General features: G+C 63.0%; 39 protein-coding genes and 2 tRNA genes. 21 read left to right on the top strand and 20 right to left on the bottom strand.

Annotated elements, in window-relative coordinates:
• Positions 1 to 181 precede the first annotated feature (181 nt).
• Complete coding sequence (cysS, locus tag LCF60_RS15780) at positions 182 to 1615, bottom strand: cysteine--tRNA ligase (protein WP_292293049.1); 1434 nt, start codon at positions 1613 to 1615, stop codon at positions 182 to 184.
• A 156-nt stretch (positions 1616 to 1771) separates the two neighbouring features.
• Positions 1772 to 2683, bottom strand: a complete 912-nt coding sequence (locus LCF60_RS15775; RefSeq protein ID WP_292293048.1) for a cation diffusion facilitator family transporter — start codon at positions 2681 to 2683, stop codon at positions 1772 to 1774.
• Positions 2684 to 2799: 116 nt separating this feature from the next.
• On the opposite strand from LCF60_RS15775, the gene LCF60_RS15770 reads away from it, so the two are divergent.
• Positions 2800 to 3981 carry a pyridoxal phosphate-dependent aminotransferase gene (locus LCF60_RS15770; RefSeq protein WP_292293046.1) on the top strand — a complete coding sequence of 394 codons (1182 nt, stop codon included), beginning with the start codon at positions 2800 to 2802 and terminating at the stop codon, positions 3979 to 3981.
• On the top strand, positions 3981 to 4319 hold the full coding sequence (locus LCF60_RS15765; RefSeq protein WP_292293045.1) for a TfoX/Sxy family DNA transformation protein: 339 nt from the start codon (positions 3981 to 3983) through the stop codon (positions 4317 to 4319). Before LCF60_RS15770 ends, LCF60_RS15765 begins: the two co-directional genes overlap by 1 nt.
• Before the next feature lie 60 nt (positions 4320 to 4379).
• Here LCF60_RS15765 and ndk read toward each other — a convergent pair whose 3' ends face one another.
• Positions 4380 to 4802, bottom strand: a complete 423-nt coding sequence (gene ndk, locus LCF60_RS15760; RefSeq protein WP_292293043.1) for a nucleoside-diphosphate kinase — start codon at positions 4800 to 4802, stop codon at positions 4380 to 4382.
• Positions 4803 to 5002: 200 nt separating this feature from the next.
• Between ndk and LCF60_RS15755 the strand changes: the two genes are divergently transcribed.
• The 5 genes from LCF60_RS15755 (at position 5003) to LCF60_RS15735 (ending at position 9559) form a co-directional block, all read left to right on the top strand.
• Positions 5003 to 6856 carry an ABC-F family ATP-binding cassette domain-containing protein gene (locus LCF60_RS15755; protein ID WP_292293042.1) on the top strand — a complete coding sequence of 618 codons (1854 nt, stop codon included), beginning with the start codon at positions 5003 to 5005 and terminating at the stop codon, positions 6854 to 6856.
• Positions 6857 to 6920: 64 nt separating this feature from the next.
• Complete coding sequence (locus LCF60_RS15750; RefSeq protein WP_292293041.1) at positions 6921 to 7544, top strand: MarC family protein; 624 nt, start codon at positions 6921 to 6923, stop codon at positions 7542 to 7544.
• Positions 7545 to 7614: 70 nt separating this feature from the next.
• Positions 7615 to 8196, top strand: a complete 582-nt coding sequence (locus LCF60_RS15745) for a TIGR02281 family clan AA aspartic protease (RefSeq protein ID WP_292293051.1) — start codon at positions 7615 to 7617, stop codon at positions 8194 to 8196.
• 76 nt (positions 8197 to 8272) lie between these two features.
• Entirely contained in the window at positions 8273 to 9085 is an 813-nt protein-coding gene (locus LCF60_RS15740; RefSeq protein ID WP_292293040.1) for an arginyltransferase, read from the top strand.
• 87 nt (positions 9086 to 9172) lie between these two features.
• The gene (locus LCF60_RS15735; protein WP_292293039.1) at positions 9173 to 9559 is read left to right on the top strand and encodes a cupin domain-containing protein; all 387 of its coding nucleotides are present in this window, start codon (positions 9173 to 9175) and stop codon (positions 9557 to 9559) included.
• A gap of 87 nt (positions 9560 to 9646) precedes the next feature.
• Here the strand turns inward: LCF60_RS15735 and LCF60_RS15730 are convergent, their stop codons facing one another.
• The 5 genes from LCF60_RS15730 to LCF60_RS15710 form a co-directional block, all read right to left on the bottom strand.
• The gene (locus LCF60_RS15730) at positions 9647 to 12001 is read right to left on the bottom strand and encodes a TRAP transporter large permease subunit (protein ID WP_292293038.1); all 2355 of its coding nucleotides are present in this window, start codon (positions 11999 to 12001) and stop codon (positions 9647 to 9649) included.
• A 65-nt stretch (positions 12002 to 12066) separates the two neighbouring features.
• Entirely contained in the window at positions 12067 to 12978 is a 912-nt protein-coding gene (locus LCF60_RS15725; protein ID WP_292293036.1) for a TRAP transporter small permease subunit, read from the bottom strand.
• A gap of 114 nt (positions 12979 to 13092) precedes the next feature.
• The gene (locus tag LCF60_RS15720; RefSeq protein ID WP_292293035.1) at positions 13093 to 14178 is read right to left on the bottom strand and encodes a TRAP transporter substrate-binding protein; all 1086 of its coding nucleotides are present in this window, start codon (positions 14176 to 14178) and stop codon (positions 13093 to 13095) included.
• Positions 14179 to 14444: 266 nt separating this feature from the next.
• Positions 14445 to 14720: a hypothetical protein gene (locus LCF60_RS15715; RefSeq protein WP_292293034.1), complete on the bottom strand. Its 276-nt coding sequence runs from the start codon at positions 14718 to 14720 to the stop codon at positions 14445 to 14447.
• A gap of 80 nt (positions 14721 to 14800) precedes the next feature.
• Positions 14801 to 16096, bottom strand: a complete 1296-nt coding sequence (locus LCF60_RS15710; RefSeq protein WP_292293033.1) for a cation:proton antiporter — start codon at positions 16094 to 16096, stop codon at positions 14801 to 14803.
• A gap of 324 nt (positions 16097 to 16420) precedes the next feature.
• Between LCF60_RS15710 and LCF60_RS15705 the strand changes: the two genes are divergently transcribed.
• From LCF60_RS15705 to ilvN, 3 genes are all read left to right on the top strand, one after another.
• Positions 16421 to 18175 carry an acetolactate synthase 3 large subunit gene (locus tag LCF60_RS15705; RefSeq protein WP_292293032.1) on the top strand — a complete coding sequence of 585 codons (1755 nt, stop codon included), beginning with the start codon at positions 16421 to 16423 and terminating at the stop codon, positions 18173 to 18175.
• 152 nt (positions 18176 to 18327) lie between these two features.
• A complete protein-coding gene (locus LCF60_RS15700) occupies positions 18328 to 19545 on the top strand; it encodes a carbohydrate porin (RefSeq protein WP_292293031.1) in 1218 nt (405 codons plus the stop codon).
• A 70-nt stretch (positions 19546 to 19615) separates the two neighbouring features.
• On the top strand, positions 19616 to 20176 hold the full coding sequence (gene ilvN / locus LCF60_RS15695; protein ID WP_292293030.1) for an acetolactate synthase small subunit: 561 nt from the start codon (positions 19616 to 19618) through the stop codon (positions 20174 to 20176).
• A gap of 53 nt (positions 20177 to 20229) precedes the next feature.
• On the opposite strand, the gene LCF60_RS15690 is transcribed toward ilvN, so the two are convergent.
• Positions 20230 to 20604, bottom strand: a complete 375-nt coding sequence (locus LCF60_RS15690) for a hypothetical protein (protein WP_292293028.1) — start codon at positions 20602 to 20604, stop codon at positions 20230 to 20232.
• Positions 20605 to 20866: 262 nt separating this feature from the next.
• On the opposite strand from LCF60_RS15690, the gene LCF60_RS15685 reads away from it, so the two are divergent.
• The 3 genes from LCF60_RS15685 (at position 20867) to LCF60_RS15675 (ending at position 23154) form a co-directional block, all read left to right on the top strand.
• On the top strand, positions 20867 to 21661 hold the full coding sequence (locus tag LCF60_RS15685) for a helix-turn-helix transcriptional regulator (RefSeq protein WP_292293026.1): 795 nt from the start codon (positions 20867 to 20869) through the stop codon (positions 21659 to 21661).
• Positions 21662 to 21760: 99 nt separating this feature from the next.
• Positions 21761 to 22909: an aromatic ring-hydroxylating dioxygenase subunit alpha gene (locus LCF60_RS15680; RefSeq protein ID WP_292293025.1), complete on the top strand. Its 1149-nt coding sequence runs from the start codon at positions 21761 to 21763 to the stop codon at positions 22907 to 22909.
• Positions 22906 to 23154: a hypothetical protein gene (locus LCF60_RS15675; protein WP_292293024.1), complete on the top strand. Its 249-nt coding sequence runs from the start codon at positions 22906 to 22908 to the stop codon at positions 23152 to 23154. The genes LCF60_RS15680 and LCF60_RS15675 overlap by 4 nt, the downstream gene beginning before the upstream one ends.
• A gap of 5 nt (positions 23155 to 23159) precedes the next feature.
• Here the strand turns inward: LCF60_RS15675 and LCF60_RS15670 are convergent, their stop codons facing one another.
• The 5 genes from LCF60_RS15670 to LCF60_RS15650 all read right to left on the bottom strand — a co-directional run bounded on the left by LCF60_RS15670 (position 23160) and on the right by LCF60_RS15650 (position 30478).
• Positions 23160 to 23951, bottom strand: coding sequence for a DUF2189 domain-containing protein (locus tag LCF60_RS15670; protein WP_292293022.1), 792 nt, complete (start codon positions 23949 to 23951; stop codon positions 23160 to 23162).
• Positions 23952 to 24107: 156 nt separating this feature from the next.
• Positions 24108 to 25232: a peptide chain release factor 2 gene (gene prfB, locus LCF60_RS15665; RefSeq protein WP_292293021.1), complete on the bottom strand. Its 1125-nt coding sequence runs from the start codon at positions 25230 to 25232 to the stop codon at positions 24108 to 24110.
• A 101-nt stretch (positions 25233 to 25333) separates the two neighbouring features.
• Entirely contained in the window at positions 25334 to 27889 is a 2556-nt protein-coding gene (locus tag LCF60_RS15660) for a PBP1A family penicillin-binding protein (protein ID WP_292293019.1), read from the bottom strand.
• 113 nt (positions 27890 to 28002) lie between these two features.
• Entirely contained in the window at positions 28003 to 29220 is a 1218-nt protein-coding gene (locus LCF60_RS15655; RefSeq protein ID WP_292293017.1) for an N-acetylmuramoyl-L-alanine amidase, read from the bottom strand.
• A 103-nt stretch (positions 29221 to 29323) separates the two neighbouring features.
• On the bottom strand, positions 29324 to 30478 hold the full coding sequence (locus LCF60_RS15650; protein WP_292293050.1) for an aminotransferase class I/II-fold pyridoxal phosphate-dependent enzyme: 1155 nt from the start codon (positions 30476 to 30478) through the stop codon (positions 29324 to 29326).
• A gap of 56 nt (positions 30479 to 30534) precedes the next feature.
• Here LCF60_RS15650 and LCF60_RS15645 point away from each other — a divergent pair, with 56 nt between their 5' ends.
• Positions 30535 to 31872: a M48 family metalloprotease gene (locus LCF60_RS15645; protein ID WP_292293015.1), complete on the top strand. Its 1338-nt coding sequence runs from the start codon at positions 30535 to 30537 to the stop codon at positions 31870 to 31872.
• Positions 31873 to 31893: 21 nt separating this feature from the next.
• Positions 31894 to 32652 (top strand): DsbA family protein, encoded by a 759-nt coding sequence (locus LCF60_RS15640; RefSeq protein ID WP_292293013.1) that lies wholly within the window; start codon positions 31894 to 31896, stop codon positions 32650 to 32652.
• Between the two features lie 118 nt (positions 32653 to 32770).
• Here LCF60_RS15640 and ispG read toward each other — a convergent pair whose 3' ends face one another.
• The 3 genes from ispG to hemA all read right to left on the bottom strand — a co-directional run bounded on the left by ispG (position 32771) and on the right by hemA (position 36964).
• On the bottom strand, positions 32771 to 33898 hold the full coding sequence (ispG, locus tag LCF60_RS15635; RefSeq protein WP_292293011.1) for a flavodoxin-dependent (E)-4-hydroxy-3-methylbut-2-enyl-diphosphate synthase: 1128 nt from the start codon (positions 33896 to 33898) through the stop codon (positions 32771 to 32773).
• Between the two features lie 109 nt (positions 33899 to 34007).
• Positions 34008 to 35576 carry a helix-turn-helix domain-containing protein gene (locus tag LCF60_RS15630; protein ID WP_363318421.1) on the bottom strand — a complete coding sequence of 523 codons (1569 nt, stop codon included), beginning with the start codon at positions 35574 to 35576 and terminating at the stop codon, positions 34008 to 34010.
• A 164-nt stretch (positions 35577 to 35740) separates the two neighbouring features.
• Entirely contained in the window at positions 35741 to 36964 is a 1224-nt protein-coding gene (gene hemA / locus LCF60_RS15625) for a 5-aminolevulinate synthase (RefSeq protein WP_292293008.1), read from the bottom strand.
• 297 nt (positions 36965 to 37261) lie between these two features.
• Between hemA and LCF60_RS15620 the strand changes: the two genes are divergently transcribed.
• The 3 genes from LCF60_RS15620 to LCF60_RS15610 all read left to right on the top strand — a co-directional run bounded on the left by LCF60_RS15620 (position 37262) and on the right by LCF60_RS15610 (position 40179).
• Positions 37262 to 38638 (top strand): dipeptidase, encoded by a 1377-nt coding sequence (locus tag LCF60_RS15620; RefSeq protein ID WP_292293007.1) that lies wholly within the window; start codon positions 37262 to 37264, stop codon positions 38636 to 38638.
• A gap of 114 nt (positions 38639 to 38752) precedes the next feature.
• Complete coding sequence (locus LCF60_RS15615) at positions 38753 to 39322, top strand: hypothetical protein (protein WP_292293006.1); 570 nt, start codon at positions 38753 to 38755, stop codon at positions 39320 to 39322.
• The gene (locus LCF60_RS15610; RefSeq protein WP_292293005.1) at positions 39319 to 40179 is read left to right on the top strand and encodes an alpha/beta hydrolase; all 861 of its coding nucleotides are present in this window, start codon (positions 39319 to 39321) and stop codon (positions 40177 to 40179) included. The genes LCF60_RS15615 and LCF60_RS15610 overlap by 4 nt, the downstream gene beginning before the upstream one ends.
• Before the next feature lie 25 nt (positions 40180 to 40204).
• On the opposite strand, the gene LCF60_RS15605 is transcribed toward LCF60_RS15610, so the two are convergent.
• Together LCF60_RS15605 and LCF60_RS15600 are read right to left on the bottom strand one after the other, a co-directional pair.
• Positions 40205 to 40281, bottom strand: a tRNA-Asp gene (locus LCF60_RS15605).
• A 29-nt stretch (positions 40282 to 40310) separates the two neighbouring features.
• Positions 40311 to 40387 (bottom strand) — tRNA-Asp (locus LCF60_RS15600).
• A 479-nt stretch (positions 40388 to 40866) separates the two neighbouring features.
• Between LCF60_RS15600 and LCF60_RS15595 the strand changes: the two genes are divergently transcribed.
• Positions 40867 to 41637 carry a LytTR family DNA-binding domain-containing protein gene (locus LCF60_RS15595; RefSeq protein WP_292293003.1) on the top strand — a complete coding sequence of 257 codons (771 nt, stop codon included), beginning with the start codon at positions 40867 to 40869 and terminating at the stop codon, positions 41635 to 41637.
• Positions 41638 to 41911: 274 nt separating this feature from the next.
• On the opposite strand, the gene LCF60_RS15590 is transcribed toward LCF60_RS15595, so the two are convergent.
• On the bottom strand, positions 41912 to 42814 hold the full coding sequence (locus LCF60_RS15590) for a LysR family transcriptional regulator (RefSeq protein ID WP_292293002.1): 903 nt from the start codon (positions 42812 to 42814) through the stop codon (positions 41912 to 41914).
• A gap of 182 nt (positions 42815 to 42996) precedes the next feature.
• Between LCF60_RS15590 and LCF60_RS15585 the strand changes: the two genes are divergently transcribed.
• Both LCF60_RS15585 and LCF60_RS15580 read left to right on the top strand, forming a co-directional pair.
• Positions 42997 to 44547, top strand: a complete 1551-nt coding sequence (locus tag LCF60_RS15585) for an ABC transporter substrate-binding protein (RefSeq protein WP_292292999.1) — start codon at positions 42997 to 42999, stop codon at positions 44545 to 44547.
• 3 nt (positions 44548 to 44550) lie between these two features.
• The coding region (locus LCF60_RS15580) for an ABC transporter permease (RefSeq protein ID WP_292292998.1) at positions 44551 to 45079 on the top strand (529 nt) is incomplete at its 3' end.

The raw sequence follows: 45079 nt of genomic DNA, 5'->3' as shown, positions 1-45079 counted from the left end.
CTGCGTCTGCTGCCCGTCGCGCAGGGTGGTGTCGTAGAGAGTGAGGCGGGTTTTGGTCATCGGGTCATCCGGGGAAGTAAGGGCGCCGGTGCCGGACATAAGCCCGGCCTACGAAGGGTGGTGCAGTTTGCCGAGGGCTGCCCGGCGTGCGCCCGGGCTGAATGGGTCGAGCCGTGCGGGTTCATTTCGAAGCAACCTTTTCAAGCGGAGCTACCTGAAAATTCGCTTCGCGCTTATAGATCGTCTCACCATTCTTCTCAAAACGAACTGAAACTCCTGCCTCTTTGAAGGCATCGCGAATCTCATCTGATCGACTGAAATTTTTCTCCGCACGCGCCTTTTGCATTTCTTGGATCAATTCTTCGATCAAAGATTTAACTGTTTCGCCTTCAACTAAGAAATCAAAAACGCCAGCGTCAGTCTCACTCAGTGGCAATTCTAAAGACAGGAATTTCAAGGCAGATTTGAGCCCTTCATATTCGCCGCTGTTACTCATTCTGTGTAACTCAGCAATAGCTGCGGGTGTGTTGAGGTCGTTCGATAATATCTCGATAAGCTTTGACGGTAGGCTATCAGAGGCTTTGACGTCTTTGGTGAAAAGTGCCCACTTCTCCAAAGCCTCTTTCGCTTGCTCAGCCTTGTCAGCAGTCCAATCCATCGGTTTCCGGTAGTGCGTCGAAAGGAAAACAAAGCGGATGACTTCTCCGGGAACCTTCCAACCACCGGTCCAATTGCCGTCCAGCAAATCCCGCACGGTAAAGAAGTTGCCCAGTGACTTGGACATCTTCTTTCCCTCGACCTGCAACATCTCGTTGTGCAGCCAATAGCGCGCGAACCCGTGGCCCGCGCATTTGCTCTGCGCAATCTCGTTCTCGTGGTGCGGGAACATCAGGTCGTTGCCGCCGCCGTGGATGTCAAACGTTTCGCCCAACAACTCATGCGCCATGGCAGAGCATTCGATGTGCCAGCCGGGACGGCCCCGTCCCCACGGGCTGTCCCATCCGGGCAGATCATCGGTCGAAGGTTTCCAAAGCACAAAATCCATCGGATTGCGCTTGTAGGGGGCCACCTCGACCCGCGCACCGGCGATCATGTCGTCCACCGACCGGCCGGACAGTTTGCCATAACCTTCGGGCCAGCTATCCACCGCAAAGAGCGCATGACCTTCGGCGGCATAGGCGTGACCCTTGGCGATCAGGTCTTCGATGAAGGCGATCATCTGGTCAACATATTGGGTCGCGCGGGGCTCATGATCGGGGCGCAATGCACCAAGCGCGTCCATGTCGGCGTGATACCAGCTGATCGTCTCGTCCGAGCGTTCGCGGATCAGCGCCTCAAGCGTTCCATCCGCCCCTGCCGCGCGGCGCTTTTGGGCTGTTTCGTTGATCCGGTCGTCCACATCGGTGAAGTTGCGGACATAGGTGACGTGATCCGCACCGTAGACATGGCGCAGCAGACGGTAGAGCACGTCGAACACGATGACGGGGCGCGCATTTCCAAGATGCGCGCGGTCATAGACGGTGGGCCCGCAGACATACATCCGCACGTTTTCCGGATCGAGCGGGACGAACGGCTCTTTCTTGCGCGTCGCGGTGTTGGTCAGTTGGATGGTCATGGATGCTCCTCGCGGGCCGGATTGCGGCGGGAGTAGCAACTTCACTTCGATATGGGAATAGAAGACCGGCCCGCCAGATGGATTAGCGGATGATGCAGCAGAGGGGTGTTGCGATACGGGTCATGCGCGTGACATACCCGGCGCCCCGGCGATCCGTCAAGAGTGGCCGATGCGCTGGGAATCGGTACAGGCATGGCGCGCGCATTCCAGTTCCAGTGTCGAATGGCCGACCCCGGCCCCGGCCAGCCTGTCCTTGAGCGCGGCCTTGATCCGGTCGGCATCGCTCCAGCGGCCCGGGGCCACGACGACATGCGCCTCGAGCGCGGGCTCGTGTTCCTGCATCTGCCACAGGTGGGCGTGGTGGATATCCTGCACCCCGTCCACGGTCCGCAGGTCCTCGATCAGGCGGTCGGTGTCGATGCCCGCCGGACTGCCCAGCATCAGGATGCGGATCACGCCGCCGATCTCGGAGAACGACATCCACAGGATGTAACCTGCGATCCCGAAGGTGACGAGCGGGTCGATGATCTGCCAGTCAAAGAGCAGGATCAGCGTGCCCGCGACGATCACCGCAACCGATCCCAGCGCATCGGCGAGATTGTGCAGAAAGGCCGCGCGGATGTTGACGCTGTCCTTGGCCATCGCCCAGGTCAGCGCCGCTGTCACCAGATCCACCAAAAGCGCGATCCCGGCGATGATCACCACGAGCCAGCCATCGACGGCGTGCGGATCGAAAAGCCGCAGCGCCGCTTCGTAGCAAAGGTAGATCCCCAGCAGGATCAGCGTGGTGTAGTTGACCAGCGCCGCGACGACCTCGGCCCGTCCATAGCCATAGGTCATGGTCGCGGTGGCCCCCTTGCGGGCGATCCTGCGCGCGATCAGGGCAATGACCAGCGACGCCGCGTCCGACAGGTTGTGCAGCGCGTCGGCAATCAGCGCGAGCGAGCCGGACAGGATGCCGCCGATGATCTGCGCGACCGTCAGTCCGAGATTGACTGCAACCGCCCCGATCAGGCGGCCATCGCCGGCTTTCGGATCGATGTGATGATGCGCGTGGTCATGCGGCATTGCGGCCTCCTGCTCAGACCAAAGGTGACCTCTTGCGCGGAGAGGTTCAAGGGGCGCGGGCACTGGACCTTGCCCCGAGGACTGGGCAGAAGGGGGCAGACGTTTCGGAGGTCTCCATGCCAGCACTTTCACAGCGCATCACCACGCTCAACGGCGACGGATCGGACGGGTGGGATGTTTTCTACCGGGCCCGCGCCATGGTCGAGGCAGGTGTGCCGGTGACCGAACTGACCATCGGCGAGCATGACATCGGCACCGACCCGTCGATCCTGCGCGCGATGTATGACAGCGCCAGGGGCGGCCATACCGGCTATGCGATCGTTCCGGGAATCAGTGCGTTACGCGATGAAGTTGCAGCAAGGGTGCAGGCGCGGTCAGGTGTGCCGACGCGCCGCGAGAACGTGCTGATCACACCCGGCGGACAGGCGGGGCTGTTCGCGGCCCATATGGCAGTGTGCGCGCCCGGCGATGTGGCGCTTCATGTCGATCCCTATTACGCGACCTATCCCGGGCTGGTGCGGTCCGCGGGCGCGGTGCCGCGCGCGGTGGCGACACGGTCGGCGCAGGGGTTCCTGCCCGAACGGAGTGCTTTGGAGGCCGCCAGCGAAGGCGCCGCATCTCTTCTGATCAACACGCCGAACAACCCCACCGGTGCGGTCTATCCGCGCGCCACGTTGCAGGAGATCGCGGACGTGGTGACCGCAAGGGACATGTGGCTGATCTCGGACGAGGTCTATGACAGCCAGGTCTGGGAGGGCGCCCATCTGAGCCCCCGCGCCCTGCCCGGCATGGCCGAGCGCACGCTGGTGATCGGGTCGATGTCGAAAAGCCACGCCATGACCGGCAGCCGGATCGGCTGGATCGTCGGGCCAGAGGACGCCATCACCTGTCTTGTCGATCTGGCGACCAACACCACCTACGGGGTGCCGGGCTATATCCAGGACGCCGCGCTTTTCGGATTGCGCGCCGGGGCCGATCTGGAGCGGCGCGTGGCAGAGCCGTTCCGGCGGCGGCGGGCCATCGCTGAACGGGTTCTCGCGGCGCAGCAGGTGGTGCGGATGATCCCGGCGCAGGGCGCGATGTACGTGATGCTGGACGTGCGCGGCACCGGGATGAATGGTGAGGGCTTCGCCAATGCCTTGCTCGACGCGCATCGCATCGCGGTCATGCCGGGGGAAAGCTTTGGTCAGTCTGCCGCCGGGCATGTCCGCGTGGCGATGACGCTGGAGGACAGCCGGTTCGAGGTGGCGTTGCGCACCCTGTGCGCCTTTGCGGGCGGGTTGGCCAAGGCGGCGTGATGGCAGAACCGGTTTCGTCGATCCGCAACCTCGGACCCGCGATGGACGCAGCCTGCGCCAAGGCGGGGATCGGGTCGGCAGAGGCTTTGCGCGAGATCGGCGCGGACGAAGCCTACCGGCGGCTTTTGCTTTCGGGGATGCGGCCGCATTTCATCGGCTATTTTGTATTGGTGATGGGCTTGCAGGGTCGGCCCTGGAACGACTGCACAGGTTCTGAGAAGACCGCGCTGCGGGTCCGGTTCGATGCGATCAAGGCCGAGGTCGCGGAGCGTGTCGACGGGGTGCCTTCGGGGATCGAGCGATTTCTGGACGAGATCGGGGTCGGGCAAAAAAGATAGGCCGGGCAGATGCCCGGCCTTGCTGGCAAGAGCGGTGCGTGTGACCACGCACCCTACGGGTCAGCCGACCAGTTCGAGACCCGAGAAGAAGAAGGCGATTTCTTCTGCCGCCGTTTCCGGTGCGTCGGAGCCGTGGACCGAGTTTTCACCCACGGATTCGGCAAACTCGGCGCGGATGGTGCCGGGGGCCGCGTCTGCGGGGTTGGTGGCACCCATGACTTCGCGGTTCTTGGCGATGGCGTTTTCACCTTCGAGCACCTGAACGACAACCGGTTCGGACGCCATGAATTCGCACAGCTCGTCGTAGAACGGACGTTCGGAATGCACGGCGTAGAATTTGCCGGCCTGTGCCTTGGTCAGGTGGATGCGCTTTTGCGCGACGATGCGCAGACCTGCCTCTTCGAACTTGGCGTTGATCTTGCCGGTCAGGTTGCGGCGGGTGGCGTCGGGTTTGATGATCGAGAAGGTACGTTCGAGGGCCATGCTGGTCGCTCCGTGAGTTGGGTGTGTGTTTGGAGCGCCGGTTAGCATGGAGGTTTCACGTTGGAAAGCCCTTGGAAGGGCTTTCCTATCCCTGCTGCGCAGGGATTTGAGGGCTCTGCCCTCAAACTCCCGGGATATTTCTGAACCGGAGAAGAGATGGGCGCTGGCCTGTTCTGTCCGGCGTTGGTAAGGGGCGTGCCATGTTGAAGATCGAAGATATCACCTATGCGGTTGACGGGCGTCCCTTGTTCGAGGGCGCCACGGCGGTCATTCCGGACGGGCACAAGGTGGGCCTTGTCGGCCCGAACGGGGCGGGCAAGACCACGTTGTTTCGCCTGATCCGGGGCGAACTGGCGCTGGAGGGCGGCGCGATCTCGGTGCCGCGCGGGGCGCGGGTCGGTGGCGTGAGCCAGGAGGTGCCCGGATCGGACGTGTCGTTGCTCGACACGGTGCTGGAGGCCGATACCGAGCGCGCGGCGCTGATGGCCGAGGCGGAGACCGCGACCGACGGCGCGCGGATTGCGGAAGTTCAGACCCGGCTGGCGGATATCGACGCCTGGTCCGCCGAGGCGCGGGCGGCGTCGATCCTCAAGGGGTTGGGGTTCGACGACGCCGAGCAGCTGATGCCCTGTTCGGCCTTTTCGGGTGGCTGGCGGATGCGGGTGGCCTTGGCGGGGGTGCTGTTTGCCCAGCCCGACCTGTTGCTGCTCGACGAGCCGACCAACTATCTCGACCTTGAAGGCGCGCTGTGGCTGGAAAGCTATCTGGCGAGATACCCCTACACGGTGATCGTGATCAGCCACGACCGGGGCTTGCTGAACCGGGCTGTCGGCGCCATCCTGCACCTGGAAGACCGGCAGCTGACCTACTACCAGGGCCCCTATGACCAGTTCGCGCGGCAGCGCGCGGAACGGCGGGCGCAGGCGGCGGCGGTGGCCAAGAAGCAGCAGGCGCGCGTGGCCCACCTGCAGAGCTTTGTCGACCGGTTCCGTGCAAAGGCGAGCAAGGCCAAGCAGGCGCAATCGCGGCTCAAGATGATCGAGCGGATGGACATGGTCAGCGCGCCGGAGGAGATCGCCAAGCGGGTCTTCACCTTTCCGCAGCCCGACGAGCTGTCGCCACCGATCATCCGCGTCGAGAACGGTGTGACGGGCTATGGCGACACGGAGGTGCTGCGCAACCTGGACCTGCGGATCGACCAGGACGACCGGATCGCGCTTCTGGGCAAGAACGGCCAGGGCAAGTCGACGCTGGCCAAGCTCCTGTCGGACAGGTTGCCGCTGATGGCGGGACGGATCACCCGGTCGTCGAAGCTGCGGATCGGGTTCTTTGCCCAGCACCAGGTCGACGAGCTGCATGTCGACGAGACGCCGCTGGAGCATCTGCGCCGCGCGCGACCGCACGAGATGCCGACCCGGCACCGGGCGCGGCTGGCGGGGTTCGGGTTGATGGCGGCGCAGGCGGAGACCGTGGTGGGCAAGCTGTCGGGGGGGCAAAAGGCGCGGCTGTCGCTGCTGCTGGCGACACTGGACGCACCGCATCTGCTGATCCTCGACGAACCCACCAACCACCTTGACATCGAGAGCCGCGAGGCGCTGGTCGAGGCGCTGACCGCCTATTCCGGCGCGGTCATCCTGGTGAGCCACGACATGCACCTGCTGTCGATGGTGGCGGACCGGCTGTGGCTGGTGAAGGACGGCCATGTCATGCCCTACGAGGACGACCTGGATGATTACCGCGCCATGCTGCTGGCCTCGGACAAGCCCGCGAAGGCCGAAAAGCCCAAGCCCGCGCGCCCTGCCCGGCCCGACCGCGACACGGTTCTGGCGCTCAAGGCCGAGCTGCGCAAATGCGAGGCGCGCGTCGAGAAGATCGAGGCGATGCGCGAGACGCTGGCCAAGAAGCTGGCCGACCCGGCGCTCTACGAGACCGCGCGCAAGGGTGAGCTTGCGACATGGAACAAGAAATACGCCGAGGTCATGGAAGGGCTGCACCGCGCCGAGGCGCTGTGGGAGAAGGCGCTGGAAAAGCTGGAGACGGCAGAAGCGCCCTGACCCCGGCGCGGCCGCGAGGCCTGCGGGGTTGCCAGCCCTTCGCGCGGAGGGTAGCTGATCGTGCATGGATCCCGCTTTCCTCATATCCGCCTTCGTGACGCTGTTCGTGGTGATCGACCCGATCGGGCTGACGCCGATCTTCATCGCCCTGACACCGGGCATGACCGCGCAGCAGCGGCGCGCGATCGCGATACGGGCGACGGTGATCGCCGCCGGGCTGCTGTTTCTCTTCGCGTTCCTCGGCGAGCAGGTTCTGGGCTTCATCGGGATCTCGATGCCCGCGTTCCGGATTGCCGGGGGCATCCTGCTGTTTCTCACCGCGCTCGACATGCTGTTCGAACGGCGCAGCAAGCGGCGCGAGGACCAGGCCGATCTGGATGACGTGCCCGACCCGTCGGTGTTTCCCATTGCGATTCCGCTGATTGCCGGACCGGGCGCGATCGCGTCGATCATCCTGCTGGTGGGCCAGGCCGAGGGCAGCGTGGGCATGGCGTCGGTTCTCGGCGTCATGCTGGGCGTTCTGGCCATCGTCTTCCTGCTGTTCCTGAGCGCGTCGCCGATCGAGCGGGCGCTGGGCAAGACCGGGATCGTGGTTGTCACGCGACTGCTGGGAATGCTGCTGGCCGCGCTGTCGGTGCAATTCGTGCTTGACGGCATCCAGGGCTTTGGACTGGCGCTGGGCAACTAGGACGCGGCCCTACACATCCGGACCGGGCCAACCTACATTCATGGCCAAGCAATCGGTGCGGGGTACGAAGATGTCTGCGATGGATTACGGGAACCTGGCCTACCTGGTGCTTCTGGGCGCCGTGCTCGTGTTCTGGTTCTTCGTGCAGAACCGTCAAAGCCTGAACAAGACATTGCAGCACGGCGCGGTCTGGGGTCTGATCTTTCTGGGCGTCATCGCCGCCGCGGGTCTTTGGGGCGACATCCGGCAGACGGTTCAGCCGCAACAGCTTGTGATGGAAGATGCCGGCCGCATCGAGGTGCCGCGCGGTCCGGATGGACATTACTACCTGACGGTGGACATCAACGGCACGCCGGTGCGCTTTGTTGTCGATACCGGTGCCACGGGGATGGTGCTGACGCAGGATGACGCGCAACGGGTCGGGCTGACCGACGATGACATGATCTTCTACTCCGAGGCGATGACGGCCAACGGCACGGTGCGCACGGCGCCTGTCCGGCTTGACGATGTCGCGGTCGGGCCGTTCCACGACCAGGGCGTGCGCGCCTTCGTGAACGAGGGTGAGATGAGCAAATCATTGCTGGGCATGGAGTACCTGAACCGCTTTGCCCGGCTGGAAATCAACAATGGTCGGCTGATCCTGGAGCGCTGAGCGATCCCCTTTTCTGGGGGGTTGGCTGATCCGGAGCCTTGGGCTACGGTCGACCCATATCGACTAAGAGACACTTATGCGCCACTCGCTGCCACTTGCGCCGCAGTTTTACGTGACGGCTCCACAGCCCTGTCCGTACCTTCCGGGCCGGATGGAGCGCAAGCTGTTCACCGCCCTTCAGGGCGAAGCTGCCGACATGCTCAACAACAGCCTGTCCAAACAGGGGTTTCGCCGATCGCAGAATGTGCTGTACCGGCCGTCCTGTTCGGATTGCTCGGCTTGCCTGTCGGCGCGGATCTCGGTCGAGAATTTCCGCCCGTCGCGCAGCCAGCGGCGCACGATCAAGCGCAACCGGCACCTGCGGCGGCGCGCGTCGAGCGCCTGGGCCACCGAAGACCAGTACGACCTGTTCCGGACCTACCTGGACGCGCGCCATGCCGATGGCGGCATGGCCGACATGGACGTGTTCGATTTCGCCGCCATGGTCGAGGAGACACCGATCCGGTCGCGGGTGATCGAATACACCGACGAGACGACACGTGCGCTCGAGGCGGTGTGCCTGACCGATGTGCTGGATGACGGGCTGAGCATGGTCTACTCGTTCTATTCGCCCCATGTTCCGGCCCAGAGCCTTGGCACCTACATGATCCTCGACCACGTGGAAATCGCACGCGAGGCCGGGCTGCCCTATGTGTACCTGGGCTACTGGGTGCCGGGCAGCCAGAAGATGGGCTACAAGGCGTCGTTCTCGGGGCTCGAACTGTTCCGTCACGGCGGCTGGGAGCCCTTCCGCAAGCCGGACAGTTATTCCGCCGACACGCATCCGCTGTCGACCGATCCGATTGCCGAACAGGTTGCCAATATCTCGCTTCCCGATCTGCGGTCCTGATCGGTCGCACCGGATCGCCCTGCATCCGCTGGAACCGAACGCGATGCGCCACGTTTCCCTGACGCACAGACAGGGGAGAGATACAGCATGGCCGAACGCGACACGCTTGTGATGCCGATTGCCAAACTGGCGCGCAGCAATGACCAGTTCCGCGAGGTGATCTGGACCGGGAAGAACACGCAGCTTGTCCTGATGGCGATTCCCGAAGGGGGCGAGATCGGGGGCGAGACCCACGAAGGCCACGACCAGCTGCTCTATTTCATCGACGGCATGGGCAAGGCCAGGATCGGCGATGACGAGATGGAGATCTCGGCCGGAGACGTGGCGATCGTGCCGTCGGGCAAGTTCCACAATTTTCGCAATACCGGCACCGGGATGTTGCGGCTCTACACGACGTATTGCCCTCCCGAGCATGAGCCGGGCACCGAACATGACACCAAGGCGGATGAAGAGGCTGATCCGAATGAGGATTGAGCCGACCGGGCCTTGGGTGGATCGACCTCGGCGCGATGCAAAAAGGCCGCCCACAGGGGCGGCCTTCTGATGGACGTTTGCCCGGTGTCAGTTCGCGAGCAGATCCGGCAGGATGGTCACGATCCCCGGGAACAGCCAGAGCAGCGCGAGACCCAGGACCTGGATGCCGACGAACGGAATGACGCCGCGGTAGATATGGCCAGTGGTGACCTCTTTCGGGGCCACGCCGCGCAGGTAGAACAGCGCAAAGCCGAAAGGTGGCGTCAGGAACGAGGTTTGCAGGTTGATCGCGATCATGATCGTCACCCAGGCGGGGTCGAGCGTCCCGCCATAGATCACCGGCCCGACGATGGGCACCACGATGTAGATGATCTCGAGGAAGTCCAGAACGAAGCCGAGGATGAACAGGATCAGCATCACCACAAGGAAGACGACAAGCTCATTGTCGAACGACCGCAGGAACTGCTGGATGTAATGCTCGCCGCCGAACGAGATCAGCACGAGGTTCAGAAGCTGCGAGCCGATCAGGATGGTGAACACCATCGATGTCACCTTGGCCGTTTCCCGGACCACCGGCCCGAGGATGTTCGTTCGGAACAAGACCCAGCACGCATAAAGCAATCCGAAGAAGGCGAAGTGATAGGCGAGTTGCGCCAGCACATAGGCCACCCAATCCTGGAACGGAATGTCCGCGCGGGTAACACGCAGGTCGAAATTGACCCCGAGCAGGATCATCACGACCAGCGCGAGCGACGCCCAGATGATGATCTTGGACCAGCCATCCTCTTCCTTCAGCTTGCGATAGGCGGCGAGCATGATGGCCCCCGCAGCCCCCAGCGCCGCGGCGGGTGTCGGATTGGTGATCCCGCCCAGGATCGAGCCCAGAACCGCGACGATCAGGACCAGCGGCGGGAAGACGACGCGCAGCAGTTCGTTCTGCGACAGACGCCCCATCGCGATGCGCACCCCGTAGAAGGTCAGGATCGCCGGGATCGCGAGGATCATGAAGGTGGCGCCCGCCCCGGTCAGCGGAGAGATGAAGAGGATGTCGAACAGGACAGCCAGCACGACACCGGCCCCGCCGATCATCAATGGAAGCGGATTGGAGGACGGAGACACGCCGCGCGCGATGATCAGTGTCAGCGCCAGAAGCGTGAAGATGGTGGCCACGCCGGACCCGATCGGCGCGGCATTGTCACGTGCCGCGACCCGCGCGGCCGCAAGCTCTTCCTCGGTGCGTTCGACAACTTCGCCAGTCTGGCCGGCCGCCGCCATGTCGGCCCGCTGAGTTGCAGCGGCATCCCAGGCTTCCTGGCCGTGCAGGTCGATCATTGCAGCCTGGCATTGCTCGGACACGTTGGTCCGCAACGCGGGGCCCTCGGCACGCTCGGCATAGTCCGACACGCTGATGGTCTGGCTGCCGATCAGGCCGGAGCTTGCGCCCAGGATCACCGCGAGGATCAGCGCGATCGGGGCCGCGAGATACCATGTCAGCGCCTCGTTGCGGGTGACGACCTCGCCGGTGTCGCCGGCCATCTGGACCGGCGGCGCGCTGCTGGGACGGACAAGCGCAAAGCCGAACGCGTAAAGCGCATAAAGCGCCGCGAGGAACAGGCCCGGCAGCAGCGCCGCCTGGAACAGCGTGCCCACCGAAAGAACCGCAGGTTCGCCGAGGAAGGTCAGCGCATCATTGCAGCCCGCAAGCTGCGCGCGGGTTTCCTGGCCGGTCGCGTAAAGGTCGCCAACCAGGGTGCCCAGCAGGACGATCACGATGGAGGGCGGGATAATCTGCCCAAGGGTGCCCGATGCCGCGATCACACCCGTCGCCAGTTCCGGCGAATAGTTGTTGCGCAACATCGTCGGCAGGGCAAGCAGGCCCATTGTCACCACAGTTGCCCCGACAATCCCGGTCGACGCCGCAAGGAACGCGCCCACGATGACGATCGACACCGCCAGACCGCCGGGCAGCGGACCGAACACGCGCGCCATCGAGGTCAGCAAGTCTTCGGCGATGCGCGACCGTTCCAGAACGATGCCCATCATGACGAACATTAGCACCGCCAGCAGGGTTTCGATGGATTGCCCGGCGATGACGCGTTCGTTCATCCGGTTGACGATGAAGGACAGGTTGCGTTCCATCGCCTGTTCCCAGCCACCGGGGAACACGGGTTCCTCGATGCGTGGCAAGTCCGGGTATCGGAAGACGGATATGGCGTCCCGCGCCACGCCCTCGGCCACAAGCGCCGAAAATTCGGCGGACCCCCTGTCGATCGCCTGATGGATCAGCAGACCCGCCGAGTCGAGCGCGGCGATGATCGCGAACGAAATCACCCCGGCCCCCGCGATGGCGAAGGCCACCGGAAACCCCGTCATGATCCCCGCAAAGAGCGTGAGGAAAACGATGATCAGACCGACCTCGACCCCATCCAGTCCGAAAAGCATCTTGTGGTATCCCTTTAACTTCGCGCCGTTTTCAGCGTCGTTCTTTCATTGGTAAGCGGTGCGTTTCAGCTCGACCCCGAGTGGATCGCATGTTCGAGGTCTTCCGCGGTGTCCCCGGTCGTGTCGAGATCGAGGTACTTGCCGGCGCTCTCTTCGCCCTCGACCCATTCGAGGTAGGAGCGCCAGAAGAAGGCCATGGCCTGCATGAAGACCATCACGCAGAACAGGACGATCAGGACCTTGAACAGGAAATAGGCGTTGAAGCCGTTGGGGCTGAAGCCGATGGTTTCGACGTTCCAGCGGAAGATGCGCGATTGCATCAGCATGCGGTCGAGGTCGCTGGTGGACGTCACCGCGGGCGTCATCAGGTGCCGCCACATGAAGAACCATGAATACATGTAGGTGAGCACGATGGCGGGCATCATGAAGATCAGGCTGCCGAACATGTCGATCACGCGCTTGGTGCGGAACTTGACCGTCGAATAGAAAAGATCGACGCGCACATGGCCGCCCTGGACGAACGTGTAGGCGACGCACAGGCAGACGACGATCGCGTTGTGGAACTTGAGCCCCTCGGCCCACCAGCTGAGATCCTTGGCAAAGGCGGTACCAAGCGGACCCAGCTGGATCTCGGCGACGCGGAAGATCCGTTGCAGGAAAACGATCATCACCTGCGTCAGGACCATCACCAGACCGGCCCAGGCCGCAATCCGGCCCACCGAATTCGCGATGGTTTCGAGAACCCGGACGCACCACCAGAGGATGTCGCGCTTCCAGAAGGCGCCCAGCCCTGTAAGCACCAGGAACGTGGTGAAGACGACAAAGAAGAATTCGACCGACGCGCCGTAATAGATGAACCGCATCACGGCTTCGGGATTGGACCAATTCAGCCACTGATCCGGATTTATCAACGCAAGAACAAGATGATACGGAGCCAGGGCGATATTCTGAAGCACCCAGACGATGAAGTCGATCATGCTGTAACCTCTTGTCCCGAACTCTGAAGCCAGAGCGTCGAAATCCTGTGTTCAAGTTGAAAAACCCTGCCCGAGGCGTCAACCGCCTTCGGGCAGGGCCAGATCATACGGAGATCAACCGGCGTTTACGCGGTTACGCTGGCGCATGTATTCGCCATCGCCGATCTCGTACCATGCCGAGCTTTCCGCCATCGACGCGAAATAGCTTTCGGCGATTTCGGCGTAGATCGGATCACCCATGTTCTCTTCGCGTACCTCGGCAGAGGCGCGACCGAAGGCTTCCCAGACGTCATCCGGGAATTCGCGAACCTGGACGCCGGCAGATTGCAGACGGGCCAGAGCCGCACCGTTTTCGGCCAGCGACAGCGCGGTGTTCTGGGCGTGAGCGGCTTCGCAGGCGACCTTGCAGATGGCCTGCTGTTGCGGCGTCAGGGATTCCCAGATTTCCAGGTTGAACACGGTGTGCAGCGCCGAACCCGGCTCGTGGAACCCGGCGGTGTAATAGAGGTTCGTGACTTCCTGGAAGCCCAGACGTTCGTCCGCATACGGCCCGATCCATTCGGCACCGTCGATCTGACCGGACGCGAGCGCCTGGTAGATTTCGCCGCCGGGAATGTTCTGCACGGACGCGCCGAGGCGACCAAGAACCTGGCCACCCTGACCCGGCATGCGGAAACGCAGGCCCTGAAGGTCTTCGGCCGAGTTGATTTCGGTGTTGAACCAACCACCCGGCTGCATCGCGGTCATGCCGCACATCAGCGGCTTGAGGTTGAACAGCGACGACAGGTTGTCATGCAGTTCCTGACCGCCACGGCGATAGTACCAGTTCGCCATTTCCTGCGAGGTCATGCCGAAGGGCACGGAGGTCATGAATGCCAGCGCCGGATGCTGGTTCAGGAAGTAGTATTCGGCGGAGTGGTACAGATCGGCCTGTCCCGAGGACACGGCGTCGAACACCTCGAACGCGCCAACCAGCGAACCCGCCGGCATCTTGTTGATGGTCAGTTGCCCATCGGACATCGCTGCGATGTAGTCGATGGCCAGCTGCGCGGCATCGTCGAACACGGCGAACCCGTCCGGAACCGATGTCACCATCGTGAGTGTGCGGTTGCCCTGCGCGATTGCGGGTGCCGCCAAAGTTGTTGCGGCCGCAGCCCCTGCCCCAACAGTGGACGTCCGCAAGAATGAACGACGATCCATGTATTTCCTCCCCTAGTTTTGGATGCACAAAACAGCCAGTCCGCTGTTTGCGCGGATCATTTAGTGCGGCAGACGGTAATCAAAAAATAATCTAATGCAAATGATTAACTGAGCTAACCATTGAAGAAAATTTAGGCATTTGAAGTACGAAGCGGATGACCTTGGGGAAGGAAAGTTGCGACAGTTTAGCGCGCGACGACGACCGTTCAAGTTTCTGACGTCGCTTTGTCGAATTCATCACAAAAGCGAATAAAACAGCCTGTCCGTCAGGCGTCGATATCCCGAGATGCGTCGGGATCGCAGGCCCACCACGCCGCGAAGGCCGCGCGGATGACGCGGTGCTTGGGCGCCTGTTCGACCGCCGGATCGGTCAGCGCGTCCAACTGCGTCACATTGTCGGAGTCGATCTGTGCGCTCAGGATCGGTGCCAGCGCGAGACCAACCGCGAGCACGCCTGCACGGGCCAGGGTAAACCTGGCGGCTCGATGTTTGTGCTTGCCGATCATGGACGCCTCCGTCGCGCTTGCATCGCGGTCGCTCATCTGACCTGTCGCGATCAATCTAGCGGCCGGATGGCGTCACGGGCAATACACGACTCCGCGCGATTTCTTTCAGGCTGCTGTCAGGAACGGCTCGGATCGTCGCCCTGCGATCGCGACGGGGCGCTGTCATGTGACGCGCGTTGCGTATAGATCTTCATGCCGACGGTCGCCGTGATGCCATGCGCAAGGATCGAGGCAAAGATGACAAGGCTGGCGACATGCCAGATCATATCGGTTCCGCTTTGCTCGGTTGCGTGCAACGCATAATAAAGTGCGGCGACCCCCATGGGCGCGAACCATCCGAGGAAAACCACGTCGCGCCGGACCAGCCCGCCCCCAACCATCGGCCCCAACACCAGAATCGTCACGGGCCGCCGCAACAGCAGCAGCGCCAGCGCGCAGACAATGCCCATCATGCCAAGCTCGCGCCACCCGCCCCATGGAAGCATCGCGCCGAACAGGACGAAGATCGGAAGATTGAACAGCTTGCTGATCGCCTCCTGCACGTTTTCTTCGGCATAATCCTCGCCTTCATTGACCGTGATGTTGAAGGCCGCCCCGGCAGCGAAGGCGGCCAGAATGCCATCCGACCCCGCGACCTTGGCCAGCGACAGCACCGCAAGCGACATCGCCACGCTGAGCGACAGGAAGGAATGGTTCTCCACGACTCCCTTGGCGTCGGCAAGGCGCAAGGCGCGCCCGATCAGCCATCCTGCCGCGATGCCGATCGCAACGGCCACGATCACGCCGATGATCACCACGTCTATCAGCCAAGGCCACCACAGACCGTCCGCGCCTTTCGGAGTCAGCGCCAGCAAGGGCAGCATGACGATCAGATACCCCAGCCCGTCATTCGCGCCGCTTTCCAACGACAGGGTGCTGCGAAGGCGCGACGGCAGTTTTTCTTCGGCCGCCGCACCGGTGACGATGGAAGACGCGACAACCGGGTCGGTCGGAGTCAGGATGGCGCCGATCAGCAGCGCCAGGACGGGCGTGACGCTGAGCAGACCCCATACCACTCCAAAGCTCACAGCCCACATGCCCAGCATCCCGAGACTGAGCAAAAGCGCCACGGGCCGGATCAGGCGGCGCATGTCGCTGGCCGGGGTGCGCAGGGCGATGCCGGTCACGCTGATCGCGATGGTCAGCCGGGCGGCTTCCTTCAGAATGCGATGCGGGTCGCTCCACTCCTGCCAGCGCAGCAAATCCAGCCCGACGGGGCCCGTGGCGATGCCTACGCCCAGTGCCAGAAGCGGGACCGAAAGCACCGATCGCTTGATCGCGCCGGACATCAAACCCAGCGCAATCACCACTCCGCCGCATATCGCTATCGCCAGGTTGATCTGCTGCACGACACCTCCGAGTCTGGTGGTCAAAGGCCCTTGCTGGGATAATTCCAAGGGTTTCGTGGGGTTCCATGCAGAAAATGGCGTGTTGACACCCGCGCAGCGCAACTTTCGTAAAAATTTTTGGCCCCGTGAGACATCTTTTTTGAAAAGAGGCGGTTGACCCTACCCGAGGGCCGCCATAATGTCGCCGCCACGCGAGAGGGAGCCATCATGGCCTACGTCCTAGTAATCGTAATGAAGATGCGCATGGGCCGGTAACGGAACCTGAACAGGACCCCATGCGCCCCCGACTGAAAAGCGGGGGTTTTTTTTCGCGTGATGAACAGAAGTGTCTGTAAACGGAGCAAAGCGATGACACGTCAGATGACCGGAGCGAAAATGGTGGTTCAAGCCCTGAAGGATCAGGGTGTGGACACGGTATTCGGGTATCCCGGTGGCGCTGTGCTACCGATTTACGACGAGATTTTTCAGCAGAACGGCATTCGCCACTATCTTGTCCGTCACGAACAGGGCGCGGTGCACGCCGCCGAGGGCTATGCCCGCGCGACCGGAAAGCCGGGTGTTGTTCTGGTGACGTCCGGACCGGGCGCGACCAACGCCGTCACCGGCCTGACCGACGCGCTGATGGACAGCATTCCGCTTGTTGTTCTGACTGGCCAGGTGCCGACCTTCATGATCGGCTCGGACGCGTTCCAGGAAGCCGACACGGTGGGCATCACCCGCCCCTGCACCAAGCATAACTGGCTGGTCAAGGACACCGACCGCCTGTCGGGCATCATCCACGAGGCCTTTCACGTGGCGACCTCGGGCCGTCCGGGCCCGGTTCTGGTGGACATCCCCAAGGACGTCCAGTTCGCCAGCGGGGCCTACACCGAAAAGACCAAGGTCAAGGTCAGCCATTACCAGCCTCAGGTCAAAGGCGACATGGAGACCATCACGCAGCTGGTCGAAGCGATCGAGACCGCCGAACGCCCGGTCTTCTATACCGGCGGCGGCGTGATCAATTCGGGCCCCGGGGCAAGCCAGCTCTTGCGAGAACTGGTCGAGGCCACGGGGTTTCCGATCACCTCGACACTGATGGGGCTTGGCGCCTATCCCGCCTCGGGCAAGAACTGGCTGGGCATGCTGGGCATGCACGGGCTGTACGAGGCCAACATGTCGATGCATGGCTGTGACCTGATGATCAATATCGGCGCCCGGTTCGACGACCGGATCACCGGGCGGCTGGATGCGTTCAGCCCGAAGTCGAAAAAGGCGCATATCGACATCGACCCCAGTTCGATCAACAAGGTGATCAAGACCGACATGCCGATCATCGGCGATGTCGGACACGTGCTCGAGGACGTCCTCAAGGTCTGGAAAGCGCGCGGCCGCAAGGTCAACCGCGAAGGCCTGTCGAAATGGTGGGCGCGGATCGAGGAATGGCGCAAGGTCGATTGCCTGAAATACAAGCCGTCCGGCCAGGCCATCCGGCCGCAATATGCGCTCGACCGGCTCGAGGCACTGACCAAGGGGCGGGACCGGTATATCTGCACCGAGGTGGGTCAGCACCAGATGTGGGCTGCGCAGTATCTTGGCTTCGAGGACCCGAACCGCTGGATGACCTCCGGGGGGCTGGGCACGATGGGCTACGGCTTCCCGGCATCGATCGGTGTTCAGGTCGCGCATCCCGACGCGCTGGTCATCAACGTGGCGGGCGAGGCGTCGTGGCTGATGAACATGCAGGAGATGGGCACCGCCGTTCAGTACCGCCTGCCTGTCAAGCAGTTCATCCTGAACAACGAACGCCTGGGCATGGTGCGCCAGTGGCAGGAACTGCTGCATGGCGAACGCTATTCCCAAAGCTGGTCGGAAGCCCTGCCCGATTTCGTCAAGCTGGCCGAGGCCTTCGGCGCCAAGGGCATCCTGTGCACCGATCCGGCCGATCTGGACGATGCCATCATGGAGATGCTCGACCATGACGGTCCGGTGATCTTCGACTGCCTTGTCGAGAAGCACGAGAACTGTTTCCCAATGATCCCGTCGGGCGAGCCGCACAACAAGATGCTGCTTGGCGAAGCAAGCACCAAGGACGCCATCGGCACCAAGGGCGCGGTGATGGTCTGACACCCCATTGATCTCATGCAACGAGGGCGGCCCTTTGGTGCCGCCCTTTTTTGTGACACCCACTTGATCGGACGTGACAGGCACACTTCGTCCGGAACCGCGCGGCCTGATCCCTTGTTGTTCCTTCACATCAAAAGAAGAAGGAGCCCGCCATGTCACGCACCGCAACGATTTGCGTTCTGGGCTTACTTTTTCCCATCTCACTCGCGGCGCAAGACCGTCCCGAAATTCTTGATACGCCGACCCTGCGCATCGACAGTTTCGGCTATCTCCGCGCCGGTATCGGTTTTCAAAGCGATGGCGATGACCAGCGCTGTTTCCAGCTTCCCGGCGCAGGAGCAAAATACCGCCTTGGAAATGAATGCGAAATTTATGCTGAACCGGGACTGTCGGCCGAATTCGGCCGCGAGGACGGGCCCCGCGTCTCGTTGAATTTTCGCGGCTCTCTCGTTGCCGCCCCGGTAAACGGTTTTGAAGATATCGACACCTTCGGCGAAGAGGCTTGGATCGGCATCAAAGGTGTCTTCGGCGACGGTGCCTTTTCTGATGCACAGCTGTGGTTCGGGCATCGGTTCTACAAACGCGAAGATGTCCACATCAATGACTTCTATTATTGGGACGCAACCGGCTACGGCTTCGGTCTCGAAGGGGTCGAACTGGGCTTTGGAGACTTGTCGGTCGCAGTCTTCACCGACAGCGCCGGCAACATTCGCGACGCGGTTCAGGGCACGCCCTACACGCGCTACGATGTCCGCCTGAGCGACATTGCCGTGGGTCAGAGCAACCTCACCCTGGGGGTCGATTACCGTGATCCGAAACCCGACGAGGACACGCGGAACGACGGCGGCGGAATGATCACGGCGCAATTGGAACATGAATTCGAAACCCGCGGCACGCTGACCGTGGCGTTGCAGGCTGGCTGGGCGGCTGGGCATACCCTGAGTTTTGCCTCCAACCCCGAAGCAGCGGACGACAGGACATCGGCGCGCCTCGTGGGCAAATGGCTTTGGAACGCCAATGACGATTTCTCGATTTACGGCACAGGGATCGCACAGACCGATTCCGAAGATGGCGAGTGGTATTCCGTCGGTGCCCGCCCGATGTGGCGCCTCAAGGACGATTTCTGGCTGGCGGTCGAAGGCGGGATCGATCACGTGGTGCCCGGTGACGGCGACTCGCGGACACTGGGCAAGGCCACGGCGGCGCTGGTCTGGAAACCGGATGGGCCAGGATTCTTCAGCCGCCCCGAGGTTCGTCTTTATGCGACGACCGCGCGCTGGAATGACGCCGCCGACATCAACGGATTGGCGGCAAATTTCGACGATCAGCGCGGCACGACCTTCGGACTGCAGATCGAGCATTTCTGGTAGTCAAAAAGGCTTTACCCCGTCCACCCGAGGCGATACGAAAAGGGCCCGTAGATACAGCCGGAAAGCCCTCATGTCCGCACTGAATATCAAGAAAGGCTCGACCAAGCATTCGGCCTACAACCTGCGCCCGACCTTTTCCGACGTGCAGGAGACCCATACGCTTGCCGTGCTTGTCGATAACGAACCCGGTGTGCTCGCGCGGGTCATCGGTCTGTTTTCGGGTCGTGGGTACAACATCGACAGCCTGACCGTGGCCGAGGTCGACCACGAGGGTCACACCAGCCGCATCACGATCGTGACGACCGGAACGCCGCAGGTGATCGAACAGATCAAGGCGCAGCTGGGCCGGATTGTTCCGGTGCACGAGGTGCATGACCTGACCGTCGAAGGCGGGTCTGTCGAGCGCGAACTGGCGTTGATCAAGGTGGAAGGTGCCGGTGACAAGCGGGTCGAGGCGCTGCGGCTGGCGGATATCTTCCGGGCGCAGGTGGTCGACAGCACGCTTGAAAGCTTCGTGTTTCAGATCACCGGAACGCCGGAAAAGGTGGATGCCTTCGTCGATCTGATGCGGCCGCTTGGCCTGTTGGAAGTGGCGCGCACCGGCGTTGCGGCATTGTCACGCGGGATGTGACATCCGCCGGGGACAGGGCGTGTCGGACAGCCCCCTTCCCCGACACGCGAGGATCACCCGGTACAGACCAGCTTGCGCTGCTCCGGGGCCGCGAAATACTGGCTCAGAACCACCACGTTCGGCGACTTTTCCGCATTGACGGGTTTGCCGCGATGCGCGCCCTTGCCCTGACCTTCGCGGAGTTTCTCCGGCAGGTTCGGTGAGTGCGACTGGACGACAAGCTGCGGATTGCTGGCCTTGCGGATGTTCTGCTGAACCGACAGATCGAACTGGATGAGATCCCCCGCATCCAGCACCGGCCCCTCGTGCAGGTTTCCCTCTGCCGGTGTGTAATAGGCGAGCTCTCCCTGATCTTCGCACCAGATCACCGCCTTGCGGGCTGCAGCGTCAGACCAGAGCACGACCCCAAACATAATCTGCTGATTCATAATTCCGGTTCCCCATGTTGCAGGACCAATGTCTTAATTTTTCTGCTGCCCGGACATGGCGAACTTGGTGTCTTCGGCAAGGAATTTGTGTCATTAGCGATTGACGCTGACGCCGTTAGGCGTCACCAATAGTACAGAATTGTGTCACCCGTAATCAGAGCGTGTAAACCCCACCGGATTGCACGTTTAAGGTCTTGAGTGACTGCCGCCGATCCGGCACGGCAGGTATCTTTATCGAACGATCAAACGGAAAAGCTTTCTTGTGACCCCTCCAAGCCCCTCCGAACTGCGCAACACGCTCGGTGCGAATCTCCGCGAACTCGCCAAATCCACGGAATCTGTCTCGGCGCTGTGTCGCGACCTGGGAATCAACCGGACACAGTTCAACCGCTATCTTTCGGGCGAAAGTTTCCCGCGGCCCGACGTGCTGTTCCGGATCTGCCAGTATTTCAACGTCGATGCGCGGATCATTCTCGAGCCGCTGTCGGATATCGGCCCCGGGGCGCAATCGCTTCTCAATCATCCCGAGATCAGGGAATTTCTGGCGCGGAGCGTGCCGACGCTGGATGAAACGCAGTTTCCCAGCGGCTTCTACCAGTTCGTCCGCAAAAGCTTTCTGCATGACGAAAGCTACGTGCGCGGCCTGATCTATGTCTACCGCAAGGACGACGCGGTCTTCCTGCGCGGGCTCGAGGCCAAGGAGGCGATGAAGGAACAGGGCCTGCCGGCCGACTCCCGGACCCGCGAATTTCGCGGGCTGCTCCTGGCTGCCGAAGGCGGCGTCGCGGCACTTGCAAGCCGTCGAAACTCCCTGTCGGTGTCGTTCAACTTTCTGGCCCGGATTCCGTCGTTCGAGAACAATTTCTGGGTCGGCTACACCGTGCGCACCGTTCGCGAGAGCATGACCGGGTCGCGGGCCGCGCGTCTGGTCTATGAACACCTGGGCCATGACGGTGCCAAGGCGCGGGCCGCGGCACGGCAATCGGGGTTTTGCAGCGCCAGCGATCTGGTGCCCTATCAGCGCACCCAATTGCGCGGAGACGAGCCCTTCTACTGACCCCGTCCCGGTCGCTGTGCGGCAGGTTTTGTCGCGTTTTGGCATGACCGCACATTCTGGATCTGCAATGCCTTTTCCAGAGGATGGCTGGAGGGTGCAATGACAGTGATTGATCCGATCCTGGCGGATGTGCAGAAACCCACCTCGCAGGCGCGCGGTCTGCCGAACGCCCATTACACCGATCCCGACAAGTTCGCAGAGGAACGCGATGCGCTGTTCGGCGCGGGATGGGCCGGCCTGGCGGTGGCCTCGGACGTGCCCGAGACCGGGGATGCCGTTCCGATCACCTTCCTGGACATTCCACTTCTTCTGATCCGCGGGCGGGACAATGTGGTGCGGGTGTTCCAGAACATCTGTCGCCATCGCGGCATGATCCTCGTCGAGGCGCCGCGCAGGATCGAAGGCGCGATCCGCTGCCCCTATCATTCCTGGTGCTACAGCACCCGGGGCCAGCTTGTCGCGACACCGCATGTCGGGGGCCCGGGCTTCAACACGCATTCCGACCTGGACCGCAGCACCCTGGGACTGATCGAAGTGCGCAGCCATGTCTGGCGTGACGTGGTCTGGATCAACATGTCCGGAAACGCACCTGCTTTCGAAGAGGCGATGGCCGATGTCATCGCCCGGTGGAGCGATTTCGAGCAGCCGATGCATCATGGCGGCACGGACAGCCAGTTCACCCTGACCGTCGAGTCCAACTGGAAGCTCGCGGTCGAGAATTACTGCGAGAGCTATCACCTGCCCTGGGTGCATCCGGGGTTGAACAGCTATTCGCGGCTCGAAGATCACTACAATATCGAGATCGACGGGCTGACATCCGGCCAGGGCACGCTGGTCTATCGGCAATTGACCGGAAAGGCGGGTCAGCGCTTTGCGGATTTCACAGGTCTGGACGACAAGTGGGAGGCCGGCGCGGAATACCTTGCAATCTATCCCAACGTGCTGCTGGGCGTGCATCGCGACCACGCGTTCGCGATCGTTCTGCGCCCCGATGGCCCGACGCGGACTCAGGAGCATGTACACCTGTACTACGCGACAGCCGACACCGATGCCGAACTGCGCGAGACGAACGCGCGGCAATGGAAGGAGGTGTTCGAGGAAGACATCTTCGTTGTCGAAGGCATGCAGCGCGGTCGCCGCGCGCCCGGCTTCGACGGGGGCCGGTTTTCCCCGGCGATGGATGGCCCGACCCATTGCTTTCACAGGTGGGCGGCGACCCGCATTGCCCAAAGGCGCGCTTCGGCATGACCCGGACGCTCGACACGGCCTTGCTCCGGGCGCATGCGGTCGGCGACCTTGAGGCCCTTGTCGCGTTGTACCACGAGGCCGCGATGCAGGCGGAGGACGAAGATTGCGCCGGGTTCTACCTGACCCACGCCTATGTCTTTGCGCTGGAACGCGGCGACGCCCGTTCGGACCTTCTGCGGGCAGAGCTGGTCCGGCTTGGGCGGGACAGCATCGCGCCGCCCGAGGCCGCTCCGAACGCGGCCTGAATCGGTCAGGCGGCTTGTGACACCAATGGCGGTGAGCGCACCTGATCGTAGATGTGCCATGTCGCGTGGCCAAGCAGCGGCAAGGCGATCAGCAGGCCAAGGAAGCCGGGGATCAGCGCGAGAAAGGTCACGATGGCGACGAACGCGCCCCAGCCCAGCATGATGACCGGGTTGCGCATCACGTATTGGAACGACGTGATCATCGCGGTGACGAAATCCACCTCTCGGTCAAGCAGAAGCGGCAGGGCGATCACCGTGATGTTGAACAGCAAGATCGCGAACAGCGCGCCTACGACACTGCCCACCCCGAGCATCATCAATCCGTTGGCTGTCAGGTAGACATCGAACGAGCTTGAGACATTGGTCATCGTGCTGAGCCCGAGAAACAGGGCAAAGATCATGTGCGCAATGAAGAACCAGAACAGAAAAACCATGATGATGATGGCGCAGATCGACGGCAACTGGCGGCGCGACTGGTGCAGCACGACCCCGAAGATGTCCGAAGACACCAGCGGATCACCGCGTTCCAGCCTGCGGCTGACCTCGTAGAACCCGACGGCGGCAAAGGGTCCGAGCAACGGAAACCCGATCGCCGCAAGCACCAGCCAGAAGGTCGTGCCGGTTTGCAGCGTGATCCAGGTGATCGCCCAGCCCGCCAGAACGTAGAACCCGCCGAAGACCAGCGCATATCCCGGCGCGCGGACCAGGTCGCGCCAGCCGCGCGCCAAGGCCGTGCGCAAGGTTTCGATCGACACGTCTTCCAGTGCCGGCACACCGAGTTCCGGAGTGTCCTTCATGCCGTCCTCCACCGCATTGCAGTCACCTGCACATGAAAGCCGCTTGCGCCGGGTTTGGCAACCGCGCGTCGCCCGGAACACCGCGCCACGATGCGTCGACGCATCGTGGATGTTCCGTCGACGGAACATCCGCGCCCGGGCGTCATCCGGACCGCGTCAGTCGGCGCGCGCGTCGGCGCGGGACTTGCCCGACACGTTCTGTGCAAGCGTCGCCGCCATGAACGGGTCGAGGTCACCGTCCAGCACACCCTTGGTGTCCGAGGTCTCGTGGCCGGTGCGCAGATCCTTGACCATCTGGTAGGGCTGCAACACGTAGGACCGGATCTGGTTGCCCCAGCCCGCATCGCCCTTGGCCTCGTGCGCGGCGTTTATGGCTTCGTTCCGCTTGTCCAGCTCAAGCTGGTACAGGCGCGATTTCAAAGCCTTCATGGCTATGTCGCGGTTCTGGTGCTGGGATTTCTCGGAACTGGTCACGACGATCCCGGTCGGCGCGTGGGTGATCCGCACCGCCGAGTCGGTGGTGTTGACGTGCTGCCCGCCGGCCCCCGAAGACCGGTAGGTGTCGACGCGGATGTCGGCGGGGTTCACCTCGATCTCGATATTGTCATCGACCACCGGGTAGACCCAGACCGAACAGAAGGACGTGTGGCGCTTGGCGGCGCTGTCGAACGGCGAGATCCGCACCAGCCGGTGCACACCGGATTCCGACTTCAGCCAGCCATAGGCGTTGGGGCCCGTGATCTTGTAGGCGGCGGATTTGATGCCCGCCTCTTCGCCCGGCGTCTCCGATTGCAGTTCCACCTCGTAGCCGTGCTGCTCTGCCCAGCGGACATACATCCGCGCCAGCATGTTGGCCCAGTCGCAGCTTTCCGTGCCGCCCGCCCCGGAGTTGATTTCGAGGAACGTGTCATTGGCATCGGCCTCGCCGTCAAGCAGCGCCTCGAGTTCCTTCTTGGCGGCTTTCTCGGCCAGCGTCTTGAGCGCATTCTCGGCATCGGTGACGACCTCCTGATCGCCTTCCATCTCGCCGAGTTCGATCATCTCGATATTGTCGGACAGGTCCTGCTTGATCGACGTGTAGGTCTCGATCGCGTCGACAAGCATCTGGCGGTCGCGCATCAGCTTCTGCGCCGCGGCAGGATCGTCCCACAGGTTCGGATCTTCTACGCGGGCGTTGAATTCTTCCAGCCGGTGCTGCGCCGTTTCCCAATCCAGGCGCTGCCCCAGCAGGTTCACGGATTTTTCAATCCGTTCAATGGTGTTCTCGATTTCAGCGCGCATGGGCGTTCCTGTTTGCTCGGGGCGTGATGTGGATACCTGATAGACCAGCACCGCTGCCCCTTCAAGGCAACGACGCGGTCCGATCATGCGGTAAAGCGATGTCAGTAAAGCCCGCCAGAGCTCAACGTGCCGAACGATGCCTTGGGCCCGACAACTCCGGTGCCCCCACTTGACGTCGTGACCTGCTTGGAGGTCTCGCTGCCGCCGAGGCTGTAGAGTTCGAAATTCGATCCCATGGCGAAGCCGCCGTCGAACTGGATGCCGAAGATCGGCTCTTCGCCTTCGCGGAAACATTCGGCCACCACGTTCGCGCCGCTGGCGTCATCCGACAGGCGCGCACCGGTGTTGCGGTCGATCTTGATGAACTGGCAGCTTTCCGGAGGCTGGAACGCGCTGCCGCCGAATTTCGCCACCGCCTTCTGCATGAACGCATTGAAGACCGGACCGCACATGCCGCCGCCCGACGCGCCGCTGCCAAGGCTGCGCGGCTGGTCGAAACCGATATAGCAGCCGGCCACGATGTTCGAGGTAAAGCCCACGAACCAGACATCCTTTGAGTCGTTGGTCGTTCCGGTCTTGCCTGCCGTCGGCACCGGGAGGTTGACCGCGCTGCGCGCGGTGCCGCGGTCGACCACACCCTGCATCATCGAGGTCAGCTGATAGGCGGTGACGGCATTCATCACCCGCTCGCGGTCGCTGCGCACGGTCGGCCCCTGCCCCGGTTGCAGGCTGGCCAGCGTGCAATCCTCGCAGACGCGCTGATCATGCTTGTAGACGGTGTTGCCGTAGCGGTCCTGAACCCGGTCGACCAGTGTCGGCTCGACCCGTTCGCCGCCATTGGCAAACATCGCGTAGGCCGCAACCATCTTGTAGAGCGTGGTTTCGTCCGCGCCGAGCGCGTTGGCCAGCACCCGGCCCATATCGTCGTAAACGCCGAATTTCTCGGCATAGCGCGCCACCGTGTCCATGCCGACCTCCTGCGCGAGGCGGATGGTCATGAGGTTCCGCGACTGCTCGATCCCGGTGCGCAACGGCGTCGGGCCGTAAAACCGGTTCGACGCGTTCTGCGGCCGCCAGACGCCTTGCGGTGTGTTGATCTCGATCGGGGCGTCGACGACGATGGTGGCGGGCGAATAGCCACTGTCGAGGGCCGCGGCAAAGACAAAGGGCTTGAAGCTCGATCCCGGCTGGCGCTGTGCCTGCGTCGCGCGGTTGAACACCGAATGCTGATAGCTGAACCCGCCCTGCATCGCGATGACACGACCGGTGTTCACGTCCATCGCCATGAAAGCGCCCTGTACCTGCGGCACCTGCCGCAGCGTCCAGCGGATGAAGCTGCCATCGCTGTCCGAGGTCATGCGGCGGACATGCACCACGTCACCAACCTCGACCAGGTCGCCGGCGACCTGCCCGCGACGGCCCAGCGATCCGTCCTCGTTGCGCTTGCGCGCCCATTGCACGTCGTTGGCCGGGATCCAGTGGCCGTCCTCGTCGTCGGGCACACCCTCGATGCCGATGCGCGCGTCGTTCTGGCCGACCTCGAGCACAACTGCCGGATACCACGGGTTTTCGAGGCGGATGTCACGGGCGATGGTGACGGCGCCAAGCGCCTCGCGCCAGCTTGCCTCGTCGGTCAACTGGTCCGCCGGGAGCGTCTCGCCCGTGCCGCGCCAGATGCCCTGCGACCGGTCATAGCTTTCGAGCGCGCGTTGCAGCGCATCCTCGGCCTCCAGCTGAAGCTCGCGATCAAGCGTCGCGCGCACGCTGAAGCCGCCCGAGAAGAATTCGCCTTCGCCGAAATCGACGCTCAGCTGGCGACGGATTTCGTCGGTGAAGTAGTTGCGCGGCGGCAGCGCATCGCGAAACGGCTCGTAATCGCCGTTCTGGACGGATTTGAGCGGCAGCGCGACTTCGGCCTCGTAGGTCGCCTGGTCGATATGGCCGTTTTCGTACATTTCCTTCAGGACGAAATTCCGCCGGGCCAGCAGCCGATCCTTGCGGCGCACGGGATGGTAATCCGACGGTGCCTTGGGCATCGAGGCCAGGGTGGCGGCCTCGTGCGGGGCAAGTTCGGTCAGGGCCTTGTTGAAATAGGTCTGCGCGGCTGCGGTGACGCCATAGGAATTCTGCCCGAGGAAGATCTCGTTCATGTAGAGTTCGAGGATCTTGTCCTTGCTCAGCGTTTCCTCGATCCGCGAGGCGAGGATGATTTCCTTGATCTTGCGCTCCACGCGCCGGTCGCCGGACAGCAGGAAGTTCTTCATCACCTGCTGGGTGATCGTCGAGGCGCCGCGCACGTCGCGACCGCCCGAGGCCGCGGCGTCGAACGCGGCGGCGGCGATGCCGCGCAGGTCATAACCCTTGTGTTCGTAAAAATTCTTGTCTTCCGCCGAGATGAACGCCTGCTTGACCAGGTCCGGGATCTGGTTGGCAGGGGTAAACAGGCGGCGTTCCTGCGCGAATTCGTCAATGATCCGTCCCTCGACCGAATAAATCCGGCTGATCGTCGGCGGCGTGTACTGCGCCAGGCTCTCGTGGCTCGGCAGGTCACGGCCATACATCCAGAAGACACCGCCCACGGCAAGCGCCACCATCAGCAACCCCATGGTGATGAGCGTGAATATCGCCCCGAAGAAGGACAGGATAAATCTGGTCACGGCGCGCCCCTGTTACAGTGCTCCACCCCTACAGAATTGGGGCGAAATGGTCAAAACACATTGCCGTTCGAACCGGCATTCGGTTGCCTATGACGCAGGGTCACAGGCATGCTTCAATTGCGCCGCAGCGGTGCCAGCGCCCTGTCCTCGTCACGCCAGGCGATCAACCCGTCGCGGATCCCGGCTGCCATGCCCTGTCGCCAGATCGGATCGCTGAGGTTCTTCAGATCCTCCTCGGTGGACAGGAACCCGACTTCGAGCAGCACCGACGGGATGTCCGCCGCCTTGAGCACCGAGAACCCGGCGCTGCGCAGGGGCCGCTTGTGCACCCGTCCGACCGCGTTGCGCATCCCCGACACCAGATGCTCGGCAAGCGCCACGCTTCGGGGCATGTTGTCCAGCCGCGCCAGGCTCATCAGCACATTGGCCACGCGGTCATCCGACTGGCTCAGGTCGATCCCTGCCAGCAGGTCGTCGCGGTTGTGCCGTTCGGCCAGCGCGGCCGAAGCCGCATCCGACGCGTCCTCGGACAGGGTATAGACGGCGGCGCCGCGCGCTTCACCCTCGGCCAGAGCGTCGGCGTGCAGCGAAATGAACACATCCGCCCCGGCATCGCGGGCCCGCGCCACCCGGGCCTCGAGCGAGACGAAGTAATCGCCGTCGCGGGTGAGGAAGACGTCGAAGCCGCCGGCACGGCGCAGCACGTCCTGCAATTCGCGCCCGAAGGTCAGCATCAGGTCGGCTTCGGTGATGCCCTCGCGCTCGGCCCCCGGATCAATGCCACCATGGCCGGGGTCCAGCACGATCCTGATCCGGTTCGGATCGCGCGGCGGCATGGCTTCGACAATCGCCGGTGCCGGCAGGTCCCAGCGCGGGTCGCGCGGCGCACCCGAGTGCAGGTCAAACGCGGCCTGGTCTGCAGCTTCGAGCCGCACCGTGATCGTCGCCCCGCCATCCGAACTGTCGGTCACGAGTTCCGCGCTCTGCACCGCCATCGGCTCGGCCAGTTCGGCGACGAGCCGCGACCATCCGGGACGGTACCCGCCCATCCGCAGGGTCTTGACCCGTTTCGCATCGTTCAGAGTGTCCTGCGCGACGTCTCCCCACTGGACCTCGCGGAAATCCATCACCAGACGATTGGGGCCGGTCAGTGTGAAAACCCGCCACGGCACACCCTGACTGATCTCGAGTTGCACCTCTGCCCCGCGCCACGTGTCCGAGATCCGACCGTCGAGGAACCGCGCCAGCGCGCCAAGGTCCTGCGACAAAGCAGGCCCTGCCAGAACAAAGGACAGCAGAGCCGTCAGGACATGTTTCAGAAGACCGCTCATGACACCACCAAGGCCTCTCACCGGGCCATTGACGTCATCATACCGGATTCGATCCCGATGGGACAGCCTGAAGGGCAGCCCGCGCATGCCCGTCGCGCATGCCTCAGTCGATGTGGCCCCTCTCGCGCATGAATCGCTGCAGGCGATCAAGCCCTTCGGCAATGTCCGCGGTCGCCCGCGCATAGGAGAACCGCAAGGTGCCCCCGCCACGCAGAGGATCGAAATCCAGCCCCGGCGTCACCGCCACCCCGGCCTCGTCGAGGATGGCACGGGCGAAGGCGCGGCTGTCATCGGTCAGGTGCGAGACGTCGGCGTAGACGTAGAACGCCCCGTCGGGCGGCGCGATCCGGTCGAACCCGGCTTTCGGCAGCCCGTCGATCATCAGGCGACGGTTTTCGCGGTAGACATCCATGTTCGCCTCGAGCTCGTCGCCTGCATCCATCGCCGCCAGCGCCGCCACCTGTGCTGCATGCGGCGCGCAGATGAACAGGTTCTGCGCCAGCCGTTCGACCTGCCGCACGTTGCCCGGCGGCAGGACAAGCCAGCCGACACGCCAGCCGGTCATGCTGAAATACTTGGAAAAGGAATTGATCACGCAGACATCGTCGCTGATCTGAAGCGCGCTGACGGCTTTGTGCTCGTACTCGATCCCGTGGTAGATCTCGTCCGACAGGAACGCCGCGCCCCGCTCCTGCGCCGCGCCGATCAGCGCGCCAAGCGCCTCCCTGCCCAGCATCGTGCCGGTGGGGTTGGCGGGCGAGGCCACCATCATGCCCTGATAGTCCAGCCCCTCGAGGTCAGACGGCTCCATCTGGAAACGCGCCTCGGCCCGGGTCTGGACCTCGAGAGGCAGCAGATCGAGCGATTTCATGATCTGGCGATAGGACGGATAGCCCGGCGCGCCGAGCGCGATCCGGTCGCCCGCATCGAACAGCGCGGTGAACGCAAGGATGAAACCGCCGGAGGATCCGGGTGTGACCACCACGCGCGCCGGGTCGAGATCGACATTGTACCAGTCGCCGTAAAGCCGCGCGATGCGCTGGCGCAGCGCGGGCAGGCCCAACGCGACGGTATATCCCAGCGCATCCGCGCTCATCGCGCTTTGCAGAGCGCTTCGCGCCAGGGCCGGCGCCGGCGTGCCCGGCTGGCCCACTTCCATGTGGATGACGTGACGACCCGCGTCTTCGGCCTGCCGCGCGGCCTCCATCACGTCCATCACGATAAAGGGATCGACCGCCCCCCGGCTTGAGTTCCGCATCATTCTCTTCCTACAGTGTCGGCAGCAGACCTAGGGGCGAAGACAGGGCAACGTCAATGTATCACGCAACGCTGCACCTCTTGCGGGTGACCGGACTGGCCTTGTGCCTGGGCGCGCTGATCGCCACCGCCCCTGCGCGCGCCGCGACCCTGCTGCGCGATGCCGATATCGAACACGCGCTCAAGCAACTGGGCGCGCCGGTTCTGCGGGCCGCGGGACTCGGCCCCAACCAGGTGCGCATCCTGTTGATCGACGACAGCAGCCTGAACGCCTTCATTGTCGACACGCAGCATATCTTCATCCATTCCGGTCTCCTGACCAAGCTGGACACCGCCGCGCAGCTTCAGGCGGTGATCGCCCACGAGGCCGCACATATCGCCAACGGTCACATCTCGCGCCGGCTGGGCAACATGCAGACCGCGCGCACCGCTGCCGGGCTGGGCATGGCCCTGGCCGCCGCCGCGGCGGTGTCAGGCGGCGGGCGCGCCGCCATCGGGCTGGGCATCGGGCTGCAATCCTCGGCGCTGCGCAACCTTCTGGCGCATACACGTGCCGAGGAATCCTCGGCCGATATCAGTTCGATTCGCTATCTTGTCCGCGCGGGCATCGACCCGCAGGGAGCGATCGAGGTCCAGGATCTGTTCCGCGGCCAGGAGGCCCTGTCGGAAAGCCGTCAGGATCCCTACATGCGGTCACACCCCCTGACCCGGGACCGGCTGCGCGCGCTCAAGGGTCTTGTCGCAGGAGCGTCGGCCCAAACCCCGCCGGACCCGGCGGCGAACTACTGGTTCGCCCGAGCCAAGGGCAAGCTCACCGCCTTTACCCGCGCGCCGGGCTGGACGCTGCGCCGCGCAGATGACAGCGGCAGCGCGGATATCGCGCAGATGCGCAAGGCCGTTGCCTATCACCGGCAAAGCGATCTGGGTCGGGCACTCAGCCAGATCGACGCCGCCATCACGACGCGCCCTAACGATCCCTTCCTGCGCGAACTCAAGGGCCAGATCCTGCTGGAATCGCGCCGCGCCGCCGATGCGGTCAAGGTCTATTCCACAGCCGCCCGGCTGGCGCCGCGCGAACCGCTGATCCTGGGCGGGCTGGGCCGTGCCTACCTTGCCGTCGACAACCCGCAAGAGGCCCTGCGCACGCTCGAAGCAGCGCGGGGCCGCGATTTCGGCGATACCCGCATCCTGCGCGACCTGGCAGTGGCCTATGCCAAGACCGGCCAGAACGCGATGGCATCGCTTGTCACCGCCGAACGCTATGCCCTGCAGGGCCGCCTTTCAGACGCCGCGATCCACGCCAAGCGGGCCGAAGGTGCCCTGCCGCGCGGATCCGGCCCGTGGCAACGCGCGCAGGATGTGTTAAGTGCCGCTCAACGCGCCGACCGGCGCTAAGCCTGATCCTTGGAGAACCCCATGTTGAAAACCCGTCTTGCCTCGTCCTTCCTCGCCCTCGTTCTGGCCTCCGGCGTTTCGGCCGCCGACCTTGATCTGTCCGACATGTCGGACGCCGACCGCGCCGCCTTCGGGGAACAGGTCCGGGCCTACCTGCTGGAAAACCCGCAGGTCATCATGGAAGCCGTGCAGGTCCTGGAAGACCGGCAGGCCGCCGAACAGGCGCAAGGCGACGTCGCCCTGATCGAGAACAACGCCGAGGCGATCTTCAATGACGGCTATTCCTGGGTTGGCGGCAATCCCGAAGGGGACGTGACCATCGTGGAGTTCTTCGACTATCGCTGCGGCTTCTGCCGCCGGGCGCACCCGGAAGTCGCCGAACTGCTCGAACTGGATGGCAACATTCGCTACGTTGCCAAGGAATTGCCGATCCTAGGCGAAAACTCGGTGATCTCGTCGCGGTTCGCCCTTGCCGTGCGCGAAGTGGCCGGGGACGAGGCTTACAAGGCGGCAAAGGAAGCGCTGATCGTGCTGAACGGCGATCTGGACGACACCGTTCTGCAGCGCCTGGCCAACACGCTTGGCCTTGATGCGGATGCGGTGATCGCCGCGATGGACAGCCCGGACGTCACCGAACAGCTGGCAAACACCCGCGCTCTGGCGCAGGCGCTTCAGATCAACGGCACGCCGTCCTTCGTGATGGGCGATCAGCTGATCCGGGGATATGTGCCGCTTGAGGCCATGCAGGAAATCGTCGCCGACGCCCGTCAAGAACGCTGACCGGCCCGGGATATGCGTGCAAGGCGGTTTGAACCGCCTTGTGTGACGCGGTTTGCAAACCGCGTGTCAAGCGCGTGCGAACGCGCTTGGACCAAGCCGCTTCGAAGCGGCTTGCCCCCTACTCCGCCGCTTCCTGCCCATTGACCGCCTCGAGCTCGGCCGCCTTCTTTTCGACCTCTTCGACGATGTGTTCGACCATCTGCTCGTTCGACATCTTGTGGCTTTGCTTGCCCGCAAGATAGACCATCCCCGACCCGTTGCCGCCGCCGGTGAAACCGACATCGGTCATCAACGCCTCGCCGGGGCCGTTCACCACGCACCCGATGATCGACAGGCTCATCGGCGTCTTGATGTGCTCGAGCCGCTTTTCCAAAGTCTCGACGGTCTTGATCACGTCGAAGCCCTGACGCGCGCAGCTCGGGCAGGAGATGATGTTCACGCCGCGATGCCGCAGGCCCAGGGATTTCAGGATCTCGTAGCCGACCTTCACCTCTTCCACCGGATCGGCGGACAAGGACACACGAATCGTGTCGCCAATGCCCATCCACAGCAGGTTGCCCAGACCGATGGCCGACTTGATCGTTCCGGAGACAAGCCCGCCCGCCTCGGTGATGCCCAGATGGATCGGCGCGTCTGTCGCATCGGCCAATTGCTGGTATGCGGCTGCGGCCATGAACACGTCCGAGGCCTTGCAGCTGATCTTGAACTCGTGGAAATCATTGTCCTGCAGGATCTTGATGTGATCCAGACCGGACTCGACCATCGCATCGGGACATGGCTCTCCATACTTGTCCAGCAGGTGCTTTTCCAGAGACCCGGCATTCACGCCGATGCGGATCGAACAATTGTGGTCGCGCGCCGCCTTGATGACTTCCCTGACCCGCGCCTCGGAGCCGATATTTCCGGGGTTGATCCGCAGACAGGCCGCGCCCGCCTCGGCCGCTTCGATGCCGCGCTTGTAGTGAAAATGGATGTCCGCCACGATCGGCACCGGGCTTTCGCGGACGATCTGCTTCAATGCCTTGGAGCTGTCCTCGTCGGGGATCGAGATCCGGACGATATCGGCGCCCGCATCCGCCGCGGCCTGCACCTGTGCGATGGTCGCTTTCACGTCCGGTGTCAGCGTGTTGGTCATGGTCTGGACGGTGATCGGCGCGTCGCCCCCCACCGGCACATTGCCCACCATGATCTGGCGCGATTTCCGGCGGTAGATGTTGCGCCACGGGCGAATGTGATTGAGGCTCATGCAGCCCTCCTTCGGCGAAGCGTGTCCAGCAGACTCTACAGTTTCCTGATAGCTATAGCTAGGCCCGCAGACGGGGTGCTTCAAGCGTGAATCCTGATGGCTGCGATGCCTAGTCGGTGACCAGCGGGGTATCGAGCTCAGCCACGACCCGGGCCAGATCGCTGTCCGCTTCGATCGAGGCGACCGAGTAGGTTTGCGCCAGCGCATCAACCGACAAGGCAACATTCGACGTGACGGATCCGCGCGGACCGGCCGGTCCATAGGTCTGCCCGTTCATTGCAAAGTAGATGGCTCCGGATTCGCCCACCCGCAATGTCGGCGCCTCTTCGGTCGCGGGCACCTGGTAGGTGTCGCCCGCGTTCATGATCGTCTCGAAGATCACGCTGCCATCCGCCGCCCGCACCCGGATCCAGGCCGGTCGCACGGCCACGAGGGTCACACCCGGAGCACTGTCTTCGAGGATTTTCGGCTGGCCGATCGTCGGCTGGGTGCTGTCCGTTCCCAACTGCGCCAGCACGCGCGACAGGTCTCCGTCACTTCGCAGATCGGCCGGTTCAAGCGCGGCGGCCAGTGTCGGGCCGTCCAGGAGCAGGTCGGATGTCACCGTGCCTGACGGGCCCACCGGGCCCACGGTCTGGCCGTTGACGGCGACATACACCGCGCCGCTTTCACCGACATTCAACGATGCATCGGTTTCCGTGGCGGGCACCGTCCAGGTGTCGCCGGCGGCCATGACGGTTTCGAACAGGATGGTCCTGTCGGCGCTTCGCACCCGCACCCAGGCCGGACGCGCCGCGATCAGCGTCACGCCGTTTTCGGGCAGCGCACCGCTTGTCCCGACCCGCGACGCGGTCAGGCTTTCGGCCGGTTCGAGATCCACCGAGGGCAGAGCCTGCCGGGATGCCTGTGCAAAGGCACCGACGCTGTTGGGATCAAGCGTCGAGATCGGCGCATCGCGCGCAACCAGCACCGGCACGTCCAGCGCCTGCGGACGGTAGAGCCGGTCGAAGGAATCCATGCTGGTGGGCGGGGTGAACACGCCCGCCCCGCTGCCTGTCGCATCGGCCACGGTCTCGGTCGGCTCTGCCGCGTCGTCCCGCGGGGCGATGGCGGGCTGCAACGGGTCAAGGTCTGACAGAACGACCGGCGTCTGGTCCACCGGCGCAAGCTGAACGCGCTGCACCTCTTGCAGGACCGAATATCCGCCATAGCCCAGACCGCCCAGAAGCAGGACCAGCACGAGGGTCGATCCGATGGCCCCCGGTTCGATCCGGGACAGGAACGAGTCGCTGCTGGGAGCGAAGGGCAACGCCGGGTGCGAGAACGGGTCGCGCGCCGCAGCCGGAGCGATGGGCAGTTCGGCTTTCTTGCGTGACGAGGCCGCGTCAGACATGCCATGCGCGGTTTCGAACCCGCTTTCGGCGCAGAAGACGGAATAGGTGTCATCCGGGTCCATGCCCAGATACCGCGCGTAGGATCGCACATACCCGGCGATGAAACCGGGTGTGTCGAAGGCGGTGGGATCGCAGTTTTCGATGGCCGCGATGTAGCTGGCCTTGATGCGCAGTTCGCGCTGCACGTCCAAAAGCGATTTTCCAAGGGTGGCGCGTTCCCCTCGCATGACATCCCCGAGCCTGAGTTCGAAATCATCGAAACCACGCGGTTTGGGTTCAGTCACATCCTGCGATGGTTTTGGGGTTTTTCGCCCAATCATACTCGCTGCCCCTTGCCGTTCTTATCGGATACACGCTGCCTGACCCGCGCGTTCCCGATGAGTCGAGTCGCGCATGTTATTGAGCATACTCTAGCACACGACAAGGTTTATAGCACTGATTCCGTGGCTTAAGCGCTAAGTTCGGCGCGATTCAGCGCACAATGCGCCCAAAGTTCATCCATGGCCTGCACCAGCGTATCAATCTCTCTGGGTCCGTGCACCGGCGACGGCGTAAAGCGCAGCCGCTCTGTTCCGCGCGGAACGGTCGGGAAATTGATCGGCTGAACGTAGATGCCGAACCGGTCGAGCATCATGTCGGACAGCTTTTTGGTGTGAACCGGATCGCCGACGATCACCGGAATGATGTGGCTGCCATGGTCGATGATCGGCAGCCCCAGGCCTTTCAGCCGCATCTTGAGGATACGCGCCTGAAGCTGGTGCTGGTCGCGCAGGCCCTGGTCGGTCTTGAGATGCGCCACCGAGGCCGCCGCGCCGGCCGCGACAGCTGGCGGCAGCGACGTGGTGAAGATGAAGCCCGGCGCATAGGACCGGATCGCGTCACACATCTTGGCCGAGGCCGCGATATAGCCGCCCATCACGCCATAGGCCTTGGCCAGTGTGCCGTTGATGATGTCGATGCGGTCCATCAGACCGTCCCGCTCGGCCACGCCGGCGCCACGGGGGCCGTACATGCCCACCGCGTGCACTTCGTCGATATAGGTCAGCGCGTCGAACTCGTCCGCGAGATCGCAGATCGCCTCGATCGGGCCGAAATCCCCGTCCATCGAATAGATCGATTCGAAGGCGATCAGCTTCGGCGCGTCGGGATCGTCGGCGGCCAGCAGCTCGCGCAGGTGATCCATGTCGTTGTGACGGAAAATCCGCTTGGCCCCGCCATTGCGCCGCACACCTTCGATCATCGACGCGTGGTTGAGCGCGTCGGAATAGATGATCAGGCCCGGGAACAGTTTCGGCAGCGTGGACAGGGTCGCATCATTGGCGATGTAGGCGGAGGTGAACAGCAGCGCCGCCTCTTTCTGGTGCAGATCCGCCAGCTCTGATTCGAGCCGCTTGTGATAGACGGTCGTGCCGGAGATGTTGCGTGTGCCGCCCGATCCTGCGCCGGTCGCATCCAGCGCCTCGTGCATCGCCGCCAGAACTGCCGGATGCTGACCCATGCCTAGGTAATCGTTGCCGCACCACACGGTGATGTTCTGCTCGGACCCGTCGGGCTTGCGCCATACCGCGTGCGGGAATTGCCCGTTCTGACGCTCGATATCGATAAAGGTCCGGTACCGTCCCTCTTCGTGCAAACGGTTGAGGGCTTGGTCGAGTTTGGCTGAATAGCTCACCGGCATCTCCTTCAGTCTGCGATCTTCGAGGGCCGGTTTCGTCGCCCCGGGTCGCATTCACGTTTTAGAATGGATATAGATCGCATCCCCGCATGACAATGTTTCTAGGGAATGACCAACCGTCGCAGCCTTGATCTGGGTCAAGTCCGCGGTGGCAATCGCATCAACCGGACGAAAAACTGCATTTCGCGCGCATCATTCTTGCCGCAGGACCGATGCAACGCGGTCTGGACAGTGGGATTGCCGGTGATACGGTCGCCGCAAATCCGAAAAAAGACCCGCAACAGGAGCAATCCCATGTCCGTAGATCCCGTACTTAAGCGCATTGATTCCAATCTGCAGGACAGCCTTGACCGGCTGATGGATTTCTTGCGGATTCCGTCGATTTCCACCGATCCCGCCTACAAGGCAGATTGTGACGCTGCGGCGGACTGGCTGGTGGCCGACCTGACCTCTCTTGGCGCAACCGCGTCCAAGCGCGCAACGCCCGGGCATCCGATGGTGGTGGGACATCTCGACGGGCCGGGTCCGCATCTTCTGTTTTACGGCCACTACGATGTGCAGCCGGTTGATCCGCTCGCGTTGTGGGACAATGACCCGTTCGACCCCAAGGTGGAAGACACGCCAGAGGGACGCGTGATCCGAGGTCGCGGCGCCTCGGACGACAAGGGACAGCTGATGACCTTTGTCGAAGCCTGCCGCGCCTGGATCGCGGAACATGGCAGCCTGCCCTGCAAGATCACCTTCTTCTTCGAGGGCGAAGAGGAATCAGGTTCACCGTCCCTGATCCCGTTCCTCAAGGACAACGCGGAAGAGCTCAGGGCCGACATCGCGCTGATCTGCGACACCACGCTTTACGACAGCCGGGTGCCCGCGATCACCACCATGCTGCGCGGGATGCTGAAGGAAGAGATCACCATAACCGGCCCCAGCCGCGATCTGCATTCCGGCATGTATGGCGGCGCCGCAATGAATCCGATCCGCGTGCTGACCCGGATCATCGCCGCCCTGCACGATGACGAAGGGCGCGTGACGGTGCCCGGCTTTTACGACGGTGTGCACGAGATCCCCGACGAGATGCGCGCGCAATGGGACATGCTTGGCTTTGACCACACCGCGTTCCTCAAGGATGTCGGCCTGTCCGAGCTGGCGGGCGAGGCCGGACGCAGCGCGCTGGAAATGCTCTGGGCGCGGCCGACCTGCGAGGTGAACGGAATTGGCGGCGGATACCAGGGCGCGGGCTTCAAGACGGTCCTGCCGTCGCAGGCCCACGCCAAGATCAGTTTCCGTCTTGTCGGCGACCAGGACCCGCACGCCATCGACCAGAGCTTCCGCGAGATGGTGCAGGCGATGCTGCCGCCCGATTGCGACATCAGTTTCAACAGCGACGGCGCGGCCCCGGCCTCGGTCATGTCGATCGACAACCCGATGTTCGAAACCGCCCGCAAGGCCCTGAGCGATGAATGGCCGGATGAGGCGGCCTTTATCGGCTCGGGCGGGTCGATCCCGGTCGCCGGCTATTTCCAGTCGCTTCTCGAAACCGAATCGATGCTGATCGGCTTCGGCAAGGATGACGATCAGATCCACAGCCCGAACGAGAAATACGACGTCGAGAGTTTCCACAAGGGCGCGCGCAGCTGGGCGCGTATCCTGGATGCTCTCAGCAAGGAGTGACGGCGGAAACGGGAAGCTGACGCAGGCGCGCCTCCTAAACTTGGCGGGAATTACCGCAGAAGGGACGCAACAGGTTCCCATTCTGGTCACAATTCCTAGCGAATGGTTAATCCCATGAGACATGTATTGAAAAAGCAGGATCGCAACGATTTCGAAAGCCGCATCAAGCGGCTGGACCCTGCGTTTGCCGCCATGCCCAAAAGCGCCAAGGAATTCCGTCAGCCGTGGGAGATGGAGAAATCCAGGCGCCTGAAAAAGACGGACAAGCCGATCGTGATGTTGGGGGTCGGTTTTGCCCTTGCCGTGACGGCGCTCTTTGCCGCCAACAACCCGGAAACGGTTCAGGACCTGTTGATCCGGTCCGGTTGGCCTGGTCCGTTCCTGGGGCATGCGATGAACGGCATTTCGATTCTGATCATCGGCCTGATCATTTTCTACATCGCCAACATGCTGCGCATCGTGAACCCGCGCGCCACCGGACGCCGCAACGCGGTCGGGCTGGTCGTCGGCGCGGCGGTGGCCCTTGGTGTCAGTGCCCTGGATGAAAGCCACATCCAGGCGGGCTACCAGATGGCCGGCCTTGACGGTCCTGTCGACATCGTCGCCTTTGCGCAGGAAAAAGGCAATCGGATCGCAGAGATTGACTGGGCCGGTGCGGTGATGGTTTCCTCCTCGCCGAAATGATCGACACGAGAAGCTTTACGACACATACGCAAGTGATCGCATACGAGGTGGCCGGAAACGGACCGCCTCTTTTGCTGTTGCATGGTTTTCCGCAAACCCGCGCGATGTGGCGGCCCTTGATCCCGGCGCTTGCGCAGGCCTTCACGATCGTCGCCGCCGATCTGCGCGGATACGGCGAAAGCAGCAAACCCGTGGACATGGCCGACATGAGTTTTCGCCACATGGCGCAGGACATGGTGTTGCTCATGGAGTCCCTGGGTCACTCCCGGTTTCATGTCGCCGGGCACGACCGTGGCGCGCGCACCGCGCATCGCATGGCGCTGGATCACCCGGAGGCCGTTCACAGCCTGTGCGTGATGGACATCGTTCCGACCGAGCATCTTTTGACGCGGATGACCACCGACATCGCCAAGGCCTATTACCATTGGCTGTTCCTTGCCCAGCCCGCGCCGTTTCCCGAGACCATGATCGGGCATGACCCGGATGCCTTTTTCGAACGCTGCCTGCTGGGATTCGGCAAAGCCTCGCTGGAGGATTTCGACCCGGAACTTCTTGCCGATTACCGCGCTGCCTGGCGCGATCCCGATTGCATCCGCGCCATGTGCCACGACTACCGCGCCGCGATCGAGATCGACTGGGTTCACGACACCCAGGACCTGCCGCGCAAGGTCACCTGCCCGTCGCTTGTGCTGTATGGCAAGGACGGCGCGATGGCCAAACTGCTGGATGTGCCCGCGACGTGGCAGGACAGGCTTGTGTCGATGGAGCATGCCGCGATCGACGGCGGGCACTTCTTTCCGGACCAATCGCCGAAAGCCACGACCGACGCAGTGCTTTCGTTTCTCTCGGCGCTGTAAAGAGCGTCATCCGGAAGGGTGAAAATGGCGCGGTTGACGGGGCTCGAACCCGCGACCCCCGGCGTGACAGGCCGGTACTCTAACCAACTGAGCTACAACCGCGCATTTCACGCTGATCCGTTTGGCAGTGGTGGCGCGGTTGACGGGGCTCGAACCCGCGACCCCCGGCGTGACAGGCCGGTACTCTAACCAACTGAGCTACAACCGCTCACTGCCGCCCGCATCTGGGCGTGTCGCGGGTTCTATGGTCAGCGCCCTGCCCCGTCAAGCGCTTTCACGCGCTTTTCCCAAGCAAAATTTGCACCGGTCAGATGCGCCGTTTTGCAGGCCCGGCACAGAGCGTCAGCCGCAAGGTTTGTCCGGCAAATTTCGGCTTGGCTTTGATCACAGATCACCGGTTCAGCCCCGACCCGTGGCAGCAGCCCTTTCCGGCCGTCCGTGCAAATCCCGGGGCAGAACGAACAAACAAACGCCCCGGCGCCGCCGGTCTATCTGCGCAAGACCGCCAATCGCATCGTGCCCAAATTGTCATGTGTCTGCGACCGTTTCACCAAAGAGAAAACGGAGATTGCCCCGCCCGCAGGAAGGAAATTAATGTCTTGTTCAACAGTGTATGAGAATCAACGCCTTGTAGTGGAAAGACTTTTTAAAACTGAAATTCGCTTCTGGGACTTGCTCGGTGGGAAAATGGCGTTTGACACCGCGCTGTTCACCCATGTCCTGTTCCACAAGCGGACAATGGTGTTCATGGCGCTTTGCGTGGTGACCTTCTTCGCCGCCGATCCGTCGGGGGCCCGCAGCTATGTGCCCATGTGGTTCAGCGTCATCATCTGGCCCATCGCCCTGGTCCTCTACCTGTGCCTCTATCACGCCGTACTGCTCGGTGCCGCTGCGCTCGTCCGGTCGCTACCCAGGCTTCGGATCCCATCACCCCTGCTGAGCCTGATCGCGCTCTGCCCCACGGTCGCGCTCTGCGAGACGGCGGCCGATATTGCAAGCAACGGAAACTATCCGCAGGATGTCCTGTCGCAGCTGAATTTCTATTTCCTGGCGGTTCAGGGCCTGGAAACCGTGTTCTTCAAATTCATCATGCCCGGCGTCCGGGCCGAGATCAAAACCGCCACCGTGGCGCGTCACCTGGTTGTAGGCGGAGAAAAGATCGACCTGCGCGATCTGCACCACATCGAGGCGCGCGAACATCATGTGCATCTGACCCTGACCGACACGCGCAAGCTCTTCCGGGCGCGGCTCAGCGATCTTGTCGCGCAGACACAGCCCGAGGATGGAATACAGCCACACCGGTCCTGGTGGGTCGCCCGGGACCAGGTGGTAACACCGGAACGCAGCAACGGACGCATGACATTGCGCCTGCGCGACGACACGGTTGTTCCCGTCGCCCGTACCCGCCTGGGCGATGTACAGGACTGGATCTCACGCCACCTCGACCAACCGATGTGACCGCCGATTTATGGTTTCCGCTCAAGGGAATAGTGGGTCATGCGAGACTCGAAAACTGTGTTTGCTATATTCATCAACCTGCCGTTCCCTTGGCCGATCAAGTGATGGCTGCGGACGATTGGTTCCTGCCGGATACCTGAAGCGAAACAGTGCGGCGGCGCAGCATTGCGTCGGGTGGTTGAAAAGGTCGACAAGACGGAACGCAGCCGCGTGCTTCATCCAGTTTGCTGGGCATTTTCCAATGACGCCGCAGGGCCTGCGGCTTAGCGCAGCCTCACGCGCCTGACATTTCCGCAAGCGCCAGCGCGACCTGGTCTGCGAACCGCGATGTGGCAACGGAGAGGACGCGCCCCCGCATCTGGCCAAGGAGCAGGTTTCCCGGGGGCATGTCACGTACCGAGATTGGCCGGAAAACCATCCCGGTATCTCGTTCGGCCGATAGACCGATCGGAATCTGGAAGCCGACTGCGCGCTCATGCATCACGTAGTAGCGGATCAACTCGAAAGACTCTGTCTCCACTACCGGCGTCACCGTCCGCCCGACCCGCTTGGCCGCCATGTCGAGCAGACCGCGCACGCCGTACTTGTGCGCAGGCGCGATATGCGGATGATCGAGACAGTCGCGCAGCCGCAGTTCGGGCTGCTGGGCAAGCGGATGATCCCGTGCAAACAGCGCGCAAACCGGCTGTGGGATAGCGTGCAGGACCTGGAAATCGACCAGCACGCGGGGTTCGAACACCAGCGCAAGGTCGCTTCTGAAACTGACCAGTTCCGCTTCGGCCTGTTCACGGTCACGCACGTTGACGGCAAAGGTCACGCCCGGATGCGCATTGCGGTAGGCCGCGATCTGTTCCGGCAGGAAGAAGGGCAAGAGTGCCTGCGAACAGGCGATCGTGACATGGCCCCTTCGCACCCCCGTCAGATCGGCAACCTGGCTTTTCACGCGCGCCAGGTCCGAGCGTTGCGCGCGGTAGTGCTGCAACACCAGCTCTCCGGCCGGGTTGAGACGCACGCCCCGCGGCAGCCGTTCGAAGATCTGCGACCCGAACTCGCGCTCGAACCGCGCCAGGCGTCGGTTCAAGGCCGAGGCGGTGATGTTCGAATCTTCCGCCGCCTTGCGGATGGATCCGGCGCGCGCGATTGCCTCGATAAGGCGGAACGTGTCCAAGTGTTGCATCACGCGCTTTCCTTAGTGGTGCATTGAATGCACCGGATCGGTGAAATCATAGCATTTTTCGAACTGCCTGTAACCTGCCATGCTGCACGGCAGAACAATGACCGACGCCAAGGGGGCTGCCACCAATGCACACCGATCGAAGAAATTTCCTCGCAACGACCGCCGCATTCGGCGGCGCGGCAATGACACCTTTCGCCTGGGCCACCAAGGCAGAGGCACAGGGCCTCGAGACGATGGTCGTGGCCTCGGGCCAGACGATCAACAGTCTGGACCTGCACCGAACGGGCACGAACCGCGCCAGCTACCAGGTCGCGATCAACTGCTATGACCGGCTTGTCGGCTTCGGGTCGCGGCAATTGCCAACTGGCGAGATGTCGTATGATTACGACACCATCGTGCCCGAACTCGCCGAAAGCTGGACAATTTCCGACGATGGCCTGGTCTTCACCTTCACGCTAAAATCCGACGCCACCTTCACCGATGGCAGCCCCGTGACAGCGGCGGATGTGAAATGGTCCTTCGACCGCGCGGTCTCGGTGGGCGGGTTTCCGTCCACTCAAATGCGCGCCGGTGGGTTCTTCCGCCCCGACCAGTTCGAGGCGGTGGACGACCGGACCTTCGTGCTGCGACTGGACTACCCGTCCATGCTGTCGCTGCCGAATTTGGCCGTACCTGTGCCTTTCATCATCAACTCAAAGGTGGCCATCGACAATGCGACCGAAGCCGACCCATGGGCCACGGACTACCTGCACACCACCACCGCTGGATCGGGTGCCTATACCGTCACGCGCTGGGACCAAGGACAGCAGATCGTCTATGACCGCAACGATGCCTGGACCGGCGGTCCGCTGCCCGAGATCCGGCGCGTCATCATGCGCGAGGTGCCGAACAATTCGACCCGCCGCGCACTGATCGAACGGGGCGACGTGCAGGTCTCGTTCGACATCCCAGACCGCGATGCGTCTGAACTGGTGGGGACGGTCGACGTTTTCTCGACGCCGATCGAGAACTGCATCCACTGCGCCTGCCTCAACACCAAGTTCGAGCCGTTCCAGGACCCCGATGTGCGCAAGGCCATCGCCCATGCGATCCCCTACGAGGCGATCTTCCAATCCGCCGCCTACGGGCGCGGTGCGCCGATGTGGGGCGGCCCGACCGAGATCACCGACACCGCCTGGCCCCGCCCGTTCCCCTACGCCACCGACATGGACAAGGCGCGCGAGCACCTTGAGGCGTCCAGCTTTGCGAGCGGCTTCCCGGTGCAGATGTCGATCAGCCTCGATCTGGCAAGCTGGATGGAGCCGACAGCCCTGCTGATCCAGGAAAGCCTTGGTCAGCTTGGCATCACCACCAGTGTCGAACGTATCCCCGGCGCCAACTGGCGAACCGTGGCGCTGGTCGACAAGTCGCTTGATTTCCATCTGGAAAACTTCGGTGGATGGCTGAACACGCCTGATTACTACTTCTTCTGGGCCTATCAGAAGGACCGGCTGTTCAATTCGTCCAACTACGACAATGAAGAGGTTCACGCCCTGACCGAACAGACGCTGCACATGTCGATGGACGACCCCGAATGGGCACCTCTGGTTAAGAAGATGTTCCAGATCGTGATCGACGACCTGCCACGCATCCCTCTCTATCAGCCGGCGCTGAACGTCGCGGTCAATGGCGCGTCGGGCTACGAGTTCTGGTTTCACCGCCAGCTTGACCCGCGCCGCATGGCGGGGGTCTGAGCCATGGCCGGGCGGACGAGCGCGATCGGGATGCGGCTGGCACAGACCGTGCCGGTGATCATCGGGGTGATCGTGATCAGCTTCATCTTGACCCGCGCCCTGCCCGGCGATCCGGCCGTCTATTTCGCGGGTGCCATGGCGGATGCCGAATCCATCCAGCAGGTGCGCGAGGCGCTTGGCCTCGACAAACCGCTGGTGACGCAGTTCTTCCTCTATGTCGGCGATCTTGCACAAGGCGACCTAGGCCGGTCGATCAGCACAGGGCAACCGGTGCTGACCGATCTTGCCGCGCGCCTGCCTGCCTCGCTCGAACTGACGCTGTCGGCGCTGGTGTTGTCCTGCCTCATCGCCATTCCCTTGGGTGTTCTGGCCGCGGTGCGGCAAGGCTCGTGGGTCGATCACCTGTGTCGTGTTCTGGTGACGGCGGGCGTATCCCTGCCCACATTCTTCACCGGCATCCTTCTGGTCTATGTCTTCTACTACCTGCTGGGCTGGGCACCCTCACCACTGGGGCGGCTGGATTTCATCTATT

This window comes from Marivita sp. (genome assembly GCF_020055635.1).
Taxonomy (GTDB): Bacteria; Pseudomonadota; Alphaproteobacteria; order Rhodobacterales; family Rhodobacteraceae; genus Marivita.
Note: the sequence above shows the minus strand (reverse complement) of the source record. Positions and strands in the feature narration are given on the sequence as shown.

Coding starts and splice junctions, on each gene's coding strand:
- LCF60_RS15765 (WP_292293045.1), top strand. CDS start 3,981: ATGGCAGAACCGGTTTCGTCGATCCGCAACCTCGGACCCGCGATGGAC.
- LCF60_RS15620 (WP_292293007.1), top strand. CDS start 37,262: ATGTCCGTAGATCCCGTACTTAAGCGCATTGATTCCAATCTGCAGGAC.
- LCF60_RS15730 (WP_292293038.1), bottom strand. CDS start 12,001: ATGCTTTTCGGACTGGATGGGGTCGAGGTCGGTCTGATCATCGTTTTC.
- LCF60_RS15690 (WP_292293028.1), bottom strand. CDS start 20,604: ATGAATCAGCAGATTATGTTTGGGGTCGTGCTCTGGTCTGACGCTGCA.
- LCF60_RS15715 (WP_292293034.1), bottom strand. CDS start 14,720: ATGAGCGACCGCGATGCAAGCGCGACGGAGGCGTCCATGATCGGCAAG.
- LCF60_RS15655 (WP_292293017.1), bottom strand. CDS start 29,220: ATGAGCGGTCTTCTGAAACATGTCCTGACGGCTCTGCTGTCCTTTGTT.
- LCF60_RS15735 (WP_292293039.1), top strand. CDS start 9,173: ATGGCCGAACGCGACACGCTTGTGATGCCGATTGCCAAACTGGCGCGC.
- LCF60_RS15585 (WP_292292999.1), top strand. CDS start 42,997: ATGACACCTTTCGCCTGGGCCACCAAGGCAGAGGCACAGGGCCTCGAG.
- LCF60_RS15640 (WP_292293013.1), top strand. CDS start 31,894: ATGTTGAAAACCCGTCTTGCCTCGTCCTTCCTCGCCCTCGTTCTGGCC.
- LCF60_RS15705 (WP_292293032.1), top strand. CDS start 16,421: ATGACACGTCAGATGACCGGAGCGAAAATGGTGGTTCAAGCCCTGAAG.
- ilvN (WP_292293030.1), top strand. CDS start 19,616: ATGTCCGCACTGAATATCAAGAAAGGCTCGACCAAGCATTCGGCCTAC.
- LCF60_RS15740 (WP_292293040.1), top strand. CDS start 8,273: ATGCGCCACTCGCTGCCACTTGCGCCGCAGTTTTACGTGACGGCTCCA.
- LCF60_RS15750 (WP_292293041.1), top strand. CDS start 6,921: ATGGATCCCGCTTTCCTCATATCCGCCTTCGTGACGCTGTTCGTGGTG.
- LCF60_RS15590 (WP_292293002.1), bottom strand. CDS start 42,814: ATGCAACACTTGGACACGTTCCGCCTTATCGAGGCAATCGCGCGCGCC.
- LCF60_RS15675 (WP_292293024.1), top strand. CDS start 22,906: ATGACCCGGACGCTCGACACGGCCTTGCTCCGGGCGCATGCGGTCGGC.
- LCF60_RS15670 (WP_292293022.1), bottom strand. CDS start 23,951: ATGAAGGACACTCCGGAACTCGGTGTGCCGGCACTGGAAGACGTGTCG.
- LCF60_RS15755 (WP_292293042.1), top strand. CDS start 5,003: ATGTTGAAGATCGAAGATATCACCTATGCGGTTGACGGGCGTCCCTTG.
- LCF60_RS15770 (WP_292293046.1), top strand. CDS start 2,800: ATGCCAGCACTTTCACAGCGCATCACCACGCTCAACGGCGACGGATCG.
- LCF60_RS15610 (WP_292293005.1), top strand. CDS start 39,319: ATGATCGACACGAGAAGCTTTACGACACATACGCAAGTGATCGCATAC.
- LCF60_RS15645 (WP_292293015.1), top strand. CDS start 30,535: ATGTATCACGCAACGCTGCACCTCTTGCGGGTGACCGGACTGGCCTTG.
- LCF60_RS15720 (WP_292293035.1), bottom strand. CDS start 14,178: ATGGATCGTCGTTCATTCTTGCGGACGTCCACTGTTGGGGCAGGGGCT.
- ispG (WP_292293011.1), bottom strand. CDS start 33,898: ATGAGCCTCAATCACATTCGCCCGTGGCGCAACATCTACCGCCGGAAA.
- LCF60_RS15615 (WP_292293006.1), top strand. CDS start 38,753: ATGAGACATGTATTGAAAAAGCAGGATCGCAACGATTTCGAAAGCCGC.
- LCF60_RS15775 (WP_292293048.1), bottom strand. CDS start 2,683: ATGCCGCATGACCACGCGCATCATCACATCGATCCGAAAGCCGGCGAT.
- ndk (WP_292293043.1), bottom strand. CDS start 4,802: ATGGCCCTCGAACGTACCTTCTCGATCATCAAACCCGACGCCACCCGC.
- prfB (WP_292293021.1), bottom strand. CDS start 25,232: ATGCGCGCTGAAATCGAGAACACCATTGAACGGATTGAAAAATCCGTG.
- LCF60_RS15745 (WP_292293051.1), top strand. CDS start 7,615: ATGTCTGCGATGGATTACGGGAACCTGGCCTACCTGGTGCTTCTGGGC.
- LCF60_RS15700 (WP_292293031.1), top strand. CDS start 18,328: ATGTCACGCACCGCAACGATTTGCGTTCTGGGCTTACTTTTTCCCATC.
- LCF60_RS15595 (WP_292293003.1), top strand. CDS start 40,867: ATGGCGTTTGACACCGCGCTGTTCACCCATGTCCTGTTCCACAAGCGG.
- LCF60_RS15680 (WP_292293025.1), top strand. CDS start 21,761: ATGACAGTGATTGATCCGATCCTGGCGGATGTGCAGAAACCCACCTCG.
- LCF60_RS15725 (WP_292293036.1), bottom strand. CDS start 12,978: ATGATCGACTTCATCGTCTGGGTGCTTCAGAATATCGCCCTGGCTCCG.
- LCF60_RS15650 (WP_292293050.1), bottom strand. CDS start 30,478: ATGCGGAACTCAAGCCGGGGGGCGGTCGATCCCTTTATCGTGATGGAC.
- cysS (WP_292293049.1), bottom strand. CDS start 1,615: ATGACCATCCAACTGACCAACACCGCGACGCGCAAGAAAGAGCCGTTC.